The organism is Arachnia propionica (assembly GCF_003932785.1).
Lineage (GTDB): Bacteria > Actinomycetota > Actinomycetes > Propionibacteriales > Propionibacteriaceae > Arachnia > Arachnia propionica_B.
Window position 1 is genome coordinate 57,672 of the sequence record NZ_RQYT01000002.1, and the last position, 55,397, is coordinate 113,068.

Genomic DNA, 55,397 nt, shown 5'->3' on the forward strand with positions numbered 1-55,397 from the left:
GCAACGACCTGCTGGCCGAGGTGTGGCAGCACCTCAGGGAGCGGGACGTCCCCGTCGAGATCGTCGGTCTCGGCGGACTGCTTCACCTGCCGGAGATCGCTCCGGTGGTCGCGACGCTCCGGGTGCTGGCTGACCCGTTGGCCAACGCCGAGGTCGCCGGCCTGCTGACCGGCGGGCGTTGGCAGCTCGGCCTCGACGATCTGCGTCTTCTCGCGGCGCGGGCCAGGGAACTCGCGGGGGAGGAGTCCCGGGAGGAGGACGGTTCAGCCCGCGAGGTCCTCGAAACCCTGGTGAGTCGCACTGACCCGGCGCTCAGGCCCTCCTTGCTGGACGCCGCACTCGACCCGGGGGAGAGGCTCAGCCAGGAGGGTGCGAGGCGGGTGCGACTGTTCGCGGCCGAGATCACCCGACTGCTCGAGCACCGGCTGGAACCGGTCACCGAGCTCGTCTCCCGCGTCATCAACACTCTCGGGGTGGAGACCGAGATGCTCATCACCGGCGACGCCAGCCAGCTTGGACGCTTCGTCGCCGCCTGCGCCAGCTACCCCGACCTGGATGGGACAGGCGGGCTCGGCGGACTGCTCGCGTGGCTCGAGGCCGAGGACCGGTGGGGCGAGGCCCTGGAGCGGGCGGTCCCCTCCGAGGAGGACTCCGTCAAGCTCCTGACCGTGCACCGTGCCAAGGGGCTGGAATGGGAGGTCGTCTACCTGCCGGCCCTCAACGGCGGGGTCTTCCCGAGCACCGATCGTGACGGGAACTGGACCACCAACACGGCCATCCTGCCCTCACCGCTGCGCAAGGACGCACTCGGGATCCCTCAACTCCTCGACCACACCAAGCAGGGCATCGACGCCTACAAGATGGAACTCAGGACCGAGGCGTTGCGGGCGGAGGATCGACTCGCCTACGTCGCCGCGACCCGGGCCCGCAGCCACCTCCAGGTGAGTCGGCACGCCTGGACCCCCGGCAGGAAGAAACCAGCAGCGGAGTCCCTCTACTTCCGGAGAGCGGCCGACCTCGCTGACACCGTGTTCACGGCTCCCGAGAGCGAGCAGAACCCGGTCCCGGTGGCCCTGAGACGGGTGTCGTGGCCGGAAGGCGGCGATCCGGCGCGCCGAGCAGCCCGGCAGGAGGCCGCACGCCTCGTCGAGGAGGCCCGCAGCGTCATCGACGACGATGCCTGGGTGTGGCGGTCGGGCGTGGCCTCCGCCGCTGAACTGGACCTGCTCGCCCGCTGGGACGCGGAAGCTGCCTTCCTCGCCGAACAGGCGCAACGTCGAGCCGCCCCGGAGGTCCTGCTGCCGGAGGGCCTGTCCGCCTCAGCCATGATGGAGCTGGCCTCCGATCCCCAGGCCTTCGCGCAGCGGCTGGCGCGCCGCATGCCGAGGGAACCCCGCGCCGAGGCGATGCTCGGAGAACGTTTCCACGACTGGGTGGTGTCGAGGTTCCATGCCAGCCCCGGCTTCGACGAGCTGGACGTCCGCCCCGAGCCGGATGGAGCGCTTCGAAGGTTGCAGGAGGCCTTCGAGCGAAGTCGTTTCGCCACGATGCAGCCAGTGGGGGTGGAGGTTCCCTTCCTCCTCGACTGCGACGGTCTCGTGCTCCGCGGACGGATCGACGCGGTCTTCCCACCGATCGATGATGACCATGACGCGCTCATCATCGACTGGAAGATCGGCAACTCCGCCGCCGATCCGCTGCAGTTGGCGATTTACCAGCGGGCCTGGGCTGAGGCGTCGGGCCTGGCGGTCGAGCGTGTCGCGACGGCCTTCCACCACGTGCTGGCGAATCGAACGGAGTTCGTCCTGGCCGGCGGTGCGTTGATCGAGGCCGCCGTGGCCCGGCTCAGGAGGTGAGCCGGGCGGTCTCGTCGTGGATGGCCTCGGCCACCTGGGCGAGCTTGTCCCTGTGCTGCTTGGCATGGTGGGCGCAGAAGAACAACTCCCCACCGGACAGGAGGGTGACACGAAGGTACGCCTGGGCCCCGCAGCGGTCACAGCGGTCCTGGGCGGTCAGGGTGGGCTGGGCCGGGTTCGTGCTGATGCTGGTCATGCTCGCCCTCTCAATCTCGTGCGGTGTCAACATTCCTCTCATCCAAACGTAGCGCGTCCGTTCAATGTTCCCGACCCGACAGGAGTAGCCTGTGCCGGTGCCACAGAAGTCCAGTGCCCACAATCCTCGCGACTACGGGGCGAAGAACCTCCTCGTGCTCGAAGGCCTCGAGGCGGTGCGCAAGCGTCCCGCCATGTACATCGGTTCCACCGACACCCGCGGCCTCATGCACTGTCTGTGGGAGATCATCGACAACGCCGTCGACGAGGCGCTGTCCGGCTTCGGGGACCGGATCACGGTCACCCTCCACGCCGACGGCTCGGTGGAGGTGGTCGACCACGCCCGTGGCATCCCCGTGGACAAGGAACCCAGGACCGGGCTCAGCGGCGTTGAGGTGGTCTACACGCGCCTCCACGCGGGCGGGAAGTTCGGCAACTCGTCGTACAACGCCACGGGTGGGCTCCACGGTGTCGGGGCCTCGGTGGTCAACGCGCTCAGTTCCCGCGTGGACGTGGAGGTGGACCGCGAGGGGGCGACATGGGCCATGAGTTTCCGGCGTGGGGTCCCGGGGGTCTTCGACGGGGAGGGGCCGGACGCGCCGTTCACCCCCGGCTCGGGGCTGCGCAAGGGCAGGAGGATCCCGAAGGACCGCACTGGAACCAGGGTCCGCTACTGGGCTGACAAGCAGATCTTCCTCGCCGATGCCGAGTTGTCACTCGGTCAGCTCCACGACCGGGCACGCCAGACCTCCTTCCTCGTGCCCGGGCTGCGGATCGAGGTGAACGATGAACGCTCTGGGCAAGTGCAACGCGAGGTGTTCCACCATGAGGGAGGGATCACCGAGTTCGCCGACTTCCTGGCCAAGGACGCGCCGTTGATGGAGGTCCTCCGGCTGCAGGGACACGACAAGTTCGTCGAGACGGTCCCGATGCTCGACGAGGCCGGCGCCATGACCGCGACCGACGTGGAGCGCACCTTGGACGTGGACATCGCCGTGAGATGGGGAACCGGGTACGACGCCACCGTCCGTTCGTTCGTCAACATCATCGCCACGCCGAAGGGCGGGACACACGTCAGCGGTTTCGAGCGGGGGCTCACCCGGGCCTTCCTCAAGTCGATGGAGGGAACCCGACTCCTGAAGACGGGCGACGAGATCGTCAAGGACGACTGCCTCGAGGGCCTGACGGCCGTGGTCACCGTAAGACTCGCCGAGCCGCAGTTCGAGGGCCAGACCAAGGAGGTTCTCGGCACCCCACCGGTGCAGCGCCTCGTCGCCCGGATCGTCGAACAGGAGCTCGGGGCCTTCCTCACCTCGTCCAGAGCCGCGACCAAGCAGGTCGCACGCACCCTCATGGAGAAGGTGGTCAACGCCTCCCGCACCCGGGTCGCGGCCCGCGCCCACCGGGAGAACCAGCGCCGCAAGACCGCGTTGGAGTCCTCGTCGTTGCCGCCGAAACTCAAGGACTGTCGCAGCAGCGACGGCGACACCACCGAGCTGTTCATCGTCGAGGGTGACTCGGCTCTCGGCACCGCCAACACCGCCCGCAACTCCGAGTTCCAGGCGCTGCTGCCGATCCGGGGCAAGATCCTCAACGTCCAGAAGGCCTCGGTGGGCGACATGCTGAAGAACGCCGAGTGTGCCTCCATCATCCAGGTGGTGGGGGCAGGCTCGGGCCGGACCTTCGACGTCGATGCCGCTCGGTACGGCAAGATCATCTTCATGGCCGACGCGGACTCCGACGGCGCCCACATCCGGTGCCTGCTGGCCACGCTGTTCTTCAAGTACATGCGGCCACTCGTGGAGGCGGGGCGGGTCTACTCGGCGGTGCCGCCGCTCCACCGGTTCGAGCTCATCAACCCGAAGAAGGGGATGGACAAGTACATCTACACCTACACCGACGGTGAGTACCGGCGGAAGATGGCCGAACTGACGAAACGTGGGGTCCGGTTCAAGGAGCCGCAGCGGTACAAGGGCCTGGGGGAGATGGATGCCGGGCAGCTCGCCGAGACCACCATGGACCCCAGGCGGCGCACCCTCCGGCGGCTGAGTGTCGACGACGCGGAGCGGGCCGAGGCCGTGTTCGAGATGCTCATGGGCAACGATGTGGCTCCCCGCAAGGAGTTCATCGTCCAGGGAGCCTACGCCCTCGAGGCGGACCGGATCGACACCTGATCTCACACCACCTGACGCAGCAGTCCGGTGTCGACGTCGTAGAGGAAGCCGCCGACCTTGGCCCGGCCCACGATGAGGGGATGGGCGAGGACTGCCTTCACGTCGTGACGCAGCCGCGGCAGCTGGTCCCGGCTCGCGCCGAGCTCCAGCCATGACGCGTCCAGGCCACTGTGCTCCTGGATCCTACGGTGCAGTTCCTCGTCCGTTCCGGTCATGGCGCAACGGGTGTGGGGGATGATCATGATGCGGTTGACCTCGAGCAGTTGCACCGCGAGGGCGAGACCGGTCATCGTCCAGGGAGCCACGCGTCCCCCCGGGGAGCGCAGTATCTTGGCGTCCCCGCACCTCAACCCGACGATGGAGAGCGGTTCGATCCGCGAGTCCATGCACGTCACGATCGCGATACCGGCCTGGGCCACCCCTGTCATCCCCGGAGGGTGGAAGTGGGAGGCGTACTCCCGGTTGGCGTCGAGGAGATCGGAGAAGCTCATGGCTCTACCCTGCCACGTCGGGAACCGGGCGTGCCCCGAGCCCCTCGATCGTCCCGTCGACGGGTTCCCCGGACCCGTCCCGTCGCGGATTGACCGCGGGAAGCTCCACGGGAGCACCCCGGCCGTCGGCGGCGGTCACCGAGCCACCGATGCAGGCGGCCCTGAGAAGGCCTTCACCTTTGAGGAAGCGCTGGCAGCGCACGCCGCCCGTGGCACGGCCCTTGGTGGGGTACTCGGTGAGCGGGGTGACCTTCACCCCGCCCGAGGAGGGCCCGAACAGGTCCTCGGATGCTCCCGCCACCGTGACCACGACGTCGCGGTCGGGGTCGACGCCCCCGAAGAAGACGACCTCGGCGCCAGGGCTCAGTTTGATTCCCGCCACGCCGCCCCCGGACCGACCCTGGGGACGCACCACGTCCGCCGGGTAGTGGAGGAGCTGGGCATCCGAGGTGACGAACGCAAGGCCGGGGGAACGCAGTTCGACCGCGCCGACGACCTCGTCCCCCTCCTCCAGCCGGATGACGTCCCAGGAATCCTTGCCGATCACCTCCGGGTTGACCCGCTTCACCACCCCGCGGCGGGTCCCCAGCGCCAGCCCCGGTCCCTCCGGGTCGAGGGAGGTCAGGCCGACGACACGCTCGCCGGGCTCCAGCGGCCACAACTCGGCCACCTTCGTACCCCCCTTGAGATTGGGTGCGGTGGCGGTGAGTGGAACCGTGGGGAGCTCGATGGCTCGGGCCCGCACGAGGCGACCCGTGTTGGTGATCACCCCGAACTCAGCGTGGGCCGAGGCCGGGATGGCGGCGACGATGACGTCGTGCTTGGCGCGTGGGCCTGTGGTGGGGATGGGCGCGGAGGAATCGGTGCGGGCCGCCCGCGAGGTGCTGGACAACAGGACCCAGCACGGATCATCCGGGACCTCCAGCGGGCCGGCGGCCCCGGCGACGCCGTCGCTGGCGAGGAGCACGGTGCGTCGGGCGTCACCGAACCGGGACGCCACCTCATCGAGTTCGGTGGCCACGAGACGGTTGAGCACGGCCGGGTCCTCGAGGATCTCCCGGAGGCCGGCGATCCGCGTCGCCAGCTCGTCGGCCTCCGCCGAGAGTTCCAGCGTGGAGTACTTCGTCAGGCGGCGCAGCTGCATGTCGAGGATGTAGTTGGCCTGGACCTCGTCGAGATCGAAGGCCGACATGAGGCGGGCCCTCGCCTCCGCGGCGTCCTCGCTGGTGCGGACGATCGCGATGACGTCGTCGATGTCGGCGATCGCCACGAGGAGGCCGCGGACGAGGTGGAGTCGATCCTCTGCCTTCCCGAGCCGGTGCTCGGTGCGTCGAATCGTCACCTGGATGCGGTGGTCGAGGTAGACCTCGAGCATCTCCTTGAGGGGGAGGGTCCTGGGCTGTCCCTCCACCAGGGCGACGGCGTTGATGGCGAAGGTGTCCTCGAGCTTGGTCGTGCGGTAGAGCTGCTCCAGCAGGGCCTCGGGGTTGATCCCGTTCTTCACCTCGATGACGAGCCGCATGCCGTTGGCCAGGTCGGTGAGGTCCTTCACATCGGCGATGCCGGTGAGCTTCTTCGCGTCGACCCCCTTCTTGATCTGCTCGATGATCTTCTCGGGGCCGATCATGTACGGCAGTTCCGTCACCACGATGCCACGGCGGCGGGGGCTGACCTGTTCGATCCTGGCCGTGGCCCGGACCTTGAAGGACCCGCGGCCGGTTTCGTACGCCTCGCGGATGCCATCCAGTCCGATGATACGGCCGCCACCCGGGAAGTCAGGACCCGGCAGGTGCCTCATGAGGGCATCCAGGCCGATCTCCCGGTCGGCGAGCAGGGCCTTGAGTGCAGCCACCACCTCCACGAGGTTGTGGGGGGCGATGTTGGTGGCCATGCCCACCGCGATGCCGGTGGCGCCGTTGACCATGAGGTTGGGGAGGGCTGCCGGCAGCACCTCCGGTTCGGAGTCCTTGCCGTCGTAGTTGGGGCGGTAGTCGACGACGTCCTCGTCCAGGCTGGCCGTCATCGCCACGGCGGGATGGGCCATCCGGCACTCGGTGTAACGCATGGCGGCCGGACCGGCATCGGGGGAGCCGAAGTTGCCGTGACCGTCGATCAACGGCAGCCGCATCGCCCACGGCTGCGCCATGCGCACCAGCGCGTCGTAGATGGCGCCATCGCCGTGGGGGTGGAGGACACCCATCACCTGACCGACGACCCGAGCGCACTTGACGTGCGGTTTGGTCGGGTCCACGCCCATGTCGTCCATCGAGAACAGGATGCGCCGCTGCACGGGCTTCAGACCGTCCCGCGCGTCCGGCAGTGCCCGCGAGTAGATGACGGAGTACGCGTACTCGAGGAAACTCGCCTCCATCTCCTCGGTCACGTCCACGTCGAGGATGTGCTCCTCGAACTCCTCAATGCCTCTCATGCCGCCGTCACGCTCCCGGTTCAGTCAACGATGTCGCGCAGTTTATCCGCGAGACCATCCCCGTCGGGTGCACGAACCTCCGGGGCGAGGTCCGGCGTCCACTCCCAGGTGTTGCCCCCGCTCGGCAGGATGCCGTGCGCGAGGGCGTGCTCACCCGGGGTGAGTTCCCTGATCGCCCGCGCCCGGACGTGTTCGGGCTGGAGGGTCGCGAACTCCGCGTAGAGGTCAGGGTCGTGCTGGCCGTCGTCGCCCACGAGCAACCAACGGATGTTCGGCAGGTCACGTGCCAACTCCCGCAGACAGGTGCGCTTGTGCTGTGCGCCGCTGCGGAACCAGCCGGTGTTGGTCGGCCCCCAGTCGGTCAACAGCAACGCGCCGGGGGGGAAGCCGTGTCGTTTCAGGAAGCGGGTCACCATCGGATACGTGTTCCAGGCCCCGGTGGACACGAAGATGAGGGGAGCCCCGGGGTGGTCGGCCAGGAGCTGCTGGTACAGGCGAGCCATGCCGGGGACCGCCTGTCTCGCGCCCTCGGTGAGGATGAAGGAGTTCCAGGCGGCGACGAGGGGGCGGGGCAGCCAGGTGGAGAGGATCGTGTCGTCGATGTCCGAGACGATGCCGAAGCTCTCGGTCTCGTCGATGATCTGCACCGGCGCGATCGTGGAGGAGCCGTCACCGCCGCGGATCTCCACCTCGTGCCAGCCGACGGGGAGACCGTGGTCCCGGATGCGTACATCGATGTAGCCACCCCGGTCCGAGACGACGGGGAAGGAGAGATCCCCGATGACGATCTCCGCAGGGCTCTTGACCCTCGTGGCCGAGATGAAGTTGCGCCAGCCACGCCGGTGCATGAGTTCGGTCGCGGCCTGGACGATGCCGAGCCGCTGTGGGGGCTTGAGGGACATCCGAGCCAGGATGCGCAGCTGACGAGGGGTCCCGAAACCCGTGTACGCGGTGATCGACTCGTGCCACCCCATGCGGACGAGGATTCTCTCGAGGAACCGGTTGAAGCGATCCTCGAGACGGGCGGCGAAGAAGGGCCGGGACTTCATGGCAGACAAAATAGTGGAAGAATGGCCGGGTGATTTCGCAGTCCCCCGAGACCCCCCTCGCCGCCGCGCTCAAGGGCGAGGTCGAGGAGTGCCGGTTCTTCCCCGAACTCGTGTGGAGCACCGTCGCCGGTGCCCTCGGTGACCAGCAGATGCTGGGATATCTCGTCCACCACGAGGCCAGTTTCGCGACGGGGGATCTCCAGCGACACCTCACCGTTCTGGTGCTCACACCGAAGCAGTTGCTCATCTCCCACACCGACGAGCAGGACGCCGGTGACCCCAACCGGGCCATCACGAGTGCGGAGGTCGTGGCGTTGCGGGCGATCCACTCCGCCGTGGTGACCCGGTCGGTGGCCCAGCCGGAACGATGGCCGCGGCCGGGGTCCCAACTGGTGGAGGCCTGGCTGACGATCGCCTGGGGGGCGGCTTCGCGTCTCGACATCGGTCCCGCCAGCTGCGAGGACCCCCAGTGCAGCGCCGACCACGGCTGGACCGGGATGTCGGTGCCCAACGATCTCACCGTGCGCATGTCACCCACCGGGGACGGCTGGCAGAGTGTGGAGCGCCTCATGGCGTTCGGGGCGTTGCTCCAGGAGAACATCGGATGACCGGGTTCGTCCTGCCCAGCTACGACGGTCCCTGCCTGAGTGGCGTCCTGCCCGCCGTCGTCGCTTCGCTCCGGGGCGAGGCGTCCCTCATCCCGATCCCGCAGGCGCGTCGCCACGTCGTGTTCATGGTGGACGGACTCGGCTGGGAGGCGCTGTCGACCCACCGGGCGGACAGCACGTTCCTGGCCCCCCGGCTGGCGCAGGCCACCCGGCTCACCTGCGCCGTACCGTCGACGACGGCCACGTCGCTGACCAGCCTCGGCTGTGGCATGGCGCCGGGTGGTCACGGCGTCGTCGGTTACAGCTTCCGCGACCCCGACCGCGACGAGGTCCTCAACGCCTTGACGTGGGAGGGCGGGCCGGAGGATGTGGCGGGGTTCAGGTGCGCCCCCACGGTGTACGAGCAGCTCCGGGCCGAGGGCATCGGCTCCAGCTGCGTCAGCCTGGCACGCTTCGAGACCAGCGGCCTGCAGCAGACCGGCTTCGCGGGAACGACCTTCCGAGGGGTGGACAAGGAATCCGACGCGGAGACCCTCATCTCCCTGATCCTCGGGGAACTCGAGCACTCGCGTGTCGTGTACGTCTACGAGCGTCTCCTCGATCATGACGGGCACGCGCACGGGGTCGGCAGCTGGCAGTGGCTCGACCGGCTGGGGGTCGTCGAGGACCTCGTTCAGGCCGTCAGCGAGGCGCTGCCCAGTGACACCGCGCTGCTCATCACCGGCGACCACGGAATGATCAATGTCCCGAAACACCGGCAGATCGTCATCGAGGACCATCCCGCACTGGCCGGGGCCCGCCTGGTGGGAGGGGAGCCCCGACTGCGGCAGCTGTACACGGACGAGCCCCAGGACCTCGCCGCCCGATGGCGTGACGAACTCGGGGAGCGCGCGGAGGTCTGGCTTCGTGATGATGCGATCGACGCCGGGTGGTTCGGGAAGGTCCGGGATCGGGTGCGTCCGAGGATCGGGGACGTCCTCGTCGCCATGAGGGAGGACTGGGCCGTCAACACGACGGCTCGCCCGAAGGAGTTCGGCCTCGTCGGACAGCACGGTTCCCTGACGTCGGCGGAGATGTACGTCCCACTGTTCACGATCGGACCCCGTCGATGAGGGTTGCCATCCTCATCGACGACTTCTATCCCTCCTCGGGGGGGATCGGGCGTTCCGTCGAGACGCAGATCCAGGAACTGACCGACATGGGGCACGAGGTCAGCCTCATCGCCCCCGACCGGCACCTGGAGAAGCCACGACACTGCCGGATCATCGAGTGCCCGACCATCTACATCGAGGGGCTGCCCGCTCATCTCAGCATCCTGCACAGCACCGAGCGCAGGGCGGATCTGATCTCCCGGTGCGCCAGGTTCGACATCATCCACAGCCAGACCGAGCGGGGCGCACTCATCCTGGGGGCCCGATTGGCCCGGGTCCAGGGCATCCCCCACGTGCACACCTTCCACGCGAACGTCGCCGGCACCCACCAGACGGTCAGGGCAGCGATCTTCGGGACCTGGCTCTACCAGGTCCTCATCAATCCGATGCTGACCCGAGCGGCGGGCAGGAAGTCGCCCCGGTCGCGGCTGGTCCCCCCTCGGGACGAACCGGGTGGGCTCGCGGCACGCATGGACTGGGCATCCTTCGCGGACATCGCGGGCAAGGTCGACGCCTGGAGCGTTCCGAGCCCCTTCATGTTGAACCTCGTTCAACAGGCGGCCGCGCACGAGGTTCCCGGTTTCGTGGTTCCCACCGGGGTGGGGCGGGCGATGCTTGAGGCCATCGGGCACGCCCGACGGGAGCGGACTGACACCCGGATCCGGTTCTTGTCCATCGGGCGCCTCGCGAAGGAGAAACGTCTCGACGTGCTCGTCAGGGCGTTTCGGCGTGCCGCCATCCCGAACTCCGAACTCGTCCTCGTCGGCGACGGGGATCAGCGCAACCTCCTCAAGGGGCTGGCGGCCGGGGCGGACAACATCGACTTCCGCGGACACCTGCGCTCCCACGAGGCCATCGCCTTCGAACTCGTCAACGCCGACGCCCTCGCACTGACCAGCCACCGGTTCGATTCGCAGGCGCTGGTGCTCTCCGAGGCGGTCGCCGCCGGGTTGCCCGTCCTCTACTGTGACGACCGGCTCACGGTGGCCACGTCCCCCGACACGGCGATCCTGACCGAGCCCGACGTGGAATCGGTGGCCAGGGGGCTCGTCCAGCTGGCGGACCGGAACCGCCTGCAACGCATGCGTGCCGCCACGGCGGGGCTGCAGGAGAGAATCACCCCGCGGCACACCGCGGAGCAGTACACGGCGATCTATGACCGCCTGAGGGGAGAACGACGTGCCTGAACTCGTGTTCCACACGGGACCGATGGACTGCGGGAAGTCCACATTGGCGCTGCAGCTGCACCACACCCAGTCGACGCACGGCCGGCAGGGACGGATCTTCACCCGCAACGACCGTTCGGGCCAGCCGAGGATCTCCTCACGGCTCGGGCTGTCCGAGGCGGCGCTCGAGGTCAACGAGGACTTCGACTTCTGGCGCTACGTCATCGCGGAACTGATCGCGGGGCAACGTATCGACTACCTCGTGTGTGACGAGGCGCAGTTCTACGTCGGCTCCCAGATCGAGCAGCTCGCGAGGATCGTCGACGAACTCCAGATGGACGTCTACGCCTTCGGGATCCTCGCTGACTTCCGCACCAGGCTGTTCCCCGGATCACAGCGTCTCGTGGAACTCGCCGATCGGGTGGAGACCCTGCCGCTCGGACCGTTGTGCTGGTGTGGCGCCAGGGGCACCCACAACGCGCGAACCGTGGACGGCGTGATGGTGACGGAGGGATCGCAGGTGGTCGTGGGGGACACCGTGCAGGGGGAGATCCGTTACGAGGTGCTCTGCCGCGCCCACCATCGTCGCGGGGTGACCGCCATGCGAGCCAAGGCGACGTTGGGGGCGGACCCCTTGCCCTTCGCGCAACCGCTCAGCGGGGGCCCCCGAACATGATCTCGTCCCAGCTGGGGACGCTGACCCGCCGTGACCGCTTCCTGGCAGGGGGTTCGGCGGGTTTCTCGCCCTCGATGAGCGATTCCTGCACCGGTGGCGCCGCTCGGCGGGCGGGGGCGCTCTCCTCGACCGGTTCGGGCTCGGGGGCGGGCTCTGGTTCTGGCTCCCGCGCGGTCTGGGTCGTCTCCTCGGCGTCGGTCTCCTGAGCCTCGTCGTCGAGACCCACGTAGATCCGCACCGAATCCTCGCTGACGCCGCTGAGCATGTCGTACAGGTCGTCGAGCTCGGAGGTGGCAGGGCCCTCCTCGAAGTCATCGGGGGGAACGTCGTCGCCGGGGACGGCGGGGGGCGGTGAGGGCTGCGACGTGGCCCGAACCAGCGCGAACTCGTCGTCGAAATCGACGGTGTTCTCGTTGTCGGGATCGGCGGGGCCGGGCAGTTCCTCGCCGATCATCCACCGGGCGTCGGCGTTGTCGGCGACAGAGAACCGCCCGCGCGTGTCGAACAGGAACTCGGCGCTGCGGTCGAGGGCCGCCAGGCGTCCGACGACACGCCAGCGGAGATCGGGTTCACGCCATGCGTCCCATTCGATGTCATCCGCGTCGACGCTGCGAGCCTGGAGTCGGGCGGCCAGGAGTTCCTTCAGACGACGGTGCCCGGCACCGTCGCCACGGCGGCGAACGGCACAGGACAGCGCTGTGAGGGCGATGTGCTCGCGCTCCGCGATCACAGGCCTCGCGAAACCTTCGATACGGGACTCCTCCACCCCCGCCTCCGCAGCAACCTCTGCGAGGGTGGCTCCACTGCGGATGCGGGTCTGGATCTCCCTGGGGGTCAGAGCGCTTTCCATAAAGTTCTCCCTCAACGTCTGGTCAACCAACCTACCAGCAGACAGCCGTCAACCCTTGGACTTGCGCGCCGCGCAGGATGTGATACACATACCCCGATCGATTTCGAGGGATTGCACAACAGGCACACAGGAGGGACCGCCCATGGCCACCGACTACGACGCGCCACGCAAGAGTGAAGAGGAGATGAGCGAGGATTCGCTCGAGGAACTCAAGACGCGCCGAAACGACAAGAACTCGGGCAAGGTTGACGAGGACGAGGTCGAGGCGGCGGAATCCTTCGAGCTCCCGGGGGCTGACCTGTCCCACGAGGAGCTCACGGTGCGGGTCCTGCCCCGGCAGGCGAACGAGTTCACCTGCGCCTCGTGCTTCCTGGTGAAGTCCATGAGCCAGTTGGCCGAGTCCAAGGGGAATCTCCAGTACTGCGTGGACTGCGTGTGACAAACGGGGCGCCGGAGGAGTGATGCTCCTCCAGCGCCCCGCGTCAACCGCTGTCACATGTCCATCTTCGTGCGCAGGCGGCCGGGTCCCTTGTGCCCCGTCGCCGCCTGCCAACGGTTGTGCATGAACCGATTCATCGTCAGCTGGGCCATGCCGACGCCCAACCCGCTGGCAGCCGCCCAGATGACGGCGTGGATGAGGGGGGTCTCGGGATCGTTCGGGTCCGGTGGGACGTCCCCCGTCGCGGCCTCCCAGGCCTTCGTGACCAGCTTCTGGGCGACGAGGGTGGTCAGGGCCCCGACAGCACCCGCGTAGAGCTTCCAGATCAGCTTCTCCTCAACAGCCATGAGCAGTCCTTTCACAGTTGGGCCGATGGCCATTATCCCGTCCCGGCCGGACTCCGCGCTACATTGACTGGGTGCAAGGGACACCAGTACCGGTGGTACTCAGCGATCCCGGGAGCCTGCCCGGGTACGCCCGGCCGGGGGACGCGGGCGCGGATCTGCGTGCCACCCACGACGTCACACTGGCGCCAGGGGAACGGGCGCTGGTCGGAACGGGGGTGCGGGCCGCCCTGCCGGAGGGCACCTTCGGGATGATCACACCCCGCTCGGGGCTGGCCGCGCGTCACGGACTGAGCATCGTCAACAGCCCAGGGGTCGTGGATTCCGGATACCGAGGGGAGATCAAGGTGTGTCTGGTCAACCTGGATCCCGTCGATCCTGTCGTCATTCTGGCTGGCCAACGCATCGCCCAGCTCGTCGTCATGCCGTTCCTGAGGGCAGAGTTCGTGCCCGTCGTGGAGTTGGATGAGACGGTCCGCGGGGAAGATGGCTATGGTTCAACCGGTAAGGCCTGAGTCGAGGAGCAGCATGGCAGACAGCAACGAGAAGTGGACGACGATCGACGAGGAGTTCGACCGCGATCAGGGTCCCTTCGACATCAACGAGGTCGACCTCGAGGCCGACGACGTCAAGCGCCTCGATCTCGGCGCCCTGGTGGTGACCCCCTTCGAGGGGATGTCCCTGCAGCTCCAGGTGGACCAGTCACGGGAGAAGGTGCAGGCGGTCATCGTGGGCGACGGTGTCTCCGCGATGGAGGTGGCGTTGTTCGCGGGGCCGCGTTCCTCCTCCATGCTGGCCGAGGTGCGTGACGAGATCACCGAGGCGACGGGGAGGGGTGGCGGCTCGGTCGCCCTGCACGAGGGGCCCTTCGGCGTCGAGATCCGTCGGACCCAGCCGGTGAAGGACCCCGAGGGGCGCGATGCGTTGCACCTGTCCCGGACGTGGCTGGTTGCCGGCCCCGGATGGATGCTGCGGGGTGTCGTCGTCGGCAAGGCTGCCCTCGAACCCGACAACGAGGACGCCACCGTGGCCCTCGAGGAGTGCTTCGGGAACCTCGTGGTGCGTCGCGGCACCAATGCGGCTGCCCCCGGGAGCCTCATCACGCTGTCCGTCCCGACCGGGGAGGGATGATGAATGACCGGAGGACCGGGCTGTTGAACCGGATCAGGCGTGTCTTCGCGAGTCCCGAGGAACTGGACGACGAGGATCTCCAGGAGCGGGCCCACGACTCGGGGGCCTGTCCGTTGTCCCAGTGCCAGGAGCGGGCCCGGGTGAAGGTCCGGGGCACGGTGCGTTGGATCTCGAGGATGCCCTCCGGCGGTATGGAGGCCCAGCTGTCGGACGGCACGGGGAATCTCGGACTCGTCTGGATGGGGCCACGGCGTCTCGAGTGCATCCAGCCGGGGTGCAACCTGGTGGTCTCCGGGCGGGTGTGCTCCCGGGACGACGGGCCGGTGATGTACAACCCGGAGTTCGAGATCGTCAGCTGAGAGCGGTGTGGGCCCTGCCCCTGACCCGGTGGGGGAGGTGGGGACCTGACGCGGGCCGCAGCTGTTGGTCAGTACTCCTCCACGACGGCGAACATCGCACTCAGCTCTGCCTCCGCGTCCTGACTGACGACGAAGAGCATCTCGTCGAGGGCCTCCAGGGCGGCGTCCCGTTCGGGAACGATGGGCACCCCGTCGCGGATGATGGCCACCAGGACGACCTCCCGCGGCAACTCCACGTCCCGAATCCTTCGGCCGACGAACGGGCTGTTCTGCGGCAGCCGGATCTCGGACAGGTTCGTCGTCGACTTGTTGAAGGTGAAGAGCCGAACCAGCTCGCCGGTGGCAACGGCCTCCTCCACGAGTGCGGACATGATGCGGGGGGTGGACACGGCGACGTCAACGCCCCAGGTCTCGTCGAACATCCACTCGTTACCGGGATGGTTGATCCGGGCCACGGTCCTCGGCACTCCGAACTCCGTTTTCGCCAGCAGCGAGTGAACCAGGTTCACCTTGTCGTCGCCGGAGGCCGCGATGGCCACGTCGCAGTTGTCCAGTTCGGCATCCTCGAGGCTCTGGACCTCGCAGGCGTCGGCCTGGAACCACTCCGCCCCGGGCACGGAATCGGGTTTGATGGCGTTGGGGTCCTTGTCGATGAGGAGGACCTGATGACCGTTGCTGATGAGTTCCCGGGCGATGGATCGGCCGACGTTGCCGGCCCCGGCGATGGCGACTCGCATGACGAACTCCTGGATCAGTTGCGGGCGGGGGGAGCGGCGAAGAGGGATTCGACGGCGTCGGTGCGTTCCGTCTCACATGCCACGAAGATGAGATCCCCGTCCTGGAAACGGGTCTCCGAGTCAGGCACGATTCCTCGGCCGGTGCGGCTGAGGAAGGGGATGGGGGCCTGGGCCGCCTGTGACAGGGCATGGACACGCTGGCCGACCCAACCGTGATGCACGTGGACCTGCAGCAACCGCACCGTGCCGGACGGGTCGCGCCACACCGGCTCGCTGCCCTCGGGAAGGAGTCGCCGCATCACCTGGCCGACGGTCCACCGCACCGTGGCGACGGTGGGGATGCCCAGACGTTCGTAGACGGCGGCCCGGCCCTGGTCGTAGATGCGGGCCACGACGTTGTCGACCCCGTACTGCTCCCTCACGACCCGGGCGGCGAGGATGTTGGAGTTGTCCCCGCTCGAGACGGCCGCGAAGCCGTCGGCGTGTCGGATGTCGGCGGCCTCCAACACCTCACGGTCGAAGCCGACACCCTTCACGGTGATGCCCTGGAAGTCGCTGCCGAGGCGACGGAAGGCCTCGACCGTGACGTCGATGACGGCGACGGAGTGACCTCGTCTCTCCAGCCCCCGCGCCAGCATCGAGCCCACCCGCCCGCAGCCCATGATGACGATGTGCATGGCCAGCACGTTATCGCAATCCTCCGGCGATGGGTCTACCGTAGGGCCTCGTGAACATTGTCGCGGGACTGAAGCGCGTGCTGGTTGGGAGGAGGCTGTCGAACTCTCAACTGGGGGAGACGCTGCTGCCCCGCCGTCTCGCACTGCCCGTCTTCGCCTCCGACGCGTTGAGTTCAGTGGCGTACGCCCCGGACGAGATCCTCATCACGCTGGCCCTCGCCGGTATGACCGGCTATCTCTTCTCATGGCAGATCGGTCTGGCGGTGGGTCTCGTCATCGCCATCGTGGTGCTGTCCTACCGACAGACCGTCCGGGCCTATCCGTCCGGCGGCGGGGACTACGAGGTCGCGGCCGCGAACCTGGGCCGCCACGCCGCGGTGACGGTGGCCTCCGCGCTGCTGGTCGACTACGTGCTGACCGTGGCGGTCTCGGTCTCCGCCGGCGTGCTCCAGGCGAAGGCGATCCTGCCTTGGCTGGAGGGCATCGAGACCCCCGTCGCGGTGGGGGTGATCGGATGCCTTGCCCTCATCAACCTCCGTGGCATGCGTCCCTCCGCGGGGGTCTTCGCATGGCCCACCTACCTGTTCGTGTTCTCCATGCTCATGATGGTCGTCATCGGGCTCATCCGTATCCTGGTGCTCGGCCAGCCGCTGCGGAGCGAGACCGCCCACCTCGTCGTCGTGAACCCGGAGGGATCCACGACCGCCGCGGGCTGGCTGCTCGTGGCCGTCATCACGCGTGCTTTCTCGTCGGGCTGCGCGGCCCTCACGGGAGTGGAGGCGGTGGCAGCGGGGGTCCCAGCGTTCCGCCCCCCGAAGAGCCGCAACGCGGCGACGGTCCTGGCCACCCTGGCCGCGATCGCGGTGCCCATGTTCGTCGGCATCGTGGCCCTGGCCCGACTCACGGATGTCCACCTCATCGACGAGCTGACGGGGGCGCACTACGTCGCCCCGGACGGCTCCACCATCCACAATGCGGCCGTCACCGTGACGGGGCAGCTGGCGCGCACCGTGTTCGGGGACTGGTTCGCCCCGGGATTCTACGTGGTGGTCCTCGCCGCCATCGCGATCCTCCTGCTCGCGGCGAACACACCCTTCAATGGTTTCCCCGGACTGGCCTCGATCCTGGCGAAGGACGGATACCTGCCCCGGCAGCTCCACGCCCGTGGCGACCGGCTGGCCCATTCCAACGGCATCATCTCCCTCGCCATCGCGGCGATCCTGCTGGTCGTCGTGTTCGACGCATCGGTCACCGCCCTGATCCAGCTGTACGTCGTGGGCGTGTTCATCTCCTTCACCCTGGGACAGGCGGGGATGGTGCGGCACTGGACGAAGGCGCTGCGCACCGAGCTCGACCGGGGCAAACGCGCCAGGATGCAGCGCTCCCGGGTCATCAATCTCATCGGTACGGCCTGCACCGGGACGGTGCTGGCGGTGGTGCTCGTGTCCAAGTTCACCCACGGCGCCTGGCTGGCGCTCCTCGCGATGGCCGCGGTCTTCCTGGCGATGCTCAAGGTGCACCAGCACTACAACCAGGTCCGTGAGGAGCTGGCCCTCGACGCGGGGACGGATCGGATCCTGCCCAGCCGGGTCCATGCCGTCGTCCTCGTCCAACACATCAACCGTCCCACGGCCAAGGCCATCGCCTACGCGAAGGCCAGCCGTGCCACCACCCTCACCGGGGTGACCATCGCCGTGGACAACGAGGAGACCCGGGACGTGGTGGCGGCCTGGGACGAGGAGGACTTCGGTATTCCGTTGCGCGTCATCGCCTCCCCGTACCGGGAGATCACGCAGCCGTTCCTCCGTTTCGTCTCCGAGCTGCGCAGTGAGAACCCCCGTGACGTGGTGGCGGTCTACATCCCCGACTACGTCGTGGGGCGCTGGTGGGAACGTGTCCTTCACAATCAGTCCTCGCGACTCATCCGGGACCGGCTTCATGTCATGAAAGGGGTCATGGTGATCTCGGTGCCCTACCAGCTGAGCAGTTCGCTGCGGCGTCCCGAGAACCAGGCGCGCAGATCATGAGGCTCAGGCTGGAGCGGGTCGCCCACAAGGGAACGGTGGTGGGACGGGTCGAGGGAAAGGTCGTCTTCGTCTCGGGTGGTCTGCCGGGTGAACTGGTCGATGTCGAGGTCACCGAGTCGGGGCGTCGATTCGACCGTGGCGTGGTGCGACGCGTCATCGAACCTGCCCCGGGACGGGTGGAGCCGCCGTGCCCTGTGGCAGGGGAGTGCGGCGGCTGCGACTGGCAGCACGCCGATGCCGCGACCCAGCTTGAGTTGAAGCGCTCCGTCGTGGCCGAGCAACTCTTCCGTCTGGCGGCGGTCGACTGGGAAGGTTCGGTCGAGGCGGTGGCCCCCACCACCGGATGGCGGACCCGGATGCGTTACGCCTCCCGGGCGGGAGAGGTGGGGCTGAGGGGGCGGCGTTCCCATGACATCGTCCCGCTTCCCTCTGAGGGGTGCCTCGTCGCTGCCCCGGGTCCTCCCCCCCGCCGAGTTGAGGCACTGGGGGCAGGGCCATGACGAGGTGAGCGTCGTCGTCAGCGAGGACGCGACGACGGTGCTGGCGGATGGCCGGGTCCTCCGCGGTCCCGGGGTCGTTCGGCAACGAGCCGGGGGCCGAAGCCACCAGGTGTCGGCCGATGGTTTCTGGCAGGTGCATCCACTGGCTGCGGACACCCTGCTGACAGCGGTGCTGTCCGGATTGGAACCCCGCGCCGGTGAGCGCGCCCTTGATCTGTACTGCGGTGCAGGACTCTTCGCGGGAGGTCTGGCGGCTGCCGGGGCCGATGTCTTCGGCGTCGAATTCGACCCGGGTGCCATTGCGCACGCCCGGAGGAACGTACCGGGCGCACGTTTCCTGGCGTCATCGTTGGAGCGCGCGTTGCGGCGCCTGCCACGACGGGTGGACCTGGTGGTGCTCGACCCACCCCGCAGAGGGGCGGGATCCGCCGTGGTGCGTCATGTCGCCGGGCTGAGGCCCCGGGCGATTGCGCACGTCGCCTGTGACCCCGCGAGCCTCGGACGCGACATCGCCTCGTTCCGGGAGTGCGGGTACGAGCCGAGCAGCATCCGGGCGTTCGACCTGTTCCCCATGACCCATCACGTGGAATGTGTCGCCGTCCTGCAGCCGGCGTCCTGAACCCGAGGGCCTAAACTGTCGCCCGGGCCCGGTGGCAGGGTCCGACCGCTCCTTGGCGCTCAGGAACCCGAGGTGGTATCTTGATGTCAAGATAAGTGGCGGGAAGCAAACAAAGGAGAACGATGAGCGTCAACAGCTTCGGAGCCAAATCCACACTCGAGGTGGGTGGCACCACCTATGAGATCTTCCGCATCGATGCGGTCGAGGGTCACGAGAAGCTGCCCTACAGCCTCAAGGTGCTGCTGGAGAACCTGCTCCGCACCGAGGACGGGGCCAACATCACCGCGGAGGACATCCGGGCCCTCGGGTCGTGGGACGCCACGGCCGAGCCGAACCACGAGATCCAGTTCACCCCTGCCCGGGTCATCATGCAGGACTTCACGGGTGTGCCCTGCGTCGTCGACCTCGCCACCATGCGGGAGGCCGTCACGGCTCTCGGTGGGGACCCGGCCAAGGTGAACCCGCTCTCCCCGGCGGAGATGGTGATCGACCACTCGGTCATCGCGGAGGTGTTCGGTGTGGCGGACGCCTTCCAGCGCAACACCGAGATCGAGTACCAGCGCAACCGCGAGCGCTACCAGTTCCTGCGGTGGGGTCAGACCGCCTTCGACGACTTCAAGGTCGTCCCGCCCGGCACCGGCATCGTCCATCAGGTCAACATCGAGCACCTGGCGCGGGTCATCTTCCCCCGCACGGTCGACGGGGTGCTGCAGGCCTACCCCGACACCTGCGTCGGCACCGACTCGCACACGACCATGGTCAACGGCCTCGGCGTCGTCGGCTGGGGTGTGGGCGGCATCGAGGCGGAGGCCGCCATGCTCGGGCAGCCGGTCTCCATGCTCATCCCGCGCGTCGTCGGTTTCAAGCTGACCGGGAAGCTCAACGAGGGCACCACCGCGACCGACCTCGTCCTCACGATCACCGAGATGCTCCGCGAGCACAAGGTCGTGGGCAAGTTCGTCGAGTTCTACGGCGAGGGGGTCTCCCAGGTTCCGCTGGCGAACCGCGCAACGATCGGCAACATGAGCCCGGAGTACGGCTCCACCATCGCCGTCTTCCCGATCGACGACAAGACCACCGACTACCTGCGACTGACCGGGCGCGACGAGCAGCAGATCGCGCTCGTCGAGGCCTACGCCAAGGCCCAGGGACTGTGGCACGAGGACGACCGTGAGCCGGTCTACTCGGAGTACATCGAGCTCGATCTCAGCACCGTGGTGCCCTCCATCGCCGGACCGAAGCGTCCCCAGGACCGGATCCTCCTCAGCGAGTCCAGGTCGAACTTCGCCGCGGCCCTGCCGGGCTACACCGACAACGTCGACGCCGTGGTGCCGGTCACCCTGGCCGACGGGACCAGCTTCGAGCTGCGCAACGGGGCGGTGACCGTCGCCTCGATCACCTCCTGCACGAACACCTCGAACCCGAGCGTCATGCTGGGCGCGGCACTCGTGGCCAAGAAGGCCGTCGAGAAGGGGCTGACCCGCAAGCCGTGGGTCAAGACCTCGCTCGCCCCCGGGTCCCAGGTCGTCACGGACTACTACGAGAAGGCCGGGCTCACCCAGTACCTCGACGCGATCGGTTTCAACCTCGTCGGCTACGGCTGCGTCACCTGCATCGGCAACACCGGCCCGCTCATCCCCGAGGTGTCCAAGGCGATCAACGAGCACAACCTCGCCGTCACGGCAGTGCTCTCCGGCAACCGGAACTTCGAGGGCCGCATCAGCCCCGACGTCAAGATGAACTACCTGGCGAGCCCGATGCTCGTCATCATCTACGCCCTCGCCGGCACGATGGACATCGACCTCTTCAACGATCCCATCGGGCAGGACAAGGACGGCAACGACGTCTTCATGCGTGACCTGTGGCCCAGCCAGGCGGAGATCGACGAGGTGATCGGCTCGTCCATCTCCCAGGAGATGTTCGCCTCCCGTTACGCCGACGTGTTCCGCGGCGACGAGCGGTGGCGTTCCCTGCCGACGCCCGACGGCGCGGTCTTCGAGTGGGACGAGGAGTCCACCTACGTCCGCAAGGCCCCGTACTTCGACGGGATGCCCGTCGAGCCCACCCCGGTGGGTGACATCCACGGCGCCCGGGTGCTGCTCAAGCTCGGGGATTCGGTCACCACCGACCACATCTCACCGGCGGGCAACATCAAGGCGGACTCCCCGGCCGGTCTCTACCTCGCGGGGCACGGAGTGGCGCGGCAGGACTTCAACTCCTACGGATCGCGTCGCGGCAACCACGAGGTCATGATCCGCGGGACCTTCGCCAACATCCGGCTGCGCAATCAGGTGGCCCCCGGGACCGAGGGCGGATTCACCCGCGACTTCACCGTCGCCGAGGCGCCCGTGACCACCGTCTACGACGCCGCGCAGAACTACGCTGCCAAGGACATCCCGCTGGTCGTCCTGGCGGGCAAGGAGTACGGCTCCGGATCGTCGCGTGACTGGGCCGCGAAGGGTACGGCCCTGCTCGGGGTGAAGGTCGTCATCGCTGAGAGCTACGAGCGGATCCACCGTTCCAACCTCATCGGCATGGGCGTCCTGCCGTTGCAGTTCCCGGAGGGCACCTCGGCGGATTCGCTGGGGCTCGATGGTGAGGAGACCTTCGAGGTGACCGGGATCACCGAGTTGAACAACGGGGTGACCCCGCGGACCGTCCGCGTCAAGGCCACCAAGGCCGACGGGACGGTCGTCGAGTTCGACGCGGTCGTGCGCATCGACACCCCCGGTGAGCGCAGCTACTACCTCAACGGCGGCATCATGCCCTACGTGCTGAGGAACCTCGCGAAGGCCTGAGCCAGCGCATCGTCAGGAGTCCGGGCGCCCCTCGAACAGTCATGAGAGGACGGGGTGGCCCGGATTCCTGCGTCCGCACGGGCTGCTCAACGGTGTGATCCAGCGGCCCGTTCCGCCATTTCACGCAGTCGAGTGAGCCCTCGCAACACCTTGGCCCGGTTCCTCGCGAGGATCATCCAACGTGGCAGATGGTGCCCCAGTTCCTGGGCTGCGCCCGGTTCCTTCCGGGGGCGGTGGTGGGCCCCGATGAACTCCTCGAGGTAGGCGACGTGGGCGAGGTTGGCCGCCCACAGCGTGTGTCCGGCGCAGTCGGTGCGCAGATGATAGGGCAGACCTGTCAACTGGTCGTGGTCGACGGCGGTCGGTTCGATCGCGGCGTACCAGGCCGTTCGGACGTACATCAGGGTCCCACAGCGACAGGTGGGGGAGTCGGGGGTGTGGTTCCGGTGCAGTGGCCGGACCTCCTCGAGGACTGTGCCGCAGTACTGGCAGCGGAACTCGATCCGGGTCTCCATCGCCGGGGTGCTGGGGCCGGGGCAACGCCGTCCCGGGCCCTGACAACGGCACCTCGGACTGGCCTCCCACACCCACGCGCATCCCGAGCATCGGGCCCGGCCATCGCGTACCCGGACCGCGGCACCGCAGCGGGGGCAGGACACGAGCACGTCATCCCTGGGAACGAACAACAACCTGGGCATGACACGATCATAGGAGCGGGCGATGCCATCGGTTTCAGCCATGGGGTGCACCCGTCGGGACCTGGGTTCAGCGAACGCGGCAGCCGGTGCCGATGTCCTTTCTCGTCGTAACCGCCAGGGCCCGCGCCGCCAGCACGCGCAGGTGGGTCAGCGCCGCCAGCACCTCGGCTCGATTGCCTGCCCGGATCATCCAGCGGGGCAGGCTGTGGCCCAGATCGTGCGGGGCCCCGGGCTCCTTGCGGGGGCGCCGGGCCGCCCCGACGAACTCCTCAAGGTGCGAGAGGTGATCGAGGTTGGCGGCCCACAGGATGTGTCCGGCGCAACGGGTCCGCAGATGGAAGGGCAGGCCGGTGAGACCGTCGTGATCCACAGGCACGTTGTGGGCGGCCTGGATCCGGTCACGGTTCAGCCCCCGGGGAGTCAACTGCATCCTGGCGCCGCAGGCGCACATGGGCGGGGTGGGGGAGTGATCGGGGCGAAGGGGGCGCACCTCCTCCCGCACGCTGCCGCACCGGGGGCAGTGCAACTCGAGGGTGTGGTCCCAGGCAGGGGCCGCTGGATCCGGGCAGCGCCACCCCTGACAACGACACCGTGGCCCGGGCGCGGGGGTCCAGGCACAGTGCAGGCAGGAGATGCGTCGCCCCACCACACGCTCGAAACCGTTGCCACACCGCGGACACGTCACGAGCGCGACGTCGGCGTTGATGAAGGTGGTGAAGTTGAGGAAGTTGTTGGGCCTGCTCCTCGACATGGAGCCAAGGCTACCCCGGAGGTGCGAGCACCTCCCCTGTGTCGGAAGGGACCCGGAGGGGACGAGCTGCAGGCGCCTTCCAGCGACCGGGTGGCGTGACCACTAGACTTGCCGCCATGTCCCTGCTTGAGAAGATCCGTGACCCGCGCGCACTGCGATCCCTCTCAAGACAGCAGCTGGACGACCTCGCCGACGAGATCCGCCGTTTCCTCATCAACCGGGTCAGCCGCACCGGAGGACACCTCGGCCCCAACCTCGGGGTGGTGGAACTGACGATCGGCATCCATCGGGTGTTCAACTCGCCCCATGACCCCATCATCTTCGACACCGGCCACCAGTCCTACGTCCACAAGATCCTGACCGGACGGGCCGAGGGTTTCGCGGGACTCCGCCAGCGCGGGGGTCTCTCCGGCTACCCGGATCGTTCGGAGTCGGAACATGACTGGGTGGAGAACTCGCACGCCTCGACGGCCCTGTCGTGGGCCGAGGGGCTGGCCAAGGGATTCCGTCTCCGTGGCGAGGAACGCACCGTCGTCGTCGTGGTGGGCGACGGCGCCCTCACCGGTGGCATGGCCTGGGAGGCCCTCAACAACATCGCGGCCCAGCCCGATCTGAGGATCGTGATCGTCGTCAACGACAACGGACGGTCCTACACCCCGACGGTGGGGGGACTGGCGAATCACCTCGCCGGGCTCCGCACCGACCAGCGTTACGAACGAACCCTCAGCTTCATCAAACGTCGGCTCCATCGGATGCCGATCCTGGGACGTCCCGTCTACGACCTGCTGCACGGCTTCAAGACCGGGGTCAAGGATGTCCTGGCCCCGCAGGGCATGTTCTCCGACCTCGGCTTGAAGTACACGGGGCCGATCGACGGGCACGACATCCGCGCCGTCATCGGGCACCTGGAACAGGCCCGGCACTTCGGGGGCCCGGTCCTCGTCCACGCCATCACCCGCAAGGGCAAGGGATTCAAGGCGGCGGAGGAACACGAGGAGGACCAGTTCCATGCCGTGGGACGCATCGACGAGGTGACCGGAGAGCCCGTCAGCGACGCGGTGCAGGCCACGTGGACGGACGCGTTCGCCGAGGCGATGGTGCGCATCGGTGAACGGGACGAGAAGGTGGTCGCCATCACGGCGGCCATGCTCCACCCCGTCGGGTTGGCGCGCTTCGCCGCCGCGTTCCCTGAGCGGACCTTCGATGTCGGGATCGCGGAGCAGCACGCGGTGGTGTCGGCCGCAGGGCTGGCGCGGGCCGGCCTGCATCCGGTCGTGGCGGTGTACGCCACCTTCCTCAACCGGGCCTTCGACCAGGTGCTCATGGATGTGGCCCTGCACGGGGAGGGCGTCACCTTCGCCCTGGACCGTGCCGGGGTGACGGGGACCGACGGACCCAGCCACAACGGCATGTGGGACCTGTCGCTGCTGGGGCTGGTGCCGGGGATCGAGATCGCGGCCCCGCGCGACCAGGCGAGACTCGTGGCCGCCCTCGAACGCGCCGTCACCGTCGACGACGCCCCCACCGTGGTCCGTTACTCGAAGGAGAAGCTTCCCGACGAGATCCCGGCGGTCCAGAGCCTCGGCGAAGGACGCGATCAGGTCGACCTGCTCCGCATCGACCGTGGTGCGCGGGTGCTGATCGTCGGGCACGGCCAGTTCGCGGGTCTGGCGATGGAGGTCGCCTCCCGCCTCGCGGCGGAGGGTGTGACGAGCGATGTCGCGGATCCCCTGTGGTGTCTGCCGCTCGGGCGTCAGCTGCTGGAACTCGCCTCCCGCTACGACCTCGTCGTGACCCTGGAGGACAACCTCCTGGTCGGTGGGCTGGGGGAGCGGATCCGTGGCCGACTTGCGGCCACCGCCCCCACCACGACGGTGCTGTGCTTCGGTATCGAGCAGCGGTTCCTCGGGCACGGATCCCGGGAGCAGGTCCTCGAGGAACTGGGACTCACGCCGAAGGATGTCACCCGGAAGGTTCTCGAGACCTCACTCGGGGCAGGGATCTGCGAGGCACCGCCGTCCGTCGCGCAGTTGCTCCCGGAGTAGCAGGTCGTCCGGGGACCGGCTCCGGTCAGCTGATCGGTGCATCGGAACCCTGGTGGCTCACTCGGGCTGGAGCAGAGGCTGGATGACGGGGGCCAGCAGTTCCACCTGCCACGGCCGAGCACCCCACCGGTGAAGACCCTCAACGGCGGCGGTCCCCTCCCATTCGAAGAGGAAACCCTGCAGGACCGCCGGTGGTGCGAGGAGACTCGGCTGGACGCCCAAGGACTCGGCGAGGGCGTCCACCGCCTTGCGCACGGGCTTCCATCGTTGCCAGGCTTCCGGGAAGTTCCGCTCCCACGACCGCGGGTGGGGTACCCCGTCCCGGGTGGGTCGTGCGCTCGGGTACTTCTCGCTTCCCATCCCGGCGACGGTGTCGAGGGCCCGCAGCCAGTTCGTCCGGTAGCGACTCGCCCCTCGATGCTGGAATCCCTCGATCGTCGCCATGACGGCCCGACCCGGTAGGGCGCCCGTGGCGGCCACCTTGGAGGCGAACTCCACGATCGCCTGGTCGTTCAGGATGCGCCCCGGGGGGCGATCCCGTTCCTGAGCGATGGCGTCCCGTTCCTCCCACAGTGCTCGCGCCACGGCCAGCTGCCGGGGTTTCCGCAGTGTCTGGACGCCGGAGAGGCGACGCCATGGCTCGGGCCTCGGCGTGGGCGTCGTGGTGAGCAGGTGGGCGAACTCCTGTTCCGCCCAGCCGTCCCGGCCCGCGGCCGCGAGTTCGGAGCGAAGCACCTCGGCGAGCTCCACGAGATGATCGACGTCGAGCGCGGCGTAGACGAGCCAGGAATCGGGCAGCGGTCGTCTGGACCAGTCCGCCGCCGAGTGGGCCTTGCGCAGCCGGATGCCCAGCTTGGTCTCCAGGAGCGCCGCCAGGGAGACATGGGGCTCCCCGAGGAGCCGGGCGGCCAGCTCGGTGTCGAAGAGTCGCGGCGGACTGATGCCCACCTCGACCATGCACGGCAGATCCTGCGGGGCCGCATGCACGAGCCACTCGGACCCACCCACCGCGGACACCAGGGCGTGGAGGTCGGCCCGATGACGATTCCCCTCCAGGGCGACGGGATCGATGAGCCAGGTCCCGGCCCCTTCCCGCCGGATCTGGAACAGGTAGGCCTTGGGCCAGTAGCGATGCCCGTGCGCCCGCTCGGCGTCGAAGGCCACCGGGCCGGACCCCTCGGCGAGGCGGTCCAAACAGGTCCGGAACGCCTCCGGGCTCGTCACCACCGGGCGCAACGGTTCCCGGGGGGCGTCGAGATAGTCAGTCATGACGTCCGGGGAACTGGACGACCCCGTTCGGCAGCGGAGGTCGCCCAGAGATGCGGAGCAGCAGGTCCTGCCACGCACGAAGGTGCGGCAGGAAGCCGAACTTGGCGTCGAGGAACGGGGTCCAGGAGGCCCTGATCTCGGCCTCGGACTGGCGATTGGACAGCTGCCCGAAACCCTGCCCGAAGGACACGGTGACGGTGCCGGCGAGACTGTGGTGGCGTGCCCCTTGATCGGTCAGGGCATCCGTGAGCCAGGACCAGGCCACCTCGGGCAGGAGCGGGTCCGTCACGGACTCCTTGTCGAGGTCGGATCGCACATAGGTCACGACGCGGAAGTCCCCCTCCCATGCCTCGTTGCCCGCGGGGTCGTGCAGCAGGATGAGGCGACCGGTCCCGATCGTCTCGGTGCCGTCGCTGAGGTCACCCGAGATCGCCACACCGTAAGGGGCGATGCGCTGGGGAGTGCCGATCTCCTGCACGGCCATTCCGGGGCGCCAGGTCATCGTGGACAACTCCGCGACGGCGCGACGGAAGGCGGGAGAGGCCAAGGTCGTGGAACTCACGAAGGAGAGCCTAGGCTTGAGCGGGGCCCTTCTCGTCGCGGCGCGCCGAGACCAGACGCAGGCAAACGGAGTTGATGCAGTACCGGTCATCCGTCGGCGTGTCGTATCCCTCACCGGAGAACACGTGTCCGAGGTGGGAATTGCAGGCGGCGCATCGGACCTCGACGCGCGGGCGGCCCGGCAGGCTCCGATCCTCGAGATAGCGGACACGATCCTCGGCCAACGGCTCGAAGAAACTCGGCCAGCCGCAGTGGGAGGCGAACTTGGCTTCGCTGCGGAAGAGTTCCGTGCCGCAGGCCCGGCACTCGTAGACACCCTCGGAGAACTCGTCGGTGTATTCCCCGGTGAACGGGGCCTCCGTGCCCGACTCCCGCAGAACGTGGTATTCAAGTGCGCTCAGGCGCTCCCGCCAAGTCGCGTCGGGTTGGTCGAGGGGGAATTCGGTTGTCATCTCACTCCTCATGAGGGTCGACGTCAAGAAGCCGCATGGCGGCGAAGGCGTAGCGGGCCAGGATGAGTTCCGTGACGCGCGGGTCCTCCGTGATGGGGGAGGTCACCGCGAGTGCCCCCGCGCGTAACGCCGCCTGGTGGTGGGCGCGGAAGACGGGGCCCGAGGTGAGGAACATGGAACCGACGGCGATGTGACGGCGTCCCTGGGAACGTAACGCCGCGATGGCCAGGGCGGTGGCGCGTCCCGTGACATCGTTCTGGGCCAGCTGGACGGGGAGTTTGTGGTGGGCCCCCCACTGGCGGGCACGCCGTGCAAGGAGGGAAGTACCCCGCACGTCGCCCCCGTCGGGGCAGGCCAGCACGAGGGAGTCCACCTCCACGGCGTTGACCCGCTGCAGGGCTTCACGGAGCTTGGCATCGAGGACGTTGAGCAGTTCCACGGCGGGACCGATGGGTCGAGCGATGACGATGTTGAGCTCCGGATGCCGCGAGCCCACGACCTCCGCGGCCCGGCTCAGCACGGGGGAGTGGTCCGTGGCGGAGGTGAGATCCATCGGAACCATCGCGATCTCCGCCGCACCAGTGGCGGCCAGCGCCTGCACGGCCTCCTGCACCGTCGGGGACTCGGTGTTGAGCAGTCCCAGCGCCACCTGGAGATCCGGGCGTTGGGTCTGGAGGCGTCGCGTCACGAGATTGAGGGAGGCGACCGCGGCGGGATCATCATCACCGCGTGCCACAAGGACGATTCCGGGAGCTGCCATGTCACTCCCTTTCCAACAGTCAACGAAGCGACCCAGTCACGGTGGGCGATGGCGGTTTCGAACCGCCGACCTCTTCGGTGTGAACGAAGCGCGCTACCACTGCGCCAATCGCCCGTGCGAGGTCACACACTACCCGAGCGACGTGAGCCTGACAATTCGACGGCGGTCCGCGGTGGCGCCCGGGGAGAGCTGAGATGGCCCTGCCCACCAGCAGACGGGGGGGAGGGGCTGTCCCCTCCGGGACCGTGGCGCATGTTTCCTGGCCCCGTCCAGCGGGGATTGGGCAGGTGCGTGGAACCGTGGATTTGTGCATCGTCGAAACAGTGCGCTAGAGTCCTCCATGCGCCGAACGCGACAGGCCGACAGGCAGGTCGAGGAAGTGCATGCGGACGTGGCTCAGTTGGTAGAGCATCACCTTGCCAAGGTGAGGGTCGCGAGTTCGAATCTCGTCGTCCGCTCGGAGACAAACTCCACCCGGTGGAGTGGCCGAGAGGCGAGGCAACGGACTGCAAATCCGTGTACACGGGTTCAAATCCCGTCTCCACCTCGGGCGGTTGGCGCAGTGGTAGCGCGCTTCCTTGACACGGAAGAGGTCGCCAGTTCAAACCTGGCATCGCCCACCAACACACCGGAATCGCCGGGCCTGAGGGCCCGGCTTTTTTGGTTCAATGGCTCCCATGAGTGACATCGAACTGATCAAGAACGACGAGGCCTCCCGCTACGAGTTGAAGCAGGACGGCCAGGTCGCGGCCTTCGTGGACTACGTCATCGACGGTGACGTCATCGACCTCAACCACACCGAGACGATCCCCGCCTTCCAGGGACAGGGACTGGGGGGCAAGGTCGTTGACTTCGCCCTGGCCGACATCCTGCCGACCGACAAGAAGGTGCGGCCGAGCTGCCCCTTCGTCGCCGACCGGGTGGCCGGGCGCGACGACTTCGCGGGACGCGTCGTCAAGTGACGCTCGCCCCTGAGCCGACAGGACCCGGCTGGCTGGTTGCCGAGAGCACCCGGCTCAGCCGGGTCCTTCCGGATGGGGCCGCCTCGGTCGTCGCCCCACTCCCCGAGTTGGAGGGAGAACTGGAGCTTCGAGCCCTGGGGCGCTGGGCCTGCGTGGCGGAACGCTTCGGACTGCACGCGGTCCTGATCGACCTGGACACCGGCGCCACGAGGCCGTATTCCCGGGAGGACTACCACTGCGATGTCTCCAGCTATTCGGTTGCCCTCCTGCGCATCGACGGCCGGGTGGTGGTGGCGCTCCAGACCCAGTGGTGCCGACTGGACCTCTTCGATGCCGAGACAGGCGCCCTCCTCACGGATCGCGAGATCATCCGTCGGGAGGACGGGAGCACCGAGAATCACGTCGACTTCTTCCATTCCCGGCTGCTGGTCTCCCCGGGGCACACCCGATTGGTCAGCAACGGCTGGGCCTGGGCCCCGGTGGATGTTCTCATGATGTTCCGACTCGAGGATTTCTTGGCGCGTTGGGAGCCCAGTGGCGCCCGGTTCCAGGGCAGTGGTTACAACTGGGACCGTCCCATCGCCTTCATCGGCGAGGATCACCTCATCGTGGCCTTGGATCGGATGGAGGACGCATGGTGTGGGCGGATGCCGCAGGCTGACGAGGCCTGCTGTACGGACAATGTCGATCCCCACCATCCCTTCGTGCTGCTGAACCTGACGGAGCCGGACCAGGAGGGATACCTCGTCGTGGAGCGTTTCCTCGGCCCGGACTTTCTTGCCGTCGACCCTCAGTACGGCGAGGTGAAGGGCGACCTGGCCTTTGATTCGACCTCCGGGCTGGTGGTCGCCACGGATGCCGCCAAGGGCAGCATCGCCTTCGACCTCGACGGCATGGTTCGGCACGAGTGGCCGGAGCTCTCCTCCGCGGCTGGCTGGCGCTTCTTCCCCGAGCGACGCCGCTTCGCCCGCCTGAGAGACGGGATGGGCGTGGAGGAGCGGGCTTTCCTGTCGGCGTGATGGCAGAATGGGCCAGTCCGCTACCGAAAGGAAGACCTGTGTCCACAATCGTCGTCATCCGTCCTGATTCGCGCGAGAGCGTGGAGCTGACGACGACCACCACGGGGCTCGACCTGTTCGGAGCGGACCGGGGGATCGTCGCCATGAAGGTGGACGGGGAACTCCAGGACCTCCAGCGCGAGCTGGGCGACGGCGCCGAGGTGGAACCGGTGCTGGCCACGAGCGATGAGGGACTCAGCATCATCCGGCACTCGTGCGCCCACGTCACCGCCCAGGCCCTGCAGGCGCTCTTCGTCGAGGCGAAGCTCGGCATCGGCCCGCCCATCGTCGACGGGTTCTACTACGACTTCGCCACCGCTCCGTTGACCCCGGAGGACCTGACGGCGATCGAGAAGCAGATGAACCAGATCGTGCGCGAGAAGCAGCGTTTCGTGCGGCGGGAGGTCTCCGACGACGCTGCCCGCGACGAACTCGCCGCCGAACCCTTCAAGCTCGAACTCATCGCCGACAAGGGCGGGGCGTCGGCCGCCGACGGATCGTCCGTGGAGGTCGGCGAGGGGCAGCTCACCATCTACGACAACGTGCGCCGCGACGGATCGGTGGCGTGGCGGGACCTGTGCCGGGGCCCGCACGTGCCGCACACCGGATACCTGCAGGCCTTCGCGCTGACCAAGTCCAGCGCCGCCTACTGGCGGGGCGACCAGCGCAACACCGGATTGCAGCGGGTCTACGGCACCGCCTGGGCCAGCAAGGATGACCTCAAGGCCTACCAGACCCGAATGGCCGAGGCCGCGAAACGCGATCACCGCAAGCTCGGCACGGAGCTGGACCTGTTCAGCTTCCCCGATGAGATCGGCTCTGGGTTGGCCGTCTTCCATCCCAACGGGGCCATCGTGCGCATGGAGATGGAGGACTACTCGCGTCGGCAGCACGTGGCCGCGGGCTACCAGTTCGCCTATTCCCCGCACCTGACCAAGGCGTCGCTGTTCCAGACCTCGGGCCACCTCGACTGGTACGCCGACGGGATGTACCCGCCCATGCAGATGGATGAGGAACGTGACGCCGAGGGCAACGTGCGCAAGCAGGGGCAGGACTACTACCTCAAGCCGATGAACTGCCCGATGCACAACCTCATCTTCCGTTCGCGTGGGCGGTCCTACCGGGAACTGCCGCTCCGGCTGTTCGAGTTCGGCACCGTGTACCGCAACGAGAAGTCCGGGGTGGTGCACGGCCTGACCCGGGCCCGCGGTTTCACCCAGGACGACGCCCACATCTATTGCACCCGGGAGCAGATGCGGGACGAGTTGACCCGCCTGCTCACCTTCGTGCTCAACCTGCTCAAGGACTACGGACTCGACGACTTCTACCTGGAACTGTCGACGAAGAACCCGGAGAAGTTCGTCGGCGACGACGAGGTCTGGGAGGAGGCGACAGCGGTGCTCCAGGAGGTGGCGACCGCGTCAGGTCTCGACCTCGTCCCGGATCCTGGCGGGGCGGCCTTCTACGGCCCGAAGATCTCGGTTCAGGCGAAGGACGCCATCGGTCGCACCTGGCAGATGTCGACCATCCAGCTGGACTTCAACCTTCCGGAGCGTTTCGGACTGGAGTACCAGGCCGCCGACGGCACCCGTCAGCGTCCGGTGATGATCCACCGCGCCCTCTTCGGATCGATAGAGCGGTTCTTCGGGGTGCTGACCGAGCACTATGCGGGTGCCTTCCCCGCCTGGCTGGCTCCCGTGCAGGTGCTCGGTGTGCCGGTGGCCGACGAGTTCAACGAGCACCTCGAGGCGGTGGCGGACCGGCTTCGTTCCTACGGGGTTCGCGTCGAGCTCGACCTCTCCGACGACCGCTTCGGCAAGAAGATCCGCAACGCCTCGAAGTCCAAGGCACCCTTCATCCTCATCGCGGGTGGGGAGGATCGCGACGCCGGTGCCGTGAGTTTCCGGTTCCGTGACGGATCACAGCTCAACGGGGTCCCCGTCGAGGATGCCGTGGCCCGCATCGTCTCCCACATCAACTCCCGCAGCAATGCCGATCCGGGAGCGGAGTGAACGAGATGAGCCCCGACCTGTGTGGGGTCCCTGACGCCTTCCAGCGGCTGTGGACCCCACACCGCATGGTCTACATCAAGGGTGAGGGCAAGCCGCGGCATGAGGGGGAGTGCCCGTTCTGCACCTCCCCGAGACGTTCGGACGCCGAGGGTCTGATCGTCTTCCGGGGTGAGCACGCCTTCGTCGTGATGAATCTCTTCCCCTACTCACCCGGCCACCTGCTGGTGTGCCCCTACCGGCACGTGAGTGGATACGTCGACGCCACCGAGGAGGAGACCTTGGAGATCGCGAGGCTGACGCAGCAGGGCATCGCCACCTTGACGAAGGTGTCTGCGCCCGCGGGCTTCAACATCGGGATGAACCAGGGCGACGTCGCGGGCGCGGGGATCGCCGCGCACCTGCACCAGCACATCGTTCCGCGCTGGGCGGGGGACATGAACTTCATGCCCGTCGTGGCCCGGACCCGCGTGCTTCCCCAGCTGCTCGAGGACGCCCGGGCCCAACTCGCCGAGGCGTGGCCGAGGTGACCAGCCGACCGGGTCGACGCGTCGACGCGAGCATGAGCCTGCTCAGCGAGATCGCGGACAACGCACTCGAACCCGAGTACCACACCACGACGGGGCCGCGCAGTTCCCCGTGGCACCTCGCGGTGGCCCTCGCCGTGGCGGCGACCCTCATCGTCATCGCCATCCTCACCACGACGGCGTCCCGCTCCGATGTCGCGGATGAACGCGCGTACCTGCGGGACCAGGTCAGCGCTGCGACGAAGGCTCGCGACGACCTCGAGGCGGAGGTGGCTGCCCTGGAGGAGGAGATCGATGGACTCCAGGACGCGCTGGTGACGGACCCCCAGGTGGCCGCCACCATCCACGAACTCGACCTCGTCTCAGGGGGATCGCCGGTGGTGGGTCCCGGGATCGTGATCCGGGCGAATGACGCCCCGTCCCAGGTGGACAACTCCCGGGGCCTGGTCTTCGACTCCGACCTCAGCCGCCTTGTGAACGGGCTGTGGGAGGCCGGGGCGGAGGCGATCGCCATCAACGGCCACCGGATCACGTCGATGACGCCGATCCGTTCGGCGGGCTCCGCGATCACCGTCGACTACGTGTCCATCAGCCCGCCCTACGTCATCGAGGCGATCGGGGACCCGGCGACCCTCCAAGCCCGCTTCGGCCGGACCACGGCCGCTTCCTGGTGGCAGTACATCCACATGAACTACGGGATAGGCTTCGAGATCAGGGCGGCCGACACCGTCCTGGAACTGCCGGCCGATCCCGGCATGGTGTTGAGAAGCGCAGAGAGCTGAGGGAGGAACCATGATCGCCATCCTGGGGCTGGTCGTCGGCGTGGTCGTCGGCCTTCTCGTGGAGCCCAACCTCCCCACCGCCCTGCAGCCCTACCTGCCCATCGCCATCGTCGCGGCACTCGACGCCATCCTCGGAGCCACCCGCGCCTGGCTGGAGGGCATCTTCTCCGATCGGGTCTTCGTGGTGTCCTTCCTGTCCAACGTTCTCATCGCCGGTTTGATCGTCTTCGTGGGCGATCAAATCGGCGTGGGCTCCCAGCTGTCGACGGGAGTGGTGGTGGTGCTCGGCATCCGGATCTTCAACAACGTCGCCGCGATCCGGCGGGCGGTGCTCCATGCCTGAGGAACCAACGAGGCGCAACTACCTGGCCGCCTTCCTGCGCCCTGGTCGGGGACAGCTCACCGTTGGGGTGGTGCTGTGCGTCACCGCCCTGCTGGTGGTCTGGACCCTGCGCTCGCAGGCGGCCCGACCGGACTACTCGAATCTCCGGCGCGACGATCTCGTCCAGTTGCTGGACAATCTCAGCGCGGAGACGAGGCGCCTCGAGGCGGAGCTGAGAGGACTCACCGCGACCCGCGACGAACTCCGCTCCGGCGTGGCAGGCGCCAACGCGGCGGAGGCCGAGGCGCAGCGTCGCCTCGAACGGCTCCAGATCATCGCAGGGACCGTGCCCGCCCAGGGGCCGGGGATCCGGATCACGATCGAGGATCCGCAGGCTCAGGTGACCCCTGAACTGGTGCTCAATGCCCTGGAGGAACTGCGCGACGCCGGTGGCGAGGTCATCGAGTTCAACGACTCCGTCAGGGTCGTGACGGGGACGTGGGTCGGGCAGGATCCCCAGGGGCGTCTCGTCGTCGATGGCACCCCCCTCACCACCCCGCTCCAGATCGAGGTCATCGGCGACGCGGCCACCCTCGAGGCCGGTGCCCGGTTCCGCGGTGGGCTGGTCAGTCAGGTGGAGGGAACCAGGGTCCAGGGGAGAGTCACGATCTCCCAGGAGGTGCAGCTGGAGATCTCCTCCACCGTGACACCTGAGCAACCACGCTTCGCAAAACCCCGCTGAAACCGGCCGACACTGACACGAGTCGTGCGGGGCGAGCTTGTATATCTGACTTCCCCCGATAGTCTTGGGTCTGCTGAGAGAGTCACAGATCGAAAAAGGGGGCAGGCGATGTCGACCAATGTGGGCGATAACGGCGAGCTCAGGGAACCGGGCAACGACAGCACTGGAGTGCTCCAGGTTCTCACGGACGAGCATCTTTCCATCGTCGGCGCTGGTCTGGCAGCCACCACGGGGGAGCTCGCCCCCGGGAATGCGCTGCTCATCGTCACCCGCGGCGGGGTCAAGGAATCACAGTTCCTGATCGACGCGGACGAGACCACGCTCGGGCGTCACCCGGAATCGGACATCTTCCTCGATGACATCACGGTGTCCAGGCATCACGCCCGGCTCCTGCGCGAGGACGGACGCATCGCCATCGAGGATCGGGGCAGCCTCAACGGCACCTACGTCAACCGCACCCTCATCGAGGGCCGGGCGCAGCTGCGTCACGGCGATGAGATCCAGATCGGCAAGTACCGGGCCACGATCCTCATGAGCGAGTCCGGGCGGGGCTGATGCCGAGCGCACCGCGCACGATCGGGCAGGTGCTGGATGCCATCCGGGGGGAATTCCCCGACATCTCCGTCTCCAAGCTGCGTTATCTGGAGTCGGAGGGGCTGATCTCGCCAGAGCGGGACCACCCGTCGGGTTATCGTCGTTTCCGGCAGGAGGACGTGGATCGGCTCCTGTTCGTGCTGCGTGCGCAACGAGATCGCTATCTGCCGCTCAAGGTGATCCGGGAGCAGTTGGACGCCCTCGACCGCGGCGAACCCATCCCGGAGGATGCCGAGCCGCCACCGACCGCGGAGCAACCTCCCGCCGCCACCCCGGCGCCCGCTCCGCGTCCGGTCAACCAGGTCTTCACCCGACGCCAGCTCATGGCGGAGTCCGGTCTGGGGGAGGCGGCCATGATCGAGTTGGAACGGCTGAAGTTGGTGAGCCACCGCAAGGGCACCCAGGTCTACGGGCGTGAATCCCTGGGGGTCGCCGTCGCGGCCAAGCGGTTGGGGGACTTCGGTATCGACATCCGCCAGCTGCGTTCCGTCCAGCAGGCGGCCACCATGGAGGCTGCCCTGGTGGAGCAGGTGCTGGCCCAGTTCCGACGCCGGTCGGGGGTGCCGGCGGAGGTGCGCAACGATGTGTACCGAACCGTGATCAGCGCCCACACCGCGCTCATGCTGCAACAGCTCATGAACTGAATCGTCCCCACGAGCGGGGCCGACGCCGTCAGGGGGTCACCGGGGGGCCGCTGCGGATGTGCTTGTCCGCGTGCCCTCAGAGGGGGTGCGGACAGGGGGGTCGTGTCGAGGATCGTCACGGTGGCGTCCTGGCAAGGCGGACGACGAGGAGCGCACTGGAGCGTGCGGTCGAGGAGGACAACGCAGCCAGGGGGTCACCGGGGCGGCCGCAGTCGATTTCTCCTGTCCGCGCGCCCTCTAGACTCGTGTCATGGCAGAACTGGTGGTTGAGGGTATACGGATGATCGAGGACTCCCCGGTGCTGCTCCTCCGGGAACGGGATGGGGACCGCATCCTTCCCATCTGGATCTCCTCGATGGATGCCGCGGCCATCGCCGTCGCTCTCGACGGTGAGGTCCTCGGACGTCCACTCACCCACGACCTGCTCGCCCAGACCCTGGATTTGCTTGCGGCCGGGGCGCCTCCCAGCCTGACCATCAGCAGTGTCGAGGAGGGGATCTTCCTCGGGGAGATCCGGGTCGGGGGACAGGTGCTGGATGCTCGCCCGAGCGACATCGTCGCCGTCGCCGTACGTCGGGGCTGGGACATCGAATGCCCGGGTAAACTGCTCGACGAGGTGGGGGTTGCGGCTGAGCCCGACGGGGGAGACGAGGTCGAGCGGTTCCGTGAGTTCCTGGATCATGTGGACCCGGACGACTTCTTCCCGCCCGGTGGCCAGGGGCAACCCTGAACCTCGGCTCGAAGGTTTGCGATCCGATGCGCCGGGTTCCGGGCGTGTCGTTGACCCGCCGGGACGCAGAGGGTTAGCTTCGATGTGCCGCGACCGCGGTGACGGACGACAGGATGAGAAGTGGCTGACATGGCACCGAAACAGGATTCGTTGCAGGAGACCCTGTTCGATGGGGACTTCGCGCCGGTCGCCAAGGACCTCGGCTTCCGCGGGCCGGTCGCCCATCGGGTCGCAGGGATCACCTACCGTCAGCTGGACTACTGGGCCCGCACCGGGCTCGTGGTCCCGGAACTGCGTGACGCGAACGGGTCCGGTTCCCAGCGCCTGTACTCGTTCCGGGACATCCTGCTGCTTCGCGTGGTGAAGCGTTTCCTGGACGTGGGAATCTCCCTCCAGCAGATCCGGGTGGCCATCGAGCACCTGCGGGCGCGGGGGGTTGAGGACATCACGGAGATCACCCTGGTCAGCGACGGCTTCAGCGTCTACGAGTGCACCTCCGCGAATGAGCTGTTCGATCTCACCAAGGGTGGGCAGGGCATGTTCCTGATCTCGGTGTCGAGCGTGTGGCACGAGATCGAGGGCACACTCAACGATCTCCCGAAGGAACGGGTCACGGACACCTCCGAGCATCCTGGTGACGAGCTCGCCTCCCGCCGCAAGGCGAAGGCCGTATGAAAGCCCTCCTGGAGAAGCCGGCGGTGAAGCGGCTGCTGGCCTCCTGGCAGCGTTTCACTGAACGTCAGGGCCCGCAACATGCCGCGGCGATCACGTACTTCTCCGTTCTGACGATCATCCCGGTCCTCATGCTCTTCGGCGCGGTGACCGGCTTCACCCTCACCGTGGTGCGTCCGGACTGGCTCGAGGTCGTGCGTTCCACCATCAACGAGGTGCTCGGTGGCAGCCAGATCTCGCAGAGTGTCGTGGCCACCCTCGACCGAGCCCTGGAGAGCTGGCGAGGCCTCGGCATCACGGCTCTCCTGACCGCTTCCTACACCGGGTCCGGATGGATCGGTAACCTCCGCGTCGGATTCTGCGAGATGCTGCGCCCGGAGGACGCCGACAGCCAGCTGCAGAAGCAGGGATTCCTGAAATCCCTGATCCGCAACCTCGCCGTCTTCTTCGGCCTGCTGCTGTGCATGGTCGTGGTCCTCGCCATCACGATCCTCGGCATGGCCTTCGCCGAACAGCTGGGCGTCCTGGGCGGCATCGCCCGGATCCTCCTGACCGTGGGTGTGAGCTGGATCATGTTCGCGTTCCTGTTCCTCACCCTGCCTGAGGAGAAGCTGCCCGTCCGTCACTGGGCGACCGGCGCCTTGGGAGGGGCAGTGCTCGTGACCACTCTGGAGCACTTCGCCGGGCTCATCATCGGTGCCTTCTCGGGGAATCCGACGGCTGCTGTGTTCGGCAATGTCATCATCATCATGCTCCTGCTCAACCTCGTGGCGATGATCATGCTCGTCACCTCTTCCTGGACCGGGGTGCGACAGGCATGGGAGGGGGGTGAGCCGCTCACGGCATCGACGGATGACACCCCAGATGGGTCGGAGCCCTCATCCGAGGAGGAGACCGTCCACACCTGGGCCGAGAAGCGACGCAGGGAACGGGTGGCTGCACGCCGGGATCTGGACGAGCTGCGCAGTGACAACTTCGATCCGCTCGACGTACCGACCCCCGATCCGAACCGTTCGGTTCCGGAGGACGTCGCCGCCCGTGGGGTCAAGGTGGGCATGGGCGTGGGTTACGGCGTGGGAGCCGCCACCGGCCTGGGCCTCGGGGCCGTGCTGACGGCGGTCGTGGCCTGGTTGAGGCGTCGCTGACATCGACAGTGTGGCCCGACTCCCTTGCCGGGGAGCCGGGCCACACTTCGTCATGGCGCGTCAGCGTCAGTGGCTGGCGGGCACCGGGGCGGGCTGTCCGATGGCGGAGAGCATCTCGGTGTACCAGGGCAGCGTGATGTCGAAGGGCTTGCCGCCCTTGATCCGGTCGAAGGCGATGGCGGTCAGTTCGTCGCCGTGTTCTTCGTCCTGGCCGATGACGCCGGGCTTGCCCGCGAGAGCGCAGTCCACGGCCAGATCGGTGCACTGCTTGATCAGGGCGAGGTCGGCCTCGTTGGCGGCGGCAGAGCGGGAGAAGTAGCCGGACTTCTGGATCATGACCTTCTCCGCGCCGAGCTTCTCGGCGAACTTGTCGCCGAACCACTTGCCGGGGTTGATCTTGTCGAGCTTGACGTGGCCGAAGGGATCGCGGGGGACCTCCTCGCCGGCGGCCTCCATCTCCGCGACGATGGCGTCGAGTCCCGCGCCCTCGGAGAGGAAGATCGTCACGTTGCCGAGCTCGTCCATGACGGCGCCGAGTCGCTTGGCCTCGGCGTCGATGTCGATGACCGCCTCGGGGACGTAGACGGCGTGGACGTCCCAGGCCTCGCGGGACAGGCCGATCTCCGGCAGCCACTCCTGGGTGTCGAGCCACTTGCGGTACTCGGCGGCCGTGGCGGCGGTCAACCAGCCGCAGTGCCGGCCCATCACCTCGTGCACGATGAGCATGCGCGAGCCCGAGTTGTGCTCGGCCACGATGTTCTTGGCGAAGATGGCCCCCTGCTCCGCGGCGGTCCAGGCCCCCAGCGACTGGCGGATCGGGATCACGTCGTTGTCGATGGTCTTGGGCAGGCCGACGACGGTCAGCGGGTAGTTGTTGGTGGCGAGGAAGGCGGCCAGGTCGGCTGCGGTGGTGTTGGTGTCGTCGCCGCCGATGGTGTGGAGGACGTCGACGCCGTCGGCGACGAGCCGGTCGGCGGCGACCTTCAGCGGATCGGCCCCCTCCTCGACGAGGCCGCGCTTGACGAGGTCCTTGGTGTTGGTCAGCTTCACGCGGGAGTTGCCCACGGGGGAGCCACCGAAGAGGTGCAGCAGTCCGGCCTTGGCGCGGACCTTCTCGTCCACCACGAGGTAGTCGCCCTGGAGGAGCCCCTGGTAGCCGTGACGGTAGGCGATGATCTCCACGTCGGGAGCCACCTCCGTGTAGCGCTGGATGAGGCCGCCGATGGCCGACGACAGGCACGGTGCGAACCCGCCGGCCGTGAGAATGGCTACCTTCTTGACCATGAAGAGTCCTTTCAACAAGTAATTCCTGCCCTTACCCTATCGCCGCTCTGGCGATTGCCCTCGACAGGTGGCAGGATCTTGGATCGTGAGTACCGGTGGGCCTCAACGTCGAGGCCGGGAACGAGGTCTGGCCACGGCCGTGGAGGCGGCGATCGTGCTGCCCGTGATGATGCTTCTCGTCGGGCTGGTGGTGGTGCTCGCGGGGCGCGCCCTCGCGCAACAGGCCGTCAGTGGAGCCGCCTTCGCCGCCGCCCGGGCGGCCTCCCTCGAACGCACGGCCGGTGCGGCCGATCGCGCGGCCCGTGACATGGCGCAGGTGGATCTGGGCAGTTCGCGTGTCACGTGTGAGAGCATCACGGTCGGTGTCGACGCGTCGGGGCTCGCGGCCCCGCGGGGCGCCGAGGCCTTCGTCGAGGTCTCCGTCAGCTGCGTGGCGGTCTTTCCGGTGTCACTGCCGGGGCTGCCCGAGCGCGCCACCCTCGTCGGTCACGGGCGGTCACCCGTCGACACCTTCCGGAGTCGCCGTGGCTGAACGGGGGCTGTCCAACGGGGTGCAGGCGGCGCTGCTGTTGCCCCTGGCTTTCAGCGTGCTTCTCGGGCTGCTGCAGTGGTCCCTGCTGCTCTGGGCGGAGGCGGGGGCGCGAGGAGCTGCGGGGGACATCGCCTGGGACGCGGCGAGCCTCGGCGCCAGGGGGACCCGGCGGGTCAGCGTCGACGGCCTGACCAGTCCCGAGGTCGATGTCCGGCAGGAGGGGACCCACACGGTGGTGACGGTCTCGGGGGAGGCGATCCGGGTCGTGCCGTTCGTTGACGTCTCTGTCGCCCAGAAGGTCCGAGTTCCCACGGAGCGGCTCGGGTAGGGCTAGGGTGCCTGAATGGCCCAGTACTTCGACGTCCACCCCCAGAATCCGCAGCCCCGAGCCCTCAGCCAGATCAGCCACATCCTCGACGGGGGAGGACTCGTGGCCTATCCCACGGACTCCTGCTACGCGTTGGGGTGTCGGCTCGGCAACGCCGAGGGACTCGAGCGGATCCGACGCATCCGACACCTTGGGGACCGGCATCATTTCACCCTGGTCATCTCCGAGTTCTCCCAGCTGGGGGCGTTCGTGGAGATGGACAACTGGGTGTTCCGGGCGGTGAAGGCGGCCACTCCGGGGCCGTACACCTTCATTCTCAGGGCGACGAGGGAGGTGCCCAGGATGATGCAGCACCCCAAGAAGCGCACGATCGGGGTGCGGGTCCCGCAGCATCGAACGACCCTGGCCCTGCTGGAGACGATCGGGCAGCCGCTGGTGTCGTCGACGCTCCTGCTGCCCGGCCACGACGAGCCGCTCGTCGATGGGTGGGGGATCAAGGAACTGCTGGACCACGAGATCGACGCCGTGCTCGACTCGGGCGACTGCGGAACCGAGCCGACCACGGTGGTGGATCTCAGCGGGGACGAGCCGGAGGTGCTGCGGGTGGGGGCCGGGGATCCCGCGCAGTTCGAGTGATCACTGCAGGTGGGTGATGCGCCCGTCCACCATCGTCGCGACGACCGCACCGGGAGCGCTGGCCACCACGAGGTCGGCTGGTTGCCCCACCTCGAGGGTGGTGTGCGACGAGGCCCGCAGGGCCGTCGCGAGATCCAGGGCCTCCTCACCCCGGTAGGGCTGATGACAGGCCGCGTGAATGGCGAGCCATGGATCCAGTGGGGCGACGGGGGCGTCGGAGCCAAGGGCCAGCCGGGCCCCGTGGGAAACCAGGGAGCGCATCGGGTAGGCGTACCGGTGGGCCGTGGGCCAGACCGTCGCGATGACCTCCGCATCGTCGATCTGGTGGGCGGGCTGGATGCTCGCCGTCAAGCCGAGGGCGCCAAACCGGGGCAGTTCATGGGGCGGCACACACTGGGCGTGCTCGACGGAGCCCGGGCACCCTGACGCCTCGAAGGCGTCGAGGACGTCCCGACATGCGGCGTCACCGATGGCGTGGACCGCCGCGTGGAGCCCGGCGGCGTGTGCCCTGACCAGCAACTCCGTCAGTTGGGAGCGGTCAAGGTTGGAGCGCCCGTGGGGCAGATGGGGGAGGGGAGCGGGGTAGGGGTCGACGCAGTGGGCGGTGCGGCTGCCCATCGAGCCGTCGGCGATGATCTTGAGCGGTCCCACCCGTACGTCCGGGGCGACCTCGTGGCCGTGGGGGAGTCCGAGCCCCAACAGATCGTCGAATCGTTCCGGATAGGTGGCGGCCACCACGCGGAGTCCAAGCCTTCGGTGGCCTGCCCGCCGCTGCCAGGCCGCGAGGGCCCAGTCCATCTCCATGTCGACGATCCCGACCACGCCGAGGCGTGCCGCTTCCCGTTCGGCCGCCAGGACGGCGCGGTCGACGAGTTCAGTCTGGGTGGCCATGAGGTGACGGATGGCGGCGAAGGCCTCGTCCTCGACGAGGAACCCGGTGGGATGGCCGGGCAGCCCTGCCAGCCCCAGTCCTGCTGTGTTGCACCAGAGGCTGTGCAGATCCCGCGCCATGAGTGCCACGGGGCGGCCCGTCACCGCGTCGAGATCGGCTGCCGTGGGGATCTCGTCCCAGGTGGAGGACCGGAATCCGAAACCGATCAGGTGCGTGACGTCGGGGGAGAGGTGGGCCCTCACGGTGTCCAGGGTCCCGGCCATGGTCGCGTCGGGGGAGAGCCGTGCCGCCTGCTGGATGAGGGCATGGGTGGAGAAGTGCACGTGGTGATCCCACAGCCCCGGCCACAGCTGGGCGCCGTCGCAGTCCAGATCCCCGTCGGCGTGGCCCCTGCTCGGTTGGATGTCGGAGATGACGCCGCCGGTGATCGTCACGTCGACCAGCGAGTCGTACCAGGGGCCGAGGACCGGTCGGACCCGAGAGATGCGATAGGACTCCACGTCCGAATCCTAGACTTGCACCCGTGACCGACATCGCCGCCAATCTTCGAGCCGTCCAGACCCGCATCGCCACGGCAGCCGCCCGGGTGGGTCGCGATGCCGCTGACATCAGGCTGCTGCCCGTGTCCAAGACCAAGCCGCCGGAGTGCGTGCTCGAGGCGCATCGGGCGGGCTGCGTGCGATTCGGCGAGAACAAGGTCCAGGAGGCCATGGACAAGTGGGAGGCCCTGGCGGGAACCGCTGTGGAATGGGCGGTCATCGGTCATCTGCAGTCGAACAAGGCCAAGTACGTCGCCCGGTTCGCCACCGAGTTCCAGGCCCTGGACTCCCTGAGGCTCGCCCGGGAACTCGACCGGCGACTCCAGCAGGAGGGACGCCGCCTCGAGGTGCTCATCCAGGTGAACAGCTCCGGCGAGCCGCAGAAGTTCGGGGTGGAACCGGAGGAGACCGTGGAGCTCGCCAGGCAGCTCACCGCCTTCGACGCCTTGGCGGTTCGCGGACTGATGACCCTGGCCGTGTTCACCTCGGATCGTGAGCGGGTCTCGCAGTGCTTCCGCCGCATGCAGGAGGTGCAGCGCGAGTTGCAGCAGGCGACAGGGGAGCCGTGGCCGGAACTGTCCATGGGTATGTCTGGTGACTTCGAACTGGCCATCGAGCACGGCGCCACCTGCCTGCGCGTCGGGCAGGCGATCTTCGGCAACCGACTCGACCCCAACCACTACTGGCCGGGCAGCATGCCTGTTCAGAGCTGAGCCCTGAAGGTGGTGTGGTCCTGCTTCTTGTCGTGGAAGAAGCTCAGTTCACGCCATGACCCCTCGGGACAGTTGAACCCCACCCACGCAAGGCCGTGCACGCTGTGGGGCAGCGCCGGGTGGCGCTTGATGAATCGCTTCACCTGCAGCAGGCTCATCACGCTGTCGGGGTCGGCATAGCCGTCGAAGGACACGACCAGCGAGATGGCGTTCAGGAACAGCCGACACGGTGTCCCGAGAAACTCCAGACCTGATGCGTATCGGTGGCGGTCCCCGTCGACGGCGACGAACTGCTGCCCGGCAAGCACCGACCGCAGCTGGTCCGCATTGTGGAAGTCCAGGATGAGGCGGTCACCGATACGCACCACCGGGCGATCGACGAGGACGGTCAACTTCTCCATCGATCAGCCCCCGAACCGCGCGACGAGGTGGTCGAGCTGTGTCAAGGTGGGCTTGTTGAACATCAAGGCCGCCTTGCAGGCCGGCAGGTCGAGGAGGAAGAAGGCCTCGGGGTTGATCTCGCCCGGGCCGTCCATGAGCTCCCCGAACTCTCCCAGGGCCTCACGCATCATGGGCCAGGCCACAGGATCAGCCCTCCACTGCCTGAGCGTGGACCAGTGCGTGAGCGCCGGGCGCAGTGACGGCGCGGTGATCGTGGCCGTGGCCCGGAGCCGGATGTCAGCCGAGGACTCACCGATCTCCACTGTGACCGGGCCGGGTTCGACCTGCCAGTCGTGGGACGGGGTGTGCCACAACGACATGGAGCGTCGATCCACGGTGATCGTGACCCGATTGGACTCCCCGGGGCAGAGTGCGATCCGGGAGAAGCCCCGCAGTTCGCGGACCGGACGGGCAAAGGCAGAGCAGGGGTGGCCGAGGTAGAGCTGCGGCACGGCCACCCCGTCACGATCACCACAGTTGGTCACCGTGACCGCGACCTGCAGCACGGGTGCGGCGAGCGGCAGTTCCGGGGTCACCTCGGCCGCCTCGACGACCAGGTCCGAGTAGCTGAACCTCGTGTAGGTCAGGCCGTGACCGAAGGGGAACGAGGGATGGGCGCCAAGGGCATCGAGGCCGCGGTACCCGATGAAGAGCCCCTCCCCGTAACGCACGACTCCGTTCTCCCCGGGGAAGTTCAGCTGGGCGGGGAACTGGTCCACGCGGACCGGAATGGTCTCCGCCAGTCGTCCTGACGGCGAGACCTCCCCGGTGATGAGACGGGCCGCCCCCTCGCCGCCGCCCTGGCCGCCCAACCAGAGCTCCAGGATGGCATCAGCGGAATCCTGCCACGGGGCGGTGGCCACGGCCGACCCGTTGGCGAGCAGGACCACGGTGCGCCCGGCGACCTCAGCCACCTCACGCAGCAGCCTGATGTGGCTGGCAGGTAGATCGATGTGGCTCCGGTCGTACCCCTCGGACTCGTCAGCGGAGGGCAACCCCAGCACCATGAGAACGGTACGTCCCCGAGCCGCTGCCACCGCTGCCCGGCGCAGGACCTCGTCGTTGCTCTCGGCGGTGGGGGAGTCGGCCAGGACGTATCCCGGTTCAAAGGGCACCTCGGCCCGGCGCCGAAGCGCGTCCAGAATGCTCACGAGCCGTGTCGGGCTGACCTGGGAGGACCCGGCTCCTTGGTACCTGGGGGTGCGCGCCAGCTCCCCGATGACGACGACATCTTCGAGCCCGGACAGCGGGAGGGTCTCCGCGTCGTTCTTCAGCAGCACGGCGGAGGCGGCAGCAGCACGGCAGGCGAGCTCGTGGTGGGCCTCGAGATCAGGGGCGCTCTCGTCCGTGGGCCGATGTTGCCGTGCCACCAGGCGGAGCACCCGGGCGACCGCGCGGTCCAGCTCCTCCTCGCTCAGGTCGCCCCGCCGCACTGCCTCAGCCACCAGACGATCGTTGACACCCCGTGAGGAGGGCATCTCCAGGTCCAGACCACCGCGCACCCCGGCCACACGGTCGTTGACGGCACCCCAGTCGGTCATCACGAGTCCGTCGAAACCCCACTCGTCGCGCAGCACCCGCGTGAGCAGCCACGGGTTCTCCGAGCAGTAGGCACCGTTGATGCGGTTGTAGGAACACATCAACGTGGCCGGGTTCGCCGCGGTCACGACACGTTCGAACGGGGCCAGGTAGATCTCGCGGAGGGTACGCTCGTCCACCTCGACGCTGATGCGCATCCGGTCGGTCTCCTGGTTGTTGGCGGCGAAGTGCTTGACCGAGGTGCCGACACCCTCGGCCTGCACACCTCGGACCAGGCAGGCCGCGAGTTCCCCGGCCAACAATGGATCTTCGGAGAAGTACTCGAAATTGCGACCGCACAGGGGAGTGCGTTTGATGTTGACCCCTGGTCCCAGCAGCACGTGCACGCCCAGGGCCCGGCATTCCCGGCCGAGTGCGTGGCCGATCTCGGCGACGAGGTGCGGGTCCCAGGTCGAGGCCAGTCCGGCGGCGGTCGGGAAGCAGGTGGCAGGCATGGAGTTGCCGACGTCGAGGCCCTCGGAGGTCTGCGACTGTTTTCGAACCCCGTGCGGGCCGTCGGTCAACATCAGCGCCGGGATCTCGAGCCGCTCGATCGGTTCGGTGTGCCAGAAGTCGCTTCCCGAGAGCAGGGAGCACTTCTCTTCAAGGGTGAGTCGGGTCAGGAGCTGGGGGATCGCGTCGTCATTGAACACGACCCCAGCTTGATGGAGGAACACATCTCCCGCAAAATGACATAATGCACATTATCGGACAATTACGAGAGTGCCGCCCGAGGCGGGTTAGGGTTGATGCGTGCTTGAACCGTATCGCCTGGAGACCCTCCCGCTCGACACCGCCGACGACGACCCCCGCTGGGCCGCGTACCGGGACCTGTTCGACAACGCGTTTCTCGACGGTCGGCCGAGCGACGAGGCGCTGCGGGTCTACCGCGAGAACCAGCGCGCCGACCAGGGCACGCTCAGCATGGTCACCACCGAGGGCCCGGGGCTGGACGGCAGGCAGCCCGTCGCGGGATTCGCCTGGAGCGACATCACCGTCAACTGCGGGCGCGGCCCCGTCTCGGCCATGGTCGTCAAGACCGTCGCCGTGCGCTCCACGCATCGTCGCCGAGGGCTGGCCAGGGCCATGATGGAACACAACCTCACCCTGGGGCGCGACCGTGGACACTGCCTCGCGGTCCTCACCGTGAGTGAGGCCACCATCTACGGCAGGTTCGGTTTCGGCATCGCCAACCGCTACGAGTCCTGGGAGATCGACACCCGCCGTTTCGCCCTGCGACCCGAGGTTGAGGTGGCGCCCGGAAGCCTCGAACTGGTCTCCCCCGATGACATCTCGGAGATATTCGAACAGGTGTCCCGGGCGCACTTCGATGCCCATCGGGGTGCTCATTCCCCCTTGGCGGTCCACCGTCTCATCGCCCAGGGGCGCTGGAACCGCGGCGAGAACGGCCCGGATCGCGGGCTGCGACACCTCGTGCACTTCGACCCCGAGGGACGCCCGGACGGCTTCGCCAGCTTCAAGCACGGCGGCTGGCCGGAGGAACCGCGACCCACGGATGTATGGGCCGTGTGCTCCCCTGATCCGGCGATTGATCGCGCACTGTGGCAGGGTCTGGCCTCGTTCGATCTGGTGACCCAGCTCAACTGCGAGGCCGTCCCCCGGGGCGACGCCCTGCCGAACTCGCTGGTCGACAGCTGGGCGGTGAAGCGCAAGTCGACCCACGACGGGGTGTGGCTGCGCATCCTGGACCTGCCCTCGGCGACCGCCCAGCGCGGATTCGACGCCGATGGTGAGGTGACGATCCGGGTGATCGATCCGATGGGGTTCTGCGACGGGGTCTGGCGGATCAGGGTGGTCGACGGTGAGGGCGGGGCCGAGCGGACCGACGACTCCCCCACCGTCGAACTGACCGTGGACACCCTGGCCCGTCTCTGGCACGGCGACGTCACGGCCCGGGAGCTCGCCCGCGCCGGCATCATCCGCGGGGAGGGGGTGGCGACGTTGAGCGCCCTCTTCGCCACCCACACTCCCCCGGCGAACTTCATCCACTTCTGATTCCCCGTCGAACGGGGCTCAGGACAGCGACAGGAAGAGCTTCTCCAGTTTCTCCGTGTCGATGGAGTCGCCGCTGGGATCCGTCGCGAGGCACTTCCGCATGCTGTGCGCGATGATCTTGTAGCCCGCCCTGTCGATGGCCTTGGAGACGGCCGCCAACTGGGTGATGATCTCCTCACAGTCGCGGCCCTCCTCCAGCATCCGGATGACAGCGGTCAACTGGCCGCTCGCACGCTTCAGCCTCAACAAGGCTGGCGAGAGTTCCTCCGGATCGAGTTTCATGACCCCATCCCCGAGCGCTGCACGGCCTGCCAGGTGCGCCAGCCTCCGTCGAGATTGCTGACCTCGACGCCCGCCTGGCGGAGTATCTGCACGGCACTGTGTGCCCGGATCCCCACGCCGCAGTACACGACGACCTCGCGGTCCGTCGGGACCTCCGAGAGGCGCTCCCGGAGCTCGTCCAGGGGGATGTTCACCGCACCGGGGATGGCCCCTGCCGAGAACTCCCCCTCCGTACGGACGTCGAGGATGTGGGCCCCGGCCGCCTTCAGTGCGCCGATCTCGTGGAACTGGCGCATCCTGATGAGCCCGCTTCGGATGTTGTCGGCCACGAAACCCAGCATGGTGATCGGGTCCTTCGCGGAACCAAACTGAGGGGCATACGCCAGGTCGATCTCCGCCAGGTCGGGAGCGCTGAGACCGCCCTTGATGGCGGTCGCGATGACGTCGATGCGTTTGTCCGTCCCGGCTCCTCCCACGGCCTGGGCGCCCAGGATGCGCTGGGATCCACGTTCGATCACCAGCTTCAGGGAGATGACCTCCGCGCCGGGATGGTAGGTGGCGTGGTTGAAGGGATGCGTGTGGATCGCCTCGACATCCAGCCCTTCGGCCCTGGCGCGTCGTTCGTTCCATCCGGTGGTGGCGGCGGTGAGGCCCAGGACCCCGACGACGGCGGTTCCGGTGACCCGTCCACTCCGGCGTGGCCCGTTCGGGCCCTCAAGCCCTGCGATGACATCCGCGACGAGCCTTCCGTCACGGTTGGCCGCGTTCGCCAGCGGCACCATCACGGGCTCGCCCGTGTGGACATCGCGCTTCTCGGCGGCATCGCCCACGGCGAAGATCGCCGGATCGCTCGTGCGCTGCGACTCGTCGACGCGGATACCTCCCCGCTCCCCCACCGCCAGGCCCGCCTCCGCGGCCAGCCCGGAGTCGGGACGCACTCCGATGGAGACGACGACGAGATCAGCCGGGAGCAGGGTGCCGTCGTCGAGGCGGACCTCGTCGGGTGTCACCTCGGTGGCGGATGCCGAGGTCACCACCGCGATCCCCGCGTCCTCGAGGTGGGCCTGCACGATGGCGGCCATCTCCTCATCGAGTGGGGTCAGCACCTGCGGGGCCAGCTCGACGATGGTGACGCGGATCCCCAGGCGGTGGAGGTTCTCCGCGACCTCCACACCGATGAACCCGCCCCCGAGAACGACGGCGTGGCGTGGTTTGGTCGCGACCGCGGCCACCAGTTCGTCCATGTCGCGGATGTTGCGCAACGTGAGGGCCCGTTCGATGCCGGGAATCGGCGGGATGACGGGACTGGCGCCCGGCGCGAGGATGAGGTGGTCGTAGTCGATGAGTTCCGTGCCGTCGGGGGTGGTCACCTCGACCTGTTTGGCATCACGGTCGATGTGGGTGACCTCGTGGCGGATCCGCACGTCGATCCGGAATCGGGTGCCGAGGGACTCCGGCGTCTGGAGCAGCAACTGCTCACGGTTCGGGATCACCCCGGAGACGTGGTACGGCAGTCCGCAGTTGGCGAAGGACACGTGTTCGCCCCGCTCGAGGACGATGATCTCCACCTTCTCGTCGAGGCGACGCAACCGGGTGGCGGCGGACATCCCGCCTGCCACCCCTCCGACGATGACGACGCGCATCAGCGTCCCATCAGCTTGGCGAAGAAGCCGCTCCCCTTGGGTTGGGCGTTCTGGTCGCAGGTGCACCGCTCGCTCTGCGGCACCCCGGCCAGGGCCTGCTCGATGTGCTGACCGCATCCGGCCCACGTCGCCTTCCGGCACTCCTTGCAGGTGACCTTGCGACACATGATGACTCCTCTCGTGGTGACAGGACTCGATGATATACCCCGGGGGGTACCCCGGCAAGGCGCCGGAGACGACGAGGACGGTCGATCCTCCGGGAAGGACCGACCGTCCTGGTGCTCGAGGAGGATCAGAAGTTGATCATGTGTCCACCGATGCCGTGGGCCGCCTCCTTGATCGCCTCGGAGAGCGTCGGGTGGGCGTGCACGGCGGCGGCGATCTCGTCCGTGGTCAGGTCGAACTGCTGCGCGAGGATGAACTCGGGGAGCAGCTCCGTCACGTCCGGACCGATCATGTGGGCGCCGAGGAGTTCGTTGTAGCGGGCATCGGCGACGATCTTGACGAAACCGATCCCCTCCCCCAGCCCCCAGGCCTTGCCGTTGGCGGCGAACGGGAACTTCGAGACCTTCACCTCGTAGCCCTTCTCCTTCGCCTGCTCCTCGGTGTAGCCGAAGGAGGCGATCTGGGGCTGGCAATAGGTCGCCCGCGGGATCATGTCGTAGTTGACCGGGTGGGTCTCGACGCCCGCGATGGTCTCGGCGGCCACCATGCCCTGGGCCTCCGCCACGTGGGCGAGCATCATCTTGGCCGTGCAGTCGCCGATGGCGTACACGCCCGGGACATTCGTGCGCATGTTCTCGTCGACGGCGATGGCGCCGCGCTCGGTCAGGGCGACGCCGGTCCTCTCCAGCCCGTAGCCCTCCGTCCGCGGCGCGAATCCGACGGCGGAGAGGAAGCGCTCGGCCTCGAGCACCTTCGCCTCGCCCCCCTTGGCGGGGCTCACGGTGACCTTCACGCCGGAACCGGTGTCCTCGATGCCCTCGACCTTCGTGCCGACGAGGACGTTGATACCGAGCTTCTTGTAGGCCTTGGTGAGTTCGGCGGAGACCTCGGCGTCCTCGTTGGGCACCATGCGATCCGCGTACTCCACGATCGTCACGTCGGTCCCGTAGGAGCGGAGCACGTAGGCGAACTCGGTACCGATGGCGCCGGAGCCCCCGATGATGATCGATTTCGGCGCGGTCTCCGAGAGGATCTGCTCCTCGTAGGTGACGACGTTCTGCGACACCCGGGTCCCGGGGAGCATCCGGGTGACGGATCCGGCGGCGATGATGATGTTGCGCCCCCGCACCTGCGTGGTCTCGCCGGAATCCTTCGCGACGTCGATGGTGTGGGAGTCGACGAAGGTGCCCCAGCCGTCGAACTCGGTGATCTTGTTCTTCTTCATGAGGAAGTGAATGCCCTTGGTCATCCGCTCCGAGACCTGCCGGCTGCGGCTGAAGGCCTTGCCATAGTCGACGGTGATGTCGCCCGAGATGCCGAACTGGTCGGCCTCCTTGGTGACGATGTGGGCGAGCTCCGCGTTGCGCAGCAGCGACTTGGTGGGGATGCACCCGACGTTGAGGCAGACCCCTCCCCAGTAGCGCTTCTCGATGATGGCGGTCCTCAGTCCCAGTTGAGCGGCGCGGATCGCGGCGACGTAGCCGCCCGGGCCCGCCCCGAGCACGATGACATCAAATTCTTGGGCAGTCATGAACCCCACTCTAGGCCCTGTCGCGAAAGTAGCGCCAAGGTCGACCCGGTGGGGGGTGGCGAGTCAGGGCGTGCGACCGGGCCAGCCGGATGGGCGACAACCCTGTCAAACGGATATCTCAAATATGAGATAGATTGCGTCCATGACCGCTACCAGCCAGTCCCTTGGAATCATGATCCGCGAGGCCCGCGTCGCACGCGGGTGGTCCCAGCAGCGTCTCGCTGATGAACTCGGCACCGCCCAATCCGCGGTCCACCGCATCGAGAACGGCCAGCAGAACCTCTCGCTCAACATGATCGACCGGCTGGCGGGGGCGCTGGACATGCCCCTCATCCAGGCGGCGACGGAGGGCAAGGTGAACTTCGAGATCACCGGCCCCACGACGCTCCAGGGGGAGATCGAGGTGCGCACCTCGAAGAACGCGGCCGTCGCGCTCCTGTGCGCGTCGCTGCTCAACCGGGGGCGGACGGTGCTGCGTGGGATCGCCCGGATCGAGGAGGTCGACCGGATCTGTGATGTCCTCGAGTCCATCGGGGTGAAGGTCAACTGGATCGGCGGCGGCGATGACCTGGAGTTGATCCGCCCGGAGCGACTCACCCCCGAGAGCATCGACCAGAAGGCCGCCAGGCGGACACGTTCGATCCTCATGCTGCTCGGCCCCCTCATGCACGAGTTCGACACCTTCGAGCTTCCCTACGCCGGCGGGTGCGACCTCGGGGCGCGCACCGTCCATCCGCACATGTCGGCGCTCAAGAAGCTCGGGTTGTCCGTCGAGGCGCACGACAGCCAGTACCGGGCCACGGTCTCCCGGGATGGCGAGCCCGAACACCACATCACCTTGGTGGAGCGGGGCGACACGGTCACCGAGAACGCGATCATGGCCGCTGCCCGGACCCCGGGACTGACGGTGATCCGGAACGCCTCCGGCAACTACATGGTCCAGGACCTCTGCTTCTACCTCCGCAAGCTCGGCGTCGAGATCGACGGCATCGGCACCACCACGCTGCGGATCATGGGAGTGCCCCACATCGACGCCGACGTCGAGTACTTCATCTCCGAGGACCCGATCGAGGCCATGAGCCTGCTCACGGCGGGGATCGTGACGCGCTCCCGGATCACCGTGCGTCGTTGCCCCATCGAGTTCCTCGAGGTGGAGATGGCCGTGCTGGCCGAGATGGGTCAGCGGTTCGAGGTCAGCGAGGAGTACACCAGCCGCAACGGGCTGACCCGTCTCGTCGACCTCACCGTCATCCCGTCCGATCTCGTGGCCCCCCTCGACAAGATCCACCCCATGCCGTTCCCGGGGCTCAACATCGACAACCTGCCGTTCTTCGCCGTCATCTGCGCCATGGCGGAAGGGCAGTCGATCATCTACGACTGGGTCTACGACAACAGGGCGATCCACCTGAAGCGGCTCGCGGACCTCGGGGCCAACGTGACGGTCATGGACGCGCACAAGATCATGGTGATCGGCCCCACCAAGTGGCGAGGCCGGGACATCGAGTGCCCGCCGGCCCTGCGCCCTTCCGTGTGTCTGTTCCTGGCCGCCCTGGCGGCACGCGGCACGACCGTCCTCCGCGACGTGTACGTCATCAACCGCGGATACGAGGATCTTCCGCAGCGATTCAACCGCCTCGGCGCCCAGATCAACACCTTCTGGGGCGACGCGGCGACCGAATGAGGTGAGCGCCGACTCCCCGAAGTGTGCAACTTGCCTGCACACCCGGGGGGAATCTTGTCATAATGGCCTTCATGGCAGAGGGCTACCTTGATCCGGAGTTCGCCCCGATGGCCCACCGGGGCGGGGCGTTGTTGACCGCCAATCTGGGGATCGAGAACACCTTGGCCGCGTTCCAGAACGCGGTGGACCTCGGCTACACCTACATGGAGACGGACGTGCACGCCACCTCTGACGGGGTGGCGCTCGCCTTTCATGACCCGAATCTCGCCCGAGTGACCGACATCGACGCGCGCATCAGCGACCTGCCCTTCGCCGCCCTCAAAGAGGTGAGGGTCGCCGGCAAGGAGCCCATCCCCCGGGTCGAGGAACTCCTGGAGGCCTTCCCACGGCAACGTTTCAACTTCGACATCAAGTCGCCCGGGGCCATCGAACCCCTCGCCCGGGTCATCGAGAGGTCGAAGGCTCAGCAACGGGTGTGCGTGGCGTCCTTCTCGCAGGCGAGGATCAGCCGGTTCCGCAGGCGCCTGCCCGGGGTCACGACGGCGTTCGGTCCCGTGGGGGTCTCCCGCATGGTGGGGGGGCTGCTTCCCCGCCGCAGGGACAGGGGACCCGCGGTCTTCCAGGTCCCCGTCGAACAACGCATCGCGGGAGTCCGCATCAGGGTGCTCACACCTGAGAGGGTGGCCGCCATTCACCGAGCCGGGTTCAAGGTCCACGTCTGGACCATCGACACGCCGGGACAGATGCACACACTGATCGACTGGGGAGTCGACGGGATTGTCACGGATCGCCCTGACCTGCTCAAGAACGTGCTGCAGGCTCGGGGCATGTGGGAAAGAAGCACGGGAACCTGAACGGTTCCCGGATCGTTGGGAGTCACAGGAGGTGGAACATGGCTGATCGTGCACTCAGAGGAGTCGGACTGGGGGCAAAGAGTTTCGAGGACGAGCAGGGCATCGAGTTCGCTGAGCGCAGCAGAGTGGGTTTCGACTGCCCCAAGGGGCACCATTTCGAGGTGACCTTCGCCGTCGAGGCCGATCTCCCCTTCGAATGGGAGTGCAAGAAGTGTGGACTCATGGCTGCCCGGTCGGACGGGACCACCGGCGAGGCCAAGGAGGCCAAGCCGGCCAGGACCCACTGGGACATGCTCCGTGAGCGACGCAGCATCCCGGAGCTGGAGGACATCCTGGCCGAGCAGCTGGACAAGCTGCGCGAACAGGGCCGGGTCTGAGCGCGGCTCAGAACGACTCGTGGTACACGTGGTCGAGGATGCCTCGACTGCGCAGTGCAGCACGCCATCGCGCGACGAACGAGGCGCCGCCGCTCAGGTAGAACTCCGTTGAGGCCGGGTCGAACCGTACCTCGGCGAGTGCCCCGTGGGGCCGGCCGGGAGTGACCTCGGCGGCGCCGTGGCTCTCGATGACCTCCGCGGGCACGGGCCGTTGCAGTCGTGTGACCAAGCGGTCGTCGGGATGGCGTGCCTCGTGGATGAGCGTGGCCGACGTCAGCGCGGGTCCCATCGACTGGAACATCGGCAGGAAGGGCGCGATCCCGACATCCTCGGCCACGAAGATCCGTCGTTCCTGGGAGTCCCTCAGATGGAAACGCCCGAGCGGCAGTTCCACGACCGTCGGGGTCCCCGGTGTCGCATTGCCGAAGAAGGTCGAGCCGATGCCCTGCCCATGGGTGCTGATGAGCAGATCGAGTCGATTCTCCGCCCAAGCCACGATCGAGTGGTCCCGCCAGTCCCACTCCCCCACCCTGACGCGGACGAACTGCCCCGGCTCGAAGCCGGGCTCGGCGCCGTCGACCTCCAGGCTGACGAGCCACGCCGTGTCGGTGAGCTGAAACCTCTCGAGGACACGGGCGTGGTATCTGTCCCTAGGAAGGCCGCGCGAGGACGTCGACGGCGTGGGTGCTGGTCGGCGCCCACGGCTCAGCTGCTGGATCTCGGACCAGCAGCGGGGGCCGACGATCTGGGCGGCGGCTGTCACCCCGCCCATGAGAGCCCCTCCGAATCCGGGGCAACCGGCATCCTCGCCCGAGAGGAACAGCCCCGGGATCGGCGTGATGGGACCGAGAAGATTGGCCCGTTGTTCCTTCGACGGCACGGCGGGTCCGTGGATGGCGCCACGGCG

The 55,397-nt window shown here is 67.8% G+C and carries 55 protein-coding genes, 4 tRNA genes and 2 pseudogenes (2 of these 61 cut by a window edge); 37 read left to right on the top strand and 24 right to left on the bottom strand.

Features of this window, described 5'->3' with window-relative positions:
* Positions 1-1,856, top strand: partial view of an ATP-dependent DNA helicase gene (locus tag EII35_RS01545; RefSeq protein ID WP_185744105.1) — the 3' portion only. The gene continues 1,261 nt to the left of window position 1, outside the view; only the last 1,856 of its 3,117 coding nucleotides appear in the window; its start codon lies beyond the left edge, outside the window; its stop codon occupies positions 1,854-1,856.
* On the opposite strand, the gene EII35_RS01550 is transcribed toward EII35_RS01545, so the two are convergent.
* Positions 1,846-2,052 carry a DUF7455 domain-containing protein gene (locus EII35_RS01550; RefSeq protein ID WP_125226708.1) on the bottom strand — a complete coding sequence of 69 codons (207 nt, stop codon included), beginning with the start codon at positions 2,050-2,052 and terminating at the stop codon, positions 1,846-1,848. The two genes, EII35_RS01545 and EII35_RS01550, sit on opposite strands and share 11 nt — an antisense overlap.
* Positions 2,053-2,149: 97 nt before the next feature.
* On the opposite strand from EII35_RS01550, the gene EII35_RS01555 reads away from it, so the two are divergent.
* Entirely contained in the window at positions 2,150-4,225 is a 2,076-nt protein-coding gene (locus tag EII35_RS01555; protein ID WP_125226709.1) for a DNA gyrase/topoisomerase IV subunit B, read from the top strand.
* 2 nt (positions 4,226-4,227) lie between these two features.
* On the opposite strand, the gene EII35_RS01560 is transcribed toward EII35_RS01555, so the two are convergent.
* The 3 genes from EII35_RS01560 to EII35_RS01570 are packed head-to-tail and all read right to left on the bottom strand — an operon-like array spanning position 4,228 to position 8,193.
* Complete coding sequence (locus EII35_RS01560) at positions 4,228-4,716, bottom strand: beta-class carbonic anhydrase (RefSeq protein WP_125226710.1); 489 nt, start codon at positions 4,714-4,716, stop codon at positions 4,228-4,230.
* A gap of 4 nt (positions 4,717-4,720) precedes the next feature.
* Entirely contained in the window at positions 4,721-7,144 is a 2,424-nt protein-coding gene (locus EII35_RS01565) for a DNA gyrase/topoisomerase IV subunit A (protein WP_125226711.1), read from the bottom strand.
* Positions 7,145-7,164: 20 nt separating this feature from the next.
* Positions 7,165-8,193 carry an App1 family protein gene (locus EII35_RS01570; protein WP_125226712.1) on the bottom strand — a complete coding sequence of 343 codons (1,029 nt, stop codon included), beginning with the start codon at positions 8,191-8,193 and terminating at the stop codon, positions 7,165-7,167.
* A 29-nt stretch (positions 8,194-8,222) separates the two neighbouring features.
* On the opposite strand from EII35_RS01570, the gene EII35_RS01575 reads away from it, so the two are divergent.
* The 4 genes from EII35_RS01575 to EII35_RS01590 are packed head-to-tail and all read left to right on the top strand — an operon-like array spanning position 8,223 to position 11,794.
* Entirely contained in the window at positions 8,223-8,801 is a 579-nt protein-coding gene (locus EII35_RS01575) for a DUF5998 family protein (RefSeq protein WP_221739649.1), read from the top strand.
* Entirely contained in the window at positions 8,798-9,913 is a 1,116-nt protein-coding gene (locus tag EII35_RS01580) for an alkaline phosphatase family protein (RefSeq protein WP_125226713.1), read from the top strand. The genes EII35_RS01575 and EII35_RS01580 overlap by 4 nt, the downstream gene beginning before the upstream one ends.
* Positions 9,910-11,139 carry a glycosyltransferase gene (locus EII35_RS01585; protein ID WP_125226714.1) on the top strand — a complete coding sequence of 410 codons (1,230 nt, stop codon included), beginning with the start codon at positions 9,910-9,912 and terminating at the stop codon, positions 11,137-11,139. The genes EII35_RS01580 and EII35_RS01585 overlap by 4 nt, the downstream gene beginning before the upstream one ends.
* Positions 11,132-11,794 carry a thymidine kinase gene (locus EII35_RS01590; RefSeq protein WP_125226715.1) on the top strand — a complete coding sequence of 221 codons (663 nt, stop codon included), beginning with the start codon at positions 11,132-11,134 and terminating at the stop codon, positions 11,792-11,794. The genes EII35_RS01585 and EII35_RS01590 overlap by 8 nt, the downstream gene beginning before the upstream one ends.
* On the opposite strand, the gene sepH is transcribed toward EII35_RS01590, so the two are convergent.
* Complete coding sequence (sepH, locus tag EII35_RS01595; RefSeq protein ID WP_125226716.1) at positions 11,772-12,644, bottom strand: septation protein SepH; 873 nt, start codon at positions 12,642-12,644, stop codon at positions 11,772-11,774. The genes EII35_RS01590 and sepH overlap by 23 nt on opposite strands.
* Positions 12,645-12,786: 142 nt before the next feature.
* On the opposite strand from sepH, the gene EII35_RS01600 reads away from it, so the two are divergent.
* Positions 12,787-13,083 carry a DUF4193 domain-containing protein gene (locus EII35_RS01600; RefSeq protein WP_124841875.1) on the top strand — a complete coding sequence of 99 codons (297 nt, stop codon included), beginning with the start codon at positions 12,787-12,789 and terminating at the stop codon, positions 13,081-13,083.
* Between the two features lie 53 nt (positions 13,084-13,136).
* On the opposite strand, the gene EII35_RS01605 is transcribed toward EII35_RS01600, so the two are convergent.
* On the bottom strand, positions 13,137-13,430 hold the full coding sequence (locus EII35_RS01605; protein WP_125226717.1) for a DUF4235 domain-containing protein: 294 nt from the start codon (positions 13,428-13,430) through the stop codon (positions 13,137-13,139).
* A gap of 71 nt (positions 13,431-13,501) precedes the next feature.
* On the opposite strand from EII35_RS01605, the gene dut reads away from it, so the two are divergent.
* From dut to EII35_RS01620, 3 genes are read left to right on the top strand one after another with little or no spacing between them, the layout of a single operon-like run.
* Complete coding sequence (dut, locus tag EII35_RS01610) at positions 13,502-13,942, top strand: dUTP diphosphatase (protein WP_125226718.1); 441 nt, start codon at positions 13,502-13,504, stop codon at positions 13,940-13,942.
* 13 nt (positions 13,943-13,955) lie between these two features.
* Complete coding sequence (locus EII35_RS01615; RefSeq protein WP_185744106.1) at positions 13,956-14,558, top strand: DUF3710 domain-containing protein; 603 nt, start codon at positions 13,956-13,958, stop codon at positions 14,556-14,558.
* Positions 14,559-14,581: 23 nt separating this feature from the next.
* Positions 14,582-14,917, top strand: coding sequence for an OB-fold nucleic acid binding domain-containing protein (locus EII35_RS01620; protein WP_125226720.1), 336 nt, complete (start codon positions 14,582-14,584; stop codon positions 14,915-14,917).
* A 68-nt stretch (positions 14,918-14,985) separates the two neighbouring features.
* Here EII35_RS01620 and EII35_RS01625 read toward each other — a convergent pair whose 3' ends face one another.
* Together EII35_RS01625 and EII35_RS01630 are read right to left on the bottom strand one after the other, a co-directional pair.
* Positions 14,986-15,654, bottom strand: a complete 669-nt coding sequence (locus EII35_RS01625) for a potassium channel family protein (protein WP_125226721.1) — start codon at positions 15,652-15,654, stop codon at positions 14,986-14,988.
* A 14-nt stretch (positions 15,655-15,668) separates the two neighbouring features.
* A complete protein-coding gene (locus EII35_RS01630; protein ID WP_125226722.1) occupies positions 15,669-16,331 on the bottom strand; it encodes a potassium channel family protein in 663 nt (220 codons plus the stop codon).
* A 50-nt stretch (positions 16,332-16,381) separates the two neighbouring features.
* Between EII35_RS01630 and EII35_RS01635 the strand changes: the two genes are divergently transcribed.
* The 3 genes and pseudogenes from EII35_RS01635 to acnA all read left to right on the top strand — a co-directional run bounded on the left by EII35_RS01635 (position 16,382) and on the right by acnA (position 22,275).
* Positions 16,382-18,358 (top strand): APC family permease, encoded by a 1,977-nt coding sequence (locus tag EII35_RS01635; protein ID WP_125226723.1) that lies wholly within the window; start codon positions 16,382-16,384, stop codon positions 18,356-18,358.
* Positions 18,355-19,477: pseudogene (locus tag EII35_RS16605) on the top strand (class I SAM-dependent RNA methyltransferase). The gene EII35_RS01635 and the pseudogene EII35_RS16605 overlap by 4 nt, the downstream one beginning before the upstream one ends.
* A 122-nt stretch (positions 19,478-19,599) precedes the next feature.
* Positions 19,600-22,275 carry an aconitate hydratase AcnA gene (gene acnA, locus EII35_RS01645; RefSeq protein WP_125226724.1) on the top strand — a complete coding sequence of 892 codons (2,676 nt, stop codon included), beginning with the start codon at positions 19,600-19,602 and terminating at the stop codon, positions 22,273-22,275.
* An 86-nt stretch (positions 22,276-22,361) separates the two neighbouring features.
* Here the strand turns inward: acnA and EII35_RS01650 are convergent, their stop codons facing one another.
* Positions 22,362-22,973, bottom strand: coding sequence for a hypothetical protein (locus EII35_RS01650; protein WP_125226725.1), 612 nt, complete (start codon positions 22,971-22,973; stop codon positions 22,362-22,364).
* A gap of 67 nt (positions 22,974-23,040) precedes the next feature.
* Positions 23,041-23,724: a hypothetical protein gene (locus EII35_RS01655; RefSeq protein ID WP_125226726.1), complete on the bottom strand. Its 684-nt coding sequence runs from the start codon at positions 23,722-23,724 to the stop codon at positions 23,041-23,043.
* Between the two features lie 116 nt (positions 23,725-23,840).
* Between EII35_RS01655 and dxs the strand changes: the two genes are divergently transcribed.
* The gene (dxs, locus tag EII35_RS01660) at positions 23,841-25,769 is read left to right on the top strand and encodes a 1-deoxy-D-xylulose-5-phosphate synthase (RefSeq protein WP_125226727.1); all 1,929 of its coding nucleotides are present in this window, start codon (positions 23,841-23,843) and stop codon (positions 25,767-25,769) included.
* Between the two features lie 57 nt (positions 25,770-25,826).
* Here the strand turns inward: dxs and EII35_RS01665 are convergent, their stop codons facing one another.
* The 5 genes from EII35_RS01665 to EII35_RS01685 all read right to left on the bottom strand — a co-directional run bounded on the left by EII35_RS01665 (position 25,827) and on the right by EII35_RS01685 (position 28,925).
* Positions 25,827-27,038, bottom strand: a complete 1,212-nt coding sequence (locus EII35_RS01665; protein WP_125226728.1) for an HRDC domain-containing protein — start codon at positions 27,036-27,038, stop codon at positions 25,827-25,829.
* A complete protein-coding gene (locus EII35_RS01670) occupies positions 27,031-27,600 on the bottom strand; it encodes a DUF3000 domain-containing protein (protein ID WP_260464976.1) in 570 nt (189 codons plus the stop codon). Before EII35_RS01670 ends, EII35_RS01665 begins: the two co-directional genes overlap by 8 nt.
* A 10-nt stretch (positions 27,601-27,610) precedes the next feature.
* Positions 27,611-28,051: a peptide-methionine (R)-S-oxide reductase MsrB gene (gene msrB, locus EII35_RS01675; RefSeq protein ID WP_395858210.1), complete on the bottom strand. Its 441-nt coding sequence runs from the start codon at positions 28,049-28,051 to the stop codon at positions 27,611-27,613.
* Position 28,052: 1 nt separating this feature from the next.
* Positions 28,053-28,811, bottom strand: a complete 759-nt coding sequence (locus tag EII35_RS01680) for a sirohydrochlorin chelatase (protein WP_125226730.1) — start codon at positions 28,809-28,811, stop codon at positions 28,053-28,055.
* Positions 28,812-28,853: 42 nt separating this feature from the next.
* Positions 28,854-28,925, bottom strand: a tRNA-Val gene (locus EII35_RS01685).
* Positions 28,926-29,196: 271 nt separating this feature from the next.
* Between EII35_RS01685 and EII35_RS01690 the strand changes: the two genes are divergently transcribed.
* From EII35_RS01690 to EII35_RS01760, 15 genes and pseudogenes are all read left to right on the top strand, one after another.
* A tRNA-Gly gene (locus tag EII35_RS01690) sits at positions 29,197-29,269 on the top strand.
* Between the two features lie 18 nt (positions 29,270-29,287).
* Positions 29,288-29,358: transfer RNA gene (locus EII35_RS01695), tRNA-Cys, on the top strand.
* A gap of 1 nt (position 29,359) precedes the next feature.
* Positions 29,360-29,434: transfer RNA gene (locus EII35_RS01700), tRNA-Val, on the top strand.
* Positions 29,435-29,488: 54 nt separating this feature from the next.
* A complete protein-coding gene (locus EII35_RS01705) occupies positions 29,489-29,773 on the top strand; it encodes a GNAT family N-acetyltransferase (protein WP_185744108.1) in 285 nt (94 codons plus the stop codon).
* On the top strand, positions 29,770-30,792 hold the full coding sequence (locus EII35_RS01710; protein WP_125226732.1) for a hypothetical protein: 1,023 nt from the start codon (positions 29,770-29,772) through the stop codon (positions 30,790-30,792). The genes EII35_RS01705 and EII35_RS01710 overlap by 4 nt, the downstream gene beginning before the upstream one ends.
* A 38-nt stretch (positions 30,793-30,830) precedes the next feature.
* On the top strand, positions 30,831-32,843 hold the full coding sequence (gene thrS / locus EII35_RS01715; protein WP_260464977.1) for a threonine--tRNA ligase: 2,013 nt from the start codon (positions 30,831-30,833) through the stop codon (positions 32,841-32,843).
* Between the two features lie 5 nt (positions 32,844-32,848).
* Positions 32,849-33,370, top strand: a complete 522-nt coding sequence (locus EII35_RS01720; protein WP_125226733.1) for an HIT family protein — start codon at positions 32,849-32,851, stop codon at positions 33,368-33,370.
* Positions 33,367-34,149 (top strand): DUF881 domain-containing protein, encoded by a 783-nt coding sequence (locus EII35_RS01725; protein ID WP_125226734.1) that lies wholly within the window; start codon positions 33,367-33,369, stop codon positions 34,147-34,149. Before EII35_RS01720 ends, EII35_RS01725 begins: the two co-directional genes overlap by 4 nt.
* 10 nt (positions 34,150-34,159) lie before the next feature.
* The gene (locus EII35_RS01730) at positions 34,160-34,492 is read left to right on the top strand and encodes a small basic family protein (RefSeq protein ID WP_125226735.1); all 333 of its coding nucleotides are present in this window, start codon (positions 34,160-34,162) and stop codon (positions 34,490-34,492) included.
* On the top strand, positions 34,485-35,213 hold the full coding sequence (locus EII35_RS01735) for a DUF881 domain-containing protein (RefSeq protein ID WP_125226736.1): 729 nt from the start codon (positions 34,485-34,487) through the stop codon (positions 35,211-35,213). Before EII35_RS01730 ends, EII35_RS01735 begins: the two co-directional genes overlap by 8 nt.
* 243 nt (positions 35,214-35,456) lie before the next feature.
* Positions 35,457-35,768: pseudogene (locus tag EII35_RS01740) on the top strand (FHA domain-containing protein); the annotation flags it as partial.
* Complete coding sequence (gene ftsR, locus EII35_RS01745) at positions 35,768-36,451, top strand: transcriptional regulator FtsR (RefSeq protein WP_125226738.1); 684 nt, start codon at positions 35,768-35,770, stop codon at positions 36,449-36,451. The pseudogene EII35_RS01740 and the gene ftsR, both read left to right, overlap by 1 nt.
* 250 nt (positions 36,452-36,701) lie before the next feature.
* Positions 36,702-37,181: a bifunctional nuclease family protein gene (locus EII35_RS01750; RefSeq protein ID WP_125226739.1), complete on the top strand. Its 480-nt coding sequence runs from the start codon at positions 36,702-36,704 to the stop codon at positions 37,179-37,181.
* A gap of 129 nt (positions 37,182-37,310) precedes the next feature.
* A complete protein-coding gene (locus EII35_RS01755) occupies positions 37,311-37,856 on the top strand; it encodes a MerR family transcriptional regulator (protein ID WP_125226740.1) in 546 nt (181 codons plus the stop codon).
* The gene (locus EII35_RS01760) at positions 37,853-38,998 is read left to right on the top strand and encodes a YihY/virulence factor BrkB family protein (protein ID WP_125226741.1); all 1,146 of its coding nucleotides are present in this window, start codon (positions 37,853-37,855) and stop codon (positions 38,996-38,998) included. The genes EII35_RS01755 and EII35_RS01760 overlap by 4 nt, the downstream gene beginning before the upstream one ends.
* 66 nt (positions 38,999-39,064) lie before the next feature.
* On the opposite strand, the gene EII35_RS01765 is transcribed toward EII35_RS01760, so the two are convergent.
* Positions 39,065-40,282 carry a pyrophosphate--fructose-6-phosphate 1-phosphotransferase gene (locus tag EII35_RS01765; RefSeq protein ID WP_125226742.1) on the bottom strand — a complete coding sequence of 406 codons (1,218 nt, stop codon included), beginning with the start codon at positions 40,280-40,282 and terminating at the stop codon, positions 39,065-39,067.
* A gap of 85 nt (positions 40,283-40,367) precedes the next feature.
* Here EII35_RS01765 and EII35_RS01770 point away from each other — a divergent pair, with 85 nt between their 5' ends.
* Genes EII35_RS01770 through EII35_RS01780 form a run of 3 tightly spaced genes read left to right on the top strand, consistent with a single transcriptional unit; the run spans position 40,368 to position 41,778 of the window.
* Entirely contained in the window at positions 40,368-40,814 is a 447-nt protein-coding gene (locus EII35_RS01770; protein ID WP_125226743.1) for a TadE/TadG family type IV pilus assembly protein, read from the top strand.
* Entirely contained in the window at positions 40,807-41,142 is a 336-nt protein-coding gene (locus EII35_RS01775) for a hypothetical protein (protein ID WP_125226744.1), read from the top strand. The genes EII35_RS01770 and EII35_RS01775 overlap by 8 nt, the downstream gene beginning before the upstream one ends.
* A 15-nt stretch (positions 41,143-41,157) precedes the next feature.
* Positions 41,158-41,778: an L-threonylcarbamoyladenylate synthase gene (locus tag EII35_RS01780; RefSeq protein WP_125226745.1), complete on the top strand. Its 621-nt coding sequence runs from the start codon at positions 41,158-41,160 to the stop codon at positions 41,776-41,778.
* Here EII35_RS01780 and EII35_RS01785 read toward each other — a convergent pair whose 3' ends face one another.
* Positions 41,779-43,170 carry an amidohydrolase gene (locus EII35_RS01785; RefSeq protein ID WP_125226746.1) on the bottom strand — a complete coding sequence of 464 codons (1,392 nt, stop codon included), beginning with the start codon at positions 43,168-43,170 and terminating at the stop codon, positions 41,779-41,781.
* 23 nt (positions 43,171-43,193) lie between these two features.
* Between EII35_RS01785 and EII35_RS01790 the strand changes: the two genes are divergently transcribed.
* A complete protein-coding gene (locus tag EII35_RS01790; protein ID WP_125226747.1) occupies positions 43,194-43,922 on the top strand; it encodes a YggS family pyridoxal phosphate-dependent enzyme in 729 nt (242 codons plus the stop codon).
* Here the strand turns inward: EII35_RS01790 and EII35_RS01795 are convergent.
* Together EII35_RS01795 and EII35_RS01800 are read right to left on the bottom strand one after the other, a co-directional pair.
* Complete coding sequence (locus EII35_RS01795; protein WP_125226748.1) at positions 43,913-44,323, bottom strand: hypothetical protein; 411 nt, start codon at positions 44,321-44,323, stop codon at positions 43,913-43,915. The two genes, EII35_RS01790 and EII35_RS01795, sit on opposite strands and share 10 nt — an antisense overlap.
* A gap of 3 nt (positions 44,324-44,326) precedes the next feature.
* Positions 44,327-46,594, bottom strand: coding sequence for a glycoside hydrolase family 3 C-terminal domain-containing protein (locus EII35_RS01800; RefSeq protein ID WP_221739650.1), 2,268 nt, complete (start codon positions 46,592-46,594; stop codon positions 44,327-44,329).
* A gap of 100 nt (positions 46,595-46,694) precedes the next feature.
* Here EII35_RS01800 and EII35_RS01805 point away from each other — a divergent pair, with 100 nt between their 5' ends.
* Complete coding sequence (locus EII35_RS01805) at positions 46,695-47,957, top strand: GNAT family N-acetyltransferase (RefSeq protein WP_125226750.1); 1,263 nt, start codon at positions 46,695-46,697, stop codon at positions 47,955-47,957.
* Positions 47,958-47,975: 18 nt separating this feature from the next.
* Here the strand turns inward: EII35_RS01805 and EII35_RS01810 are convergent, their stop codons facing one another.
* The 4 genes from EII35_RS01810 to lpdA all read right to left on the bottom strand — a co-directional run bounded on the left by EII35_RS01810 (position 47,976) and on the right by lpdA (position 51,578).
* Positions 47,976-48,239: a metal-sensitive transcriptional regulator gene (locus tag EII35_RS01810; protein ID WP_125226751.1), complete on the bottom strand. Its 264-nt coding sequence runs from the start codon at positions 48,237-48,239 to the stop codon at positions 47,976-47,978.
* Positions 48,236-49,882 carry an FAD-dependent oxidoreductase gene (locus EII35_RS01815; RefSeq protein WP_125226752.1) on the bottom strand — a complete coding sequence of 549 codons (1,647 nt, stop codon included), beginning with the start codon at positions 49,880-49,882 and terminating at the stop codon, positions 48,236-48,238. Before EII35_RS01815 ends, EII35_RS01810 begins: the two co-directional genes overlap by 4 nt.
* Positions 49,882-50,049, bottom strand: a complete 168-nt coding sequence (locus tag EII35_RS15745) for a hypothetical protein (protein ID WP_185744109.1) — start codon at positions 50,047-50,049, stop codon at positions 49,882-49,884. Before EII35_RS15745 ends, EII35_RS01815 begins: the two co-directional genes overlap by 1 nt.
* Positions 50,050-50,174: 125 nt before the next feature.
* Entirely contained in the window at positions 50,175-51,578 is a 1,404-nt protein-coding gene (gene lpdA / locus EII35_RS01820; protein ID WP_125226753.1) for a dihydrolipoyl dehydrogenase, read from the bottom strand.
* A 142-nt stretch (positions 51,579-51,720) separates the two neighbouring features.
* Here lpdA and EII35_RS01825 point away from each other — a divergent pair, with 142 nt between their 5' ends.
* The 3 genes from EII35_RS01825 (at position 51,721) to EII35_RS01835 (ending at position 54,490) form a co-directional block, all read left to right on the top strand.
* Entirely contained in the window at positions 51,721-53,259 is a 1,539-nt protein-coding gene (locus tag EII35_RS01825; RefSeq protein WP_125226754.1) for a helix-turn-helix domain-containing protein, read from the top strand.
* A 71-nt stretch (positions 53,260-53,330) separates the two neighbouring features.
* A complete protein-coding gene (locus EII35_RS01830; RefSeq protein WP_125226755.1) occupies positions 53,331-54,113 on the top strand; it encodes a glycerophosphodiester phosphodiesterase in 783 nt (260 codons plus the stop codon).
* Between the two features lie 38 nt (positions 54,114-54,151).
* A complete protein-coding gene (locus EII35_RS01835) occupies positions 54,152-54,490 on the top strand; it encodes an RNA polymerase-binding protein RbpA (protein WP_125226756.1) in 339 nt (112 codons plus the stop codon).
* A 7-nt stretch (positions 54,491-54,497) separates the two neighbouring features.
* On the opposite strand, the gene EII35_RS01840 is transcribed toward EII35_RS01835, so the two are convergent.
* Positions 54,498-55,397: the 3' portion of an FAD-dependent oxidoreductase gene (locus EII35_RS01840; RefSeq protein ID WP_185744110.1), read on the bottom strand. 1,347 nt of this gene lie beyond the right edge of the window; the window shows 900 of its 2,247 coding nt (coding positions 1,348-2,247); its start codon lies off the right edge, out of view; its stop codon occupies positions 54,498-54,500.

Excerpts from the sequence above, each read along its gene's own strand:
- EII35_RS01550 (WP_125226708.1), bottom strand. The coding sequence starts at position 2,052 with ATGACCAGCATCAGCACGAACCCGGCCCAGCCCACCCTGACCGCCCAG.
- EII35_RS01560 (WP_125226710.1), bottom strand. The coding sequence starts at position 4,716 with ATGAGCTTCTCCGATCTCCTCGACGCCAACCGGGAGTACGCCTCCCAC.
- EII35_RS01565 (WP_125226711.1), bottom strand. The coding sequence starts at position 7,144 with ATGAGAGGCATTGAGGAGTTCGAGGAGCACATCCTCGACGTGGACGTG.
- EII35_RS01570 (WP_125226712.1), bottom strand. The coding sequence starts at position 8,193 with ATGAAGTCCCGGCCCTTCTTCGCCGCCCGTCTCGAGGATCGCTTCAAC.
- EII35_RS01580 (WP_125226713.1), top strand. The coding sequence starts at position 8,798 with ATGACCGGGTTCGTCCTGCCCAGCTACGACGGTCCCTGCCTGAGTGGC.
- EII35_RS01585 (WP_125226714.1), top strand. The coding sequence starts at position 9,910 with ATGAGGGTTGCCATCCTCATCGACGACTTCTATCCCTCCTCGGGGGGG.
- sepH (WP_125226716.1), bottom strand. The coding sequence starts at position 12,644 with ATGGAAAGCGCTCTGACCCCCAGGGAGATCCAGACCCGCATCCGCAGT.
- EII35_RS01600 (WP_124841875.1), top strand. The coding sequence starts at position 12,787 with ATGGCCACCGACTACGACGCGCCACGCAAGAGTGAAGAGGAGATGAGC.
- EII35_RS01605 (WP_125226717.1), bottom strand. The coding sequence starts at position 13,430 with ATGGCTGTTGAGGAGAAGCTGATCTGGAAGCTCTACGCGGGTGCTGTC.
- EII35_RS01615 (WP_185744106.1), top strand. The coding sequence starts at position 13,956 with ATGGCAGACAGCAACGAGAAGTGGACGACGATCGACGAGGAGTTCGAC.
- EII35_RS01625 (WP_125226721.1), bottom strand. The coding sequence starts at position 15,654 with ATGCGAGTCGCCATCGCCGGGGCCGGCAACGTCGGCCGATCCATCGCC.
- EII35_RS01630 (WP_125226722.1), bottom strand. The coding sequence starts at position 16,331 with ATGCACATCGTCATCATGGGCTGCGGGCGGGTGGGCTCGATGCTGGCG.
- acnA (WP_125226724.1), top strand. The coding sequence starts at position 19,600 with ATGAGCGTCAACAGCTTCGGAGCCAAATCCACACTCGAGGTGGGTGGC.
- EII35_RS01650 (WP_125226725.1), bottom strand. The coding sequence starts at position 22,973 with ATGCCCAGGTTGTTGTTCGTTCCCAGGGATGACGTGCTCGTGTCCTGC.
- EII35_RS01655 (WP_125226726.1), bottom strand. The coding sequence starts at position 23,724 with ATGTCGAGGAGCAGGCCCAACAACTTCCTCAACTTCACCACCTTCATC.
- dxs (WP_125226727.1), top strand. The coding sequence starts at position 23,841 with ATGTCCCTGCTTGAGAAGATCCGTGACCCGCGCGCACTGCGATCCCTC.
- EII35_RS01665 (WP_125226728.1), bottom strand. The coding sequence starts at position 27,038 with ATGACTGACTATCTCGACGCCCCCCGGGAACCGTTGCGCCCGGTGGTG.
- msrB (WP_395858210.1), bottom strand. The coding sequence starts at position 28,051 with ATGACAACCGAATTCCCCCTCGACCAACCCGACGCGACTTGGCGGGAG.
- EII35_RS01680 (WP_125226730.1), bottom strand. The coding sequence starts at position 28,811 with ATGGCAGCTCCCGGAATCGTCCTTGTGGCACGCGGTGATGATGATCCC.
- EII35_RS01705 (WP_185744108.1), top strand. The coding sequence starts at position 29,489 with ATGAGTGACATCGAACTGATCAAGAACGACGAGGCCTCCCGCTACGAG.
- EII35_RS01720 (WP_125226733.1), top strand. The coding sequence starts at position 32,849 with ATGAGCCCCGACCTGTGTGGGGTCCCTGACGCCTTCCAGCGGCTGTGG.
- EII35_RS01730 (WP_125226735.1), top strand. The coding sequence starts at position 34,160 with ATGATCGCCATCCTGGGGCTGGTCGTCGGCGTGGTCGTCGGCCTTCTC.
- EII35_RS01735 (WP_125226736.1), top strand. The coding sequence starts at position 34,485 with ATGCCTGAGGAACCAACGAGGCGCAACTACCTGGCCGCCTTCCTGCGC.
- ftsR (WP_125226738.1), top strand. The coding sequence starts at position 35,768 with ATGCCGAGCGCACCGCGCACGATCGGGCAGGTGCTGGATGCCATCCGG.
- EII35_RS01750 (WP_125226739.1), top strand. The coding sequence starts at position 36,702 with ATGGCAGAACTGGTGGTTGAGGGTATACGGATGATCGAGGACTCCCCG.
- EII35_RS01755 (WP_125226740.1), top strand. The coding sequence starts at position 37,311 with ATGGCACCGAAACAGGATTCGTTGCAGGAGACCCTGTTCGATGGGGAC.
- EII35_RS01760 (WP_125226741.1), top strand. The coding sequence starts at position 37,853 with ATGAAAGCCCTCCTGGAGAAGCCGGCGGTGAAGCGGCTGCTGGCCTCC.
- EII35_RS01765 (WP_125226742.1), bottom strand. The coding sequence starts at position 40,282 with ATGGTCAAGAAGGTAGCCATTCTCACGGCCGGCGGGTTCGCACCGTGC.
- EII35_RS01780 (WP_125226745.1), top strand. The coding sequence starts at position 41,158 with ATGGCCCAGTACTTCGACGTCCACCCCCAGAATCCGCAGCCCCGAGCC.
- EII35_RS01795 (WP_125226748.1), bottom strand. The coding sequence starts at position 44,323 with ATGGAGAAGTTGACCGTCCTCGTCGATCGCCCGGTGGTGCGTATCGGT.
- EII35_RS01810 (WP_125226751.1), bottom strand. The coding sequence starts at position 48,239 with ATGAAACTCGATCCGGAGGAACTCTCGCCAGCCTTGTTGAGGCTGAAG.
- EII35_RS01815 (WP_125226752.1), bottom strand. The coding sequence starts at position 49,882 with ATGCGCGTCGTCATCGTCGGAGGGGTGGCAGGCGGGATGTCCGCCGCC.
- EII35_RS15745 (WP_185744109.1), bottom strand. The coding sequence starts at position 50,049 with ATGTGTCGCAAGGTCACCTGCAAGGAGTGCCGGAAGGCGACGTGGGCC.
- lpdA (WP_125226753.1), bottom strand. The coding sequence starts at position 51,578 with ATGACTGCCCAAGAATTTGATGTCATCGTGCTCGGGGCGGGCCCGGGC.
- EII35_RS01825 (WP_125226754.1), top strand. The coding sequence starts at position 51,721 with ATGACCGCTACCAGCCAGTCCCTTGGAATCATGATCCGCGAGGCCCGC.
- EII35_RS01830 (WP_125226755.1), top strand. The coding sequence starts at position 53,331 with ATGGCAGAGGGCTACCTTGATCCGGAGTTCGCCCCGATGGCCCACCGG.
- EII35_RS01835 (WP_125226756.1), top strand. The coding sequence starts at position 54,152 with ATGGCTGATCGTGCACTCAGAGGAGTCGGACTGGGGGCAAAGAGTTTC.